Genomic DNA, 56053 nt, shown 5'->3' with positions numbered 1-56053 from the left:
AGCGAGACCGTCGGCTCCTACGACTGGCTCATCGAGCTCAACACCACCCCTGCCGGGCCCTGGCAGGTCGCCGCCGTCGAGGACCAGGTCCTCGGCCGGGCCGACACCGACGGCAGCACCCTCGCCACCGGCGCGACCTCCACCGCCACCACCCTGTCCATCTCCACCACCACCGGCCCGCTGTGGACCACCGACCCGGCCGAGTACCCGCTCGACCTCGCCGTCGCGGGCGAGCGCGTCACCGTCACCGCCATGTCCGGCACCACCAGCCCGCAGACCGCCACCGCCGTCCGCAGCGTCAACGGCTTCATCAAGACGCTGCCGGCCGGCGCGGACGTGCGGCTGTGGCAGCCCGCCGTCCTCGCCCTGTAGGAGCCCCATGCCGTACCCCGTCTGGCTGGCCGGCCAGCGCATCACCGCCGCGCGACTGGCCGCCATGCTCCCCGCGGTCGCCGTCAAGACGGCCTTCCAGCAGGTCGCCTCCTCCACCACGCTGGTGAACGACACCCACCTCGTCCTGCCCCTGGAGGCCGGCGCCACCTACCTCCTGGACGGCGGCATCTACTACGACGGCGAGTTCAACGCCGGTGACCTGCGCGCGGACTGGTCCGTCCCGTCGGGCACCGCGATGCGCTGGGCCATCAACGGCCCGGCACCCGGCGGCGGGGCCGCCTTCGCCTCGAACAGTTCGGTCCCCGGGACGCACCTGGAGGCCGGGACGTACGGCCTCGGCGGCGTCAACGCGCTGACGTCCCTTCACCCCACGGGCCACATCACGACCACCACCGACGCCGGGAACCTCCAGTTCCGGTGGGCACAGCGCACCTCGCACGCCACCCCCACCACCCTCTACCAACCGTCCTGGATCCGCCTCCGCCGAATCGCCTGACGCCCACCACCACCACCACCACCGCCCCCGCGCCGCCCCGGCCCGGGGCGTTCCCATACCCAGAGGAGGCACCCATGGCCTGGTACCCCGACGCGGAGAAGATGGAGCTCCAACCCGAGTCCGACGACCAGCCCGCCATCACCCCGACACAGATGATCTTCCACAGCGTGGCGGCACCGTGGACACCGCGGCGGATGTACGACTACTGGCACGACTCCACCAACCTGGAGTCGCACTTCGGAGTCGGCTACGACGGCCGCGTCGGGCAGTTCGTCGGCACCGAGACGCGCGCCGACGCCAACATGCACGCCAACCGCAGGGCCGACGGCACCGGCGCGGTCAGCGTCGAGACCGCGAGCGACGACCACCACACCGACCCGTGGACGTCCCTCCAGCTCGCCGCTCTCATCGCCCTCGGCGCCTGGCTCGCCCGCCGGCACGGCATCCCCGTGCGGGTCTGCCCGACCTGGGACGCCCCCGGATTCGGCTACCACCGCATGTTCCCGCAGTGGTCCCAGGGCGGCACCGCCTGCCCGGGCGACGCCCGCGCCCGCCAGTTCCACGACATCGTCCTGCCCGGCATCGCCCAGGCCGTCAAGGCCGGCCAGCCCCCTGCCCCCAGCACCCCCACCGCGCCGGCCCCGGCGCCCACCATCCCGGAGGACGACATGCCGTACAGCGAGGCGGACTTGCGCCGCTTCATCCGCGAGGAGGCGAGCGGTCAGACCGTACGCGACGCCAACGCCTTCTCCACCTTCTGGTTCCTGTCCTACGTCCTGTCCGGGCAGCCGATCCCCGGTAGCCCGTGGGGCGACCTGCCGGATCAGGTCCGGTCCGCGCTGGTCGACCTGGTCGGCGGGGCCGTCTGGGCCAGGCAGCTCCCCAACCCGGGCCAGCTCGGCACGGATGGCACACCGCGGCGCCAGCCCGCCATGGACTTCCAGGTCGACCAGGACCGGAAGTTCGACCAGACCATGGCCGTCCTCACCGCACAGTCCGCGGCCATCAGTGCCCTCGCCGCCGAGCTGGGCCAGCAGCATCCGGGCGAGGTCGATGTCGACGCGCTGGTCGCCCGGATCAAGCAGGCCATTGCTGACATCGAGATCCGCCTCACCGCCACCCAGAAGGGCTGAGCAGCCATGAAGGACTCCACCCGCCGCACGATCCGCACCACCCTCCAGACCGCCCTCGGCATCGCCGCCGCGCTGCCGCTCATCGTCTCCGCCTCCGGCATCCCCGAGGCGACCCCGGGGATCGGCGTCGGCCTGGCCGTCGCGGCCGGCCTCACCAAGGTGATGGCGTTGCCCGCCGTCGATCGCCTCCTGCCCCGCTGGCTCCGCGCCGCCCCGGACCCGGACGGTGAGGTCATGCGCCGAGCGGTGCGCGAGTGACCAGCCCGGCCCCGGACGCCGGGGTGTACATCAGCCCGGCCCAGACACACGCGGAGGTACGCAGGATCGCCGATGGCCAGATCCGCATGGAGGCGAAGCTCGACGCGATCCTCGGGGATCAGCGCGAGCACCGGGAGACGATCGCCGACCACGAGACGCGCCTGCGCGCCCAGGAGCGCTCGGCGCTGACCGAGGCGGACGTCGCCCCGCTGCGGGCCGACGTCGAGGCGCTGAAACGGGCCCGGTGGCCGCTGCCGACCGTGGCCGCCTTGGTCGGTGTGGCCGCGCTCGGCGTGTCCCTGATCCCGCTCGTCCGTTGAACCGCCTCGCCCCCGCCCGGCTTCGGCCGGGCGGGGGCGCTTCGTCGTGTCTGGGCTGGCCGTCACACGCCGGTGGAGTCCTAGTAGATGAGCACTCCGCCGGCGGTCGGCTCGCATCGAGTGTCTTCGGGGAGTCGGTCGATCACCCCGATGCCCTCGGCCTGGCCGGTCCGTAGGATTCGCTCCAGGTGGTCCATCCCGTAGAGGATGGCAACGGGCTCGGTCAAGGTGCCGGTCATGCAGATGACGGGGTCCGGAAAGAAGCGCGCCCCGTCCTCGCGTCCGACCTCAAGCGCAGCATCGTTGGCTTCGGCCTCGGCCTGGTCAAGCGGCGTCTGGCAGGACGGGCAGGTGAGCTCGACCACGCGACCGCCCTCCCATCGTGCGATCCAGGCCCCGGCCTCGTCGCTCTCCAGGTCGTCCGGAGCCTTCCCGCCGCAGCGGAGGCACATCAAGTTCCTACCCATGTACGCACCGTAGCGGGAGGGGTGGCCCCGGGTCCCCGGATTGCGAGACTCCATCCGCGCCCGGCACTGACCAAGCCATCATGGCGGCGCGGCCAGCCTCGGGTAGGACAGCGAGGATAGAGATGCTGTCCGCCCTCTCGGTAGGCTCAGGGGTCATGATCCGATCCGTGGTGTTCGATATCGGCGAGACTCTGACCTCCGACACCCGCTACTGGGCGGACTGGGCCCAGTGGCTCGGTGTCCCGCAGCACACGCTGTCGGCCCTGGTCGGCATGGTTGTGGCTGAGGGCCGGGACAACGCGGACGCCATCCGGATTCTGCGCCCGGAAGTCGACGTCGCCGCAGAGTGGCAGGCCCGACAGGCCGCAGGCCACGGTGACTTCCTCGACGAGTCCGACCTCTATCCGGACGTGCGCCCTGCACTGACCGCGCTGCGGGACGCCGGGTTGTGGGTCGGGATCGCCGGCAACCAGAACGCCGCGGTGTCCGACCTGCTGCGTGCGCTCGACCTGCCAGCTGACGCGGTCGCCACCTCGGGCGAGTGGGGCTCGTCGAAGCCCTCGCATGCCTTCTTCGAGCGGGTGCTCGGGTGGGCGCCCGGCGAGCCACACGAGATTGTCTACGTCGGTGACCACCCGGCCAACGACATCGCGCCGGCTCAGGCCGCCGGCCTGCGGGCCGCACACCTCCGCCGTGGCCCGATCGGGCTGACCGCTGCGGCGCCGGGCGCCGAGTGGACGGTCAACTCTCTGTCCGAGCTGGCTGATCTGCTCATCGGCCAGTAACAGGACTGGCCCTGTCGGGGGCGATCGCGGTGTTCCTCTGCGGGCGCCCAGCCGCGCCGGTAGCGTCCGAGGCATGCCTGCGCCCTCAACTTCTGCACTCGGCCTGCGTATCGAAACTGCTCGGGCCGCCGCACGGCTGTCCCGCCGCGAGCTGGCCGAGCGGTCGGGTGTCTCGCCCAGCATGATCCAGAAGGTGGGTGACGGCCGCCGGGCGCCGAGCGACCAGGTGCTCCAGGCACTCGCCACCGCGCTCGGCACCACGCCGGAAGAGCTGCTGGACGGGCCGGGTCGGACGGACAGCCGGGTGCACCAGGCGATCCCCGAGCTGCAGCGGGTTATCGCGGCGTACGACCTGCCGGAGGACGGGCCGGTTCGGCCGCTCGCGCGGATCGCCGACGATGTCGCCGACGGGACCCAAGACCGGGTGCAGTCCCAGTATGTACGCCTCGCCGAGCAGTCGCCGATGCTACTAGAGGAGCTGTTCCGCGCGGTCGACCAGACGCGCGGCTGCGGCCAGCAGGAGGCCGCCCGACTGCTGGCCTTGGCGGTCCGGTCGGCTGATGCGGTGGCCTACAAGCACGGGTATCGCGATCTCAGCGCGCGCCTGGTGGAGCTGATGCGGTGGGCGGCCGGGATCGCCGACGACCCGGCGCTCACCGCGGCCAGCGCCTACGTGCGCATGGAGACGTTCTTCGCGGCCCGGCAACTCGCCCCGGGACTCCGGTCGCTCAGGGCCGCCGTGGACCGGATGCCGGCGCCGACGACCGAGCGACTGGCCGCAGCCGCAGCAGCCCTGCACATGCGGGCCGCCGTCGCGGCTGGCCGCATGCGCAGGGCGGACGACGCCCGTGACCACCTTCGCGAGGCGGAAGCACTCGCGGGCCGGGTACGGGAGCGGCTGTACGACGGGACTGCAGTCGGCCCGGACAGCCTGGAGATCCACCGCCTGTCGGTCGCGGTCGAGCTGGGCGAGGAGGCAGACCTCCAGGAAGCGGTGGCAGCAGCGACCCGCTGGGCGCCGCCGCGGAACCTGCCGGCCGAACGCCGCTCTCACTACTACATCGACCTGGGGCGCGCTCAGATGCAGCTCGGCCGCCCCCAGCACGCGGCCGAATCGCTTCTGGTGGCCCGGCAGATCGCACCTCAGCATGTCCGCGAGCACGGCCAGGTACGGGCCGAGCTGGCGACTATGGTCCGCCTGACGAGCGGGCGCGACGAACGCGTGCTCGCGCTGGCGCGGTGGGCGAAGGCCGTCTGATCTTTAGCACACGCTGTGCTAAATCCGGGGGTTCCCGCCGGGGATCGTAGTGGTCGTGAAGGAGATACCTGGTCTGCCGGCACGAGGGGCTGATCCGGGGGCGATCAGTCCTGCACGGCTCCATGGTGAGGCGTGCATCGACTGCGGCCTCCCGGAGCCGCCCCTCGTGCCGGCCGGCTACGTGCACACGGCGACAGGTAAGGGCTTTGCCCCGCTGGGCTGGGCTGTCCGTGCGCACCCAACCTGCCCGAGCGCCCCCGAGGAGGAGTCATGAGCGATCGCACCATCTCAACGCCGGAGCCGCTGGAGGCGGACGCCGACAGCACGCCCGGCTTCTGCCGCCACTGCGGGGCGTACGGGGCCGGTCGCCCGGACGGCGCCCGGAACGCGTCGAGCGTCTGGATCGTGGATCACCTCGGGTGCCCGGTCGTCGAGCCGTCGGCCAGCGCCAGCTGCGACGGCCGGCGGTGAGCGTCCCCTGGTGGGAGGCCCCCCACCCCGACCCCGACGTCGAACCCGCCGGACAGTGGAACGGGCCGCACCTACCGGGCTGGGTCTCCGCGCTGGCGGGTATCGAGAAGATGCTGGCCCGGCGCGGACGGAAGAACCGCCGGCGGGCCGCGACCGAGGAGCCCCGCCGGTGAGCGCCGTCGGCGATCTCCAGCCCGACCGTCCGCGGGCCGAGGGTGGAACATGCGCATCGTGCGGTGCCCACCCTGTCGGGGGTCCCCTCGTGGCCACGGTCGACGAGCGTGTCGAGCTGGTGGACCACTGCCGCAAGCCAGCCCAGCAGCAGCAGGGCGAGCGACCGCGCCGACACCAGAGGACCCGGTGACTCCCGGACGCCGCCGGCTGCCCGCGCCGGACACGACCCGCACCGCGCTGGGGACCTGCACCGGCTGCGGTGCCCGCGCCTACGGGCACTTCGTCGGGACCCGGAAGGCTCGCATTGTGCTGGTGGAACACTGCACCGGCGACGAGCCGGCCCGCCGCGATCCGCCCCAGTTGACGGCCGCCGCCGCAGTCTCGGTCGCGGCCGTGGTGCTGGTGTGCGTCCTGCTGCTGACCATCTGGAGGTGACTCCCTGGTCGGCGCTCGGCGGGGCGTCGGCCAGGGCCTACCGCAGGCGGACCCGCCACCGGTCGGCGGGCAGCACCATGTCCGCCGCCTCGACCGGGCGGCCAGTGCTGCTGTACCGGGTGCGCTGGATGAGCCAGGCGGCCATGCCGGTGGGCAGGCCGAGGTGCTCGCCTTCCTCGGGGCTCAGGTGGTGGAGCACGACCTCGGCCTCCATCCGAGCCCACTCTGTGGGGCGGGTACCAGTCCACCAGGTGGTGATGAGGTGGCTCGGCCGGAGGTCAGGATCGAGGAGCTCGGCCCGATGCCAGCGCAGGACTGCCCGAACGGGCACACGAAGCCGGCCAGCGAGGTCGGCGCTCGCGCGGCAACTGCCGGTGGCTCCCTCCCCGCGAGGGTGGGGCCACTCGCCGCCGGGGTCGAGGAGGGTGCGCACAGCAGGAGGATGTGCCACGAAGAGGCGCGTGCGAGGGCGTCCTTCAAGAAGACCCGCCTGCCGGAGTACGGCCATCCCGCGGCGGGCCTCGGCAATCGTTACGCCCAGGTCGCTGGCTAAGGCGGCCTGAGAGGGGAGCTGGCGTCCAGGCGGCCATTCGCCGCTGATGATCCGTCGGCGGATCTCGGCGGCTACGCGCTGGTAGGGCGCGGGCTGCATGTTCGTCCCTGGGAGCGGCGTGCGGGCGTAGAGCACCACGCTAGAGACCGCCTCTGATCTGCGTTAACGCAGATCTGGACAGTTCGAGCCCACGCGGTCATGATCGATCACGAAGTGATTCATCGCTCAAACCGAACAAGCATGCGAAGCTTGGCCTCGGCCAAGGTTCGCGCACAGGTCGCGCCCTATCGGAGGCGCGACCTTCCCCGCGGGCTGCACCGGGACAGGTGAACCGACCCCCCACTGCCCCGGTGCCGAAGGGCCCCCACTCGCCTCGTCGAGTGGGGGCCTCTTTGACTTTTCTGAATTCTGACCTGCAGGAATCTCAAGATCATTTGGGAGAGAATTTGGGGATGATCTTGAGAACTGCGGCGCCATCCAAGCTGTAGGCAAAGTGCTGGGAAACGACGTCACCCCGACAGTTCGTGTCGACAGGAACCTCCTGACCAGCCGAGATGCTGATGGCGTCGCTGGTCGGCGACGTGCTCGCCGAATGGTCAGAAGTTCCTCAACTTCATCATCGCCGAGGTCATCCGCCACCACGAGGCCATCGCGAGCGACGCCGTGACCAGCGGGAACGACGCCGTCTGACGGCCCGCGCGCCCGGCGACGCCGGCCGGGGCCGGAGCCGCCGCCGCGGTGGGCCGGAGCCGCCGCCGCCACGGGCCCGGCGGAGGTCGGGCCCGTGGGATGTCGGGCATGGGTAAAAGCCCGATTTCGCCTGGATCCCCGATTGGCGTAGCGTGCGGGTTCCCCCGCAGCCGGAGAGTGGAGCAGCGACGATGGCGGTGAACCTGCCGGATACGCACGGCGGCGATGCCGGGGCCGGGACCGCCGCCCCCGGAGCCCCGGTCGGGGGCCGGGCCGAGGCTCGGCGGGCACGGCGGGCCGCCGAGGGGCGTCGGAGCAGGTCGTCGAAGAACGGGTCGCCGAAGAAGGGCCGGCCGGGGCGCCGGCCGAGGCCGTGGTGGATCGAGATCCCGGCCATGGCGGCGGTGGGCCTGGTGGTCGCGCTGCTGATCAAGACCTGTCTGTTCCAGGTGTTCACCATCCCCTCCGGGTCGATGGAGAACACCCTGCGGATCGGCGACCGGGTCGGCGTCAACAAGTTCGCCCCGCTGACCGGCTGGAAGCCGGAGCCGGGCCAGCCCGTGGTGTTCAAGGACCCGGGCGGCTGGCTGCCGCCGCAGGCGACCGACGGCAATCCGCTGACCGACGCGCTGGGCTCGGCGCTCTCCTTCGTCGGCCTGGTGCCTCCGAAGGACGACAACTACCTGGTCAAGCGGGTGATCGCGACCGGCGGGCAGACCGTGCAGTGCTCGGGCAGCACGCTGACCGTCGACGGCGCCAAGGTCGACGAGCCCTACCTCCACCCCGGGGACGACTCCTGCGCCGGTCTGGACTTCGGCCCGGTGACGGTGCCGCAGGGCCATGTCTGGGTCGAGGGCGACCACCGCAGCGACTCCGCCGACTCCCGGTACCACCAGCGGGGCCCGGGCGGGGGCGCGGTGCCGGTGGACAACGTGGTCGGTCCGGTGTCGGCCGTGGTGTGGCCGCTCGGCCACCTCGACTGGTTCGGCTGGGTCGGCCGCTGATCCGACCGGGACCAGGACCGGTCCCGGCTCTGCGTCGGGCGTTCCCGGCTACCGCTCCCGGCCGAGTTCCTTCTGCAGGGCGTCGTCGGCCTCGGCGGCCCGCGCGAGCCGTTCGCCGAGCGCGGTCGCGTCGGCCGGAACCGCCGCGCGGTCCGCGTCCCGTCCGGCCTTCCCGCTTCCGCCGTTCGTCCCGGAGGCGTCCGCGGCGGCGGGCTTGCTCGCCTGGGCCGCGAAGGCGCCCGCCAGCACCAGCAGACCGCCGGTCACCTGCGGCAGGCCGAGGTGCTCGCCGAGCAGGACCCAGGCCAGCACGGTCGCCACGACCGCCTCCAGATTGGCCACCACACCGGCGACCGGCGGCGACAGGTGGCGGACGGCGACGACGCCGGTCAGATAGGCGAGCACGGTCGCGATCAGGACCATCCAGGCGGCCGGCAGCAGCGCGGGCAGGGTGTGCCCGTTCATCACCACGTCCCCGCCGAGCTTGCCCCAGTCCGCCTGCCAGGGGCGGGTGAAGGCGGTGAGCACGACCGAGCCGATCAGCAGGCCGAACGCGCTGACGGCGATCGGGTCGACGGGGCGGTCGCCCCGGCTGCCGGCGTCGGCGAGCACGAAGTAGCCGACCTGGCAGCAGGCGGCGCCCAGGGCGAACAGCACGCCGAGCAGGTCGAAGCTCAGCCCGTTCCACACCTCGACCACGCAGGCGAGTCCGGCGACCGCGACACCGGCGCCGATCGCCGCGCCCCGGCTGATCGGCCGGCGCTGGACGAACCGGACGTAGCCGATGAGCAGCGGCGGGCCGAGGTACTCGATCAGGAGCGCGACGCCGACCGGGATCCGCGAGATGGCCGCGAAGTAGCAGGCCTGCACGCCCGCGACGGCCAGCAGGCCGAAGCCGATCAGCAGGCCGGGCCGCCGCAGCACGGCGTCACGGTGGCGGTAGGCCAGCGGCAGCAGGACGACGGCGGCGCCGGTCACCCTCAGCCAGACCACGTGCAGGGGCGACAGCCCGGCCTCGATCAGTGGTTTGGCCGCGGTGCCGGAGCCGCCGAAGGCGACTGCGGAGACGAGGGCGAGGGTGAGACCGAGGGTGCGGCCGGAGGGACGGCCGAGCGGGGGCTTCGAGCTGTGCACCGACGAATTGTGACAGTAGGACCGCAATTTCGGTAAGGGGTCATTTCGTTATTCGGTCCTGCACATCACCCGAGGTGAGCCCCCGCTACGGAACGGAGCTACTGGCCGGAGCCGCCCCCGGTGCCCGCGTCCGTCCCGGTGCCGCCGGTGCCCCCGCTCGGCTGCGGCGCCGTGGTGGGCCCGGTAGTCGGTGCGGTGGTCGGCGCCGGGGTCCTGGTCGGCCGACCGGTCGGCTGCGGCGTCGTCGGCTGGGTCGGGACGGTGGTCGCCCCGCCGGTGCCCCCGGTGCCCCCGGTGCCCCCGGTGCCGCCGGTCGGCTGCGGCGCCGTGGTCGGCCCGCCGGACGGCGTGGCGGTGGGCTCCGAACCGGCGCCCGTCCCGCCCGTTCCGCCCGTTCCGCCCGTTCCGCCGGAGCCGCCCGTTCCGCCCCGGCCGCCCTGCGGCGACGGCTCGCCGGAGGGCGTCGCCGACCCGTCCGGGGCGGTCGGCGCGGAGCTCGCGCCGCCCGAGGGGCTGGGCGAGGCGCCGGCGCCCGAGGAGCCCCAGCCGCCGCGCCCCGAGTCGTCCGCGCCCGCGGGTGCGGGGAAGTCGGCGACCGGCTGGCCCTTGAGCGCCGCCTTCATGTAGGCGGTCCAGATCTGCGCGGGGTACTGGCCGCCTGCCGCGCCGTCGAGTCCGCCGGTGCCGTTCAGGCTCACCTGGGCACCGGTGCCGGGGTCCTGGCCGAACAGCGCGACCGAGGTGACCAGCTCCGGGGTGTAGCCGACGAACCACACCGACCGGTGCTCGTCGGTGGTGCCGGTCTTGCCGGCGGCCGGGCGGCCCAGTGCCTTGGCCCGCCAGCCGGTGCCGCCCTGGTCGGCCACCACGCCCTGGAGCATCGAGGTGACCTGGCGCGCGGTCTGCTCGCTCACCGCCTGGGTGGTCTTGTGGGCGGGCAGCGCGACCGGCTCGCCCTCGCGGTCCACCGACTGCACCAGCCACGGGGTGATCTGCTTGCCGCCGTTGTCCAGCGTGGCGTACACGCCCGCCATGTCGAGCACGCTGGGGGTGGAGGTGCCCAGCGGGATCGACGGCACCGTGTTCAGGTCGGGGGTGTTGCTGGGCAGGCCGAGCGCGATCGCGGTGTCCCGCACCTTCGCCAGCCCGGTGTCCTGGGCGAGCTGGGCGAAGGCGGAGTTCACCGACCAGTCGGTGGCCTGCTGGAGGGTGATCTGGCCGTAGCTCTTGTCGCCCTCGTTCGGCGGCGCGTACGGGGTGCCCTTCCCGCCGCGGACCTTGCGCTCGCTGGTGCCGTCGTAGACGGTGCGCGGGGTGACGGTCTGGCCGGACTGCGTCTTCGCGTTGTTCTCCAGCGCCGCCGCCAGGGCGATCGCCTTGAAGGTCGAGCCCGACTGGTAGTCCCGCCGGGTCGCGTTGTCGATGTAGTGCTTGGTGTAGTCGACCCCGCCGTAGAGGGCGACCACGGCCCCGGTCCTCGGGTCCACGGAGGCGGCGCCGGCCTGGACGGCGGCGTCCTTCTTCCGCTTGTCCGGGTTGAGGGTGTCGTGCAGCTGGGCCTGGACGGAGTCCTGGAGGGCCTGCTGACGCGTCGGGTCGACGGTCAGCCTGATCGTGTAGCCGCCCTTGGCCAGCTCGGACTCGCCGATGATCTGGTTGGTGGTGAGGTACTCGGTCGCGGCGTTGACCAGGTAGCCGGCCTGGCCGGACAGTCCGAGCTGCGCCTGCGGGTCCCTGACCTCGGGGAAGGCGGTGGCGGCCCGCTCCTCGGCGGACAGCCAGCCCTCCTTCACCATGCCGTCGAGCACGTAGTTCCAGCGGTTGACGGCGTTCTGCTTGCCCGCCGGGGTGGCGGTGGCGACGTCGTACGCGCTGGGGGCGTTGAGCAGGGTGGCCAGGTAGGCGCCCTGGGCGGCGTCGAGCTGGGCGGCGTCGACACCGAAGTACTGCTGGGCGGCGGCCTGGACGCCGTACGCGCCGCGCCCGTAGTACGAGGTGTTGAGGTAGCTGGAGAGGATCTCGTCCTTGGTCTCGGTGGCGTCCACCTTGATCGCTATGAAGAGTTCCTTCACCTTGCGGGTGACCGACTGCTGCTGGTTCAGGTAGGTGTTCTTCACGTACTGCTGGGTGATGGTGGAGCCGCCCTGGGTGCCCTCGCCCTTGGCCGTGTTGACGGCGGCGCGGACCATGCCGGGCACGTTGACGGCGCCCTCGTGGTAGAAGTTGCGGTCCTCGGCGGCCAGGGTCGCGTGCTGGGCGGCGGGGGAGACCTTGTCCAGCGGGACGTTCTGGCGGTTGGTCTGGCCGGTCCGGGCGAGCACCGAGCCGTCCTGGTAGAGCCAGGTGTTGCTCTGGGTGGTCGCGGCCGCGTGCGCGTCCGGCACCTTCACCAGGGCGATGCCGAGGGCGAACAGGCCGACCCCGAGCAGTACCGAGGCCACCAGGCCCACCAGGGTCGTTCGCCAGGTCGGTATCAGCCGGCGCCAGCCGGTGCGCCGGGGCCGTCGGACCTTGGTCTTCCGGGTGCGCTGCGCGCCGCTCGGGGCATTACGGGACAAAGCGGCGGCCTTTCCTGCGGGCGAACGACGGTGAGGGTGCACGGGCGGGGCGGCGGCACGTACGGCCGGGCCGGCCCGCGCGGACGGGACCGTCGGCGGTCGGGGGCCTTTGCCCCTTTTCCGGTGTACAGCCCAGAACGCGCCGAAGGTACCGGTTGGCTCCACGACGACGGGAAGCGAGACCGACATCACACACAAATCGGACGTCAATGGGCAGCGAAAAGCCGGAGAGCCCCTCGTGCGAACGAGAGGCTCCCCGGTGTCGGTGCGCCGCCAGGGACTCGAACCCCGGACCCGCTGATTAAGAGTCAGCTGCTCTAACCAACTGAGCTAGCGGCGCCTGTCTGACGGGGAAAACAATACACGCTTCCGAAGGGTGCCTCGAACCACCCGGACGTCACCGGGAGCAGTCTGTCCGTTTCCGCCCGGTTGGGGTGGAGTTTGTGGACGGCTAGGGTGGTTTTGTGCCCAGCTCCCACCCCGGTCGCCGGAACGCTCGGCGCACCCCTGCCCCGACCTCCGCCCCGACGTCCGCCCCGGCCCGGCCGGAGGCCGCCACCAGGGCCGTCGCCGCGCTGCTGCTGCTCAGTGCGGTGGCGTACACCGCGTGGGTCCTGGAGGTGGTGCTCAGCACCGGGCTCGACCCGGTCCAGGCCTACATCAGCGAGCTCGCCGCCGAGGACCAGCCGCTGGGCGGCCTCTTCCGGGCCACCGACCTGGTCGCCGGACTCGCCGTGCTGGCGGCCGCCCTCCTGGCGCTGTCCGCCTTCCACCTCCGCCGCCCGGTGCCCCCGGAGGCCGGAGGGAGCCGGGGCCGGCGGCCCTGGGCGGCGGGCGGCTGGGCCGCGCTCGCCCTGTTCGGCGCGGCCACCGCCGCCGATTCCCGGCTGCCGCTGAGCTGCGCGCCCACCAGCGACGAGATGTGCGCCGCCCGCGAGACCGCCGGCCTCGTCCCCGCCACCCACACCGCGCACGCCGTGACCAGCAGCCTGGCCATGCTCGGCGCGCTCGGCGGCCTGACCGCGCTCACCGTCGCCGCCCGGCGCTACCACCGGTGGCCGCCGGTGGCCCGGTACGGGCCGTGGCTGCTGGGCGCCGAGGTGCTCGTCACCGGCTGGAGCCTGAGCGCGATCGCCGCCTTCGAGGCGGGCCACGGCACCTGGGCGCTGGGCGCCGGCCAGCGGCTCCAGGTACTGCTCGTCGCCCTCTGGCTCGCGCTGCTCGCGGCGGCCGTCGGCCTGCCGGGCCGGATCGGCCCCTCCGCCGGGGACACCGCCGGACGGGCCGGGGCGGTCGTCGGGGGCGCGGTCCGCGAGGCCCCGGCGGCCGCCGCGCCGTCCCGGACCGAGCGGCGGGATCCGGTATGACCGGCGCCCGGGGCCCGACCGCGAACGGCGCCGGAGGCCCGGAGGACCCGAACGGCCCGGGCGGCCCGGAGGATCGCGACGGCCCCGAGGGCACCGGCGGCACCGACGGCCCCGAGGGTGCGCCCCCGTCCCGATCCGGCCCGGCGCCGGCCGCCTTCGTCCGGATCGACGGCACCCCGCTGCACGTCCGGGTCGAGGGCCGGGGGCCGGTCTGCCTGCTCACCGGCGGGCTCGGCAGCAGCTGGTTCGACTGGGACCTCGTGGTCCCCTTCCTCACCCCGTACCGCACCGTCGTCCGCTTCGACCGGCCCGGCTACGGCCTGAGCGCCCCCGAAGCGGCCGACCGGCCCCTCCCGAGCGCCGCCGGGGAGGCCCACCGGATCCGGGCCGTCCTCGACGCGCTCGGCCTGCCCGGGCGCTGCACGGTGGCCGGGCACTCGCTGGCCGGCTTCCACGTCGAGGCGTTCGCGCGACTCCACCCCGAGCGGACGGCCGGGCTGGTCCTGCTGGACGGCAGCGTCGAACCGGACCCCCGGCCGCGACCCGCGCCCGGCCTTCGGGACTTCGCGGCGCGCGCCACCGCGGCCGCCGCCACCGCCGTCGCCGTGCCCTACCTGCTCGGGCCCGCCGTGCGCCGGACCGTCGCCCGCGCCACCACGGTGCGGCACGAGGACCTCGCCCCGGCGCCGCTGGTCCGGCACTGCTACCGCACCGGACGGTCGCTGCGGGCACTGCTCCGGGAGAACACCCACTACCTGGACATGGCCGCCGAGCTGGCTGCGCTGCGCCGCACCGCGCCGCTGCCGGCGGGCCTGCCGGTGACCGTGCTCGCCGCCGACGACGGCCTGAGCGGTCCCCGGACCGAGGAGTGGCTGACCGCCCAGCGGGGGCTCGCCGACCTCCTCGGCGCGGAGTACCGGCGCACCGCCCCGGCCGGTCACCTGCTGATGTTCGACCGGCCGGACGCGGTGGCCTCGGCGGTCCTGGACACGTCCCGCGGGCCGGACTGAACCCCGCCGGGCTGAACCCCGGCGGGCCGGGCCGCCGGGGCGGCTCAGCCGCCGCTGGCGTTGTCCGCCCCGACCACCCGGCGCAGGGCCTGGGAGATCGGCTGCTCCCGGGCGACCGCCCGGAAGGACTTCCGCAGCTCGGAGTGGACCCGGCCGGGGAAGAGCCGGCGGTCCAGTTGCGCGGCCCAGAGCAGCCCGGCCAGGTGCAGGTCCCGCTCGGCCGAGGAGGAGGCGCCCCGAGGACCGGAAGCGCCCCGCACGGTGGCGGCGATCCGCTCGGCGATCTCGGCGCCGACGGTGGCGCGTACCGGCGGCCAGGCGCGGTACGGCACCAGCAGGAGGAACAGGCGGCGTTCGAGGGTCAGGTGCCCGCTCGCCACCAGCCGTTCCCGGAAGATCCGCACCGCCGGCCCCCGCGGCACCCGGCGCAGGGCCGCGTCCAGCCCGGGCCGGCGCCCCTTGGGGGTCCGCTCCAGCCGGTCGAGCACCTCGGCGGTGACCTCGTCGCGCGCCCCGACCGGACGGAACCCGGTGATCCGCCGGTCCTCGACCTCGATGCCGCCGGTCAGCAGCAGCTCGGCGAACACGGCGGCCGCGATCGCTCGCTGGAAGCCGTTCCGGGAGACCCGCAGGGTGCCGCTGTCCGGGTCGGTGAAGAGCAGGACCAGCTCCTCCGCGAGCGAGAGCGGGAGGCGGTCGGAGGCGGCGTACGGATCGGGCGGACCGAGGGGAGCCACGGCGACAGCACCTCCGGTGCGAGGACGGACACCCACGCTATCCGCGGAACCGCCGCCGTTCCGGGCCTTCCGGGAAACGGGGAGGAACGATCGGGCGCGCGGGAACGCCGAAGGCCCCCTCGCTGCTGCGAGGGGGCCTTCGACCGTCGGTGCGCCGCCAGGGACTCGAACCCCGGACCCGCTGATTAAGAGTCAGCTGCTCTAACCAACTGAGCTAGCGGCGCCTGCTGACCTGGAAGACATTACACGCAATCGGGCCGATCCGCCGAATCGCGACAGGGCGGTCACCCACCGTGGTGACCGCCCTGTCGATGAGGAGCCGCGCACGGCGGACGCCCTGTCATCCCTCCGGGAAGTGGCAGGCGGCCCGGTGGTCGGGTTCCGGCGCACCCGCGGCCGCCGGCAGCGGGCCCGCGCCGGTGAGCGGCGGCGCCTCCGTCTCGCACCGGCCGCGGGCCCCCGCGTCGAGCCCCGCGTACACCGGGCAGCGGGCGCGGAACGGGCAGCCGGTGTGCCGGACGGTGGGGGAGGGCGGGTCGCCGGCCAGCAGGATCCGGGTCCGGGCCCGTTCGGCGGCCGGGTCCGGCAGGGGGACGGCCGAGAGCAGTGCCCGGGTGTAGGGGTGCCGGGGTCGGTCGAAGACGGCCGACACCTCGCCCTGTTCGACCGTGCGCCCCAGGTACATCACGCTCACCCGGTCGGCGAGGTGCCGGATCACCGAGAGGTCGTGCGAGACGAAGAGATAGGAGAGGCCCAGCTCCGCCTTGAGGGACTGGAGCAGGTTGAGCACCCCGGCCTGGATCGAGACGTCCAGCGCGGAGACCGGCTCGTCCAGGACCAGCAGCCGGGGCCGGACGGCCAGCGCCCGGGCGATCGAGATCCGCTGCCGCTGCCCGCCGGAGAACTGGTGCGGGTAGCGGACGGCGTGGGCCGGGTCGAGGCCGACCTGGCGGAGCAGCTCGGGCACCCGGCGGGCGATCTCCTCCTTCGCGGTCCGCTGGGCGCGCAGGGGTTCGGCGACGATGTCGCCGACCGGCATCCGGGGGTCCAGGCTGGCCATCGGGTCCTGGAAGACGATCTGCAGATCGGACCGCATCCGGTGGGCCTCGGCGCGGGAGAGCGCGGCGGTGTCCCGGCCGAGCAGCTCGATCCGTCCGGACTCGGGGGCGGCGAGGCGCAGCAGCTCGAACAGGGTGGTGGACTTGCCGGAGCCGGACTCGCCGACCAGCCCGAGCGTCTCCCCCTCCCGGATCGAGAGTTCGACGCCGTCCACCGCGTGGACCGAGCCGATCCGGCGCTTGAACACGGTGCCCTTGAGCAGCGGGAAGGTCTTGGTGAGCCCTTCGACCTCCAGGACCGGCGGGCGCTGCTCCCGGGGGACGGGTGCGGCGGCGGACGCGGCCGGGACCTCGGGCACGGGGTAGACCTCGGTGGGCGCGGGCCGTCGTTCGGCCAGCTCGCCGGCCCGGACGCAGGCCGCCAGGTGGACGGTCGGGCCGGTCGGACCGTCGGCGCTCGTACCGGCGCTCGTACCGGCGCTCGTACCGGCGCTCGTACCGGCGCTCGTACCGGCGCCCGCGCCTGCCGCGCCGTCGCCGGTCAGCGGCGGTTCGGCCGTGCGGCAGCGGTCCTCGACCAGCGGGCAGCGGGCGGCGAACGGGCAGCCCGGCGGCAGTTCGGCCATCGGCGCGGGCGTGCCGGGTATCGGCACCAGCGGTCCGCGGTTCCCGTCCAACCGGGGGACGGCCCCGACCAGGCCCAGCGTGTACGGGTGGCGCGGCGCGGCGAACAGCTCGTCGACGCCCGCCGTCTCGACCACCCGGCCCGCGTACATCACCGCGACCCGGTCGGCCATCCCGGCGATCACCCCGAGGTCGTGGCTGACCAGGACGAGCGCGGCGCCGGTCTCGCGGCGGGCGGTGCGCAGCACGTCGAGCACCTGGGCCTGGATGGTGACGTCCAGGGCGGTGGTGGGTTCGTCGGCGAGCAGCACGTCGGGGTCGTTGGCGACGGCCATGGCGATCATGGCGCGCTGCCGCATGCCGCCGGAGAACTCGTGCGGGAAGCTGTCGAGGGCGCGGTCGGGGGCCGGGATGCCGACCAGGTCGAGCAGTTCGGCGGCCCGCTTGCGGGCGGCGGCGCGGTCGAGGCCGGACCGGTGGATCCGCAGCGCCTCGACGAGCTGGTCGCCGATCCGGTAGACGGGGGTGAAGGCGGAGAGCGGGTCCTGGAACACCATGGCGATCCGTCGGCCGCGGACGGCGGCCAGCTCGCGTCCGGGCAGGCCGATCAGCTCGCGGTCGTCCAGCCGGACCGAGCCCCGGACCCGGGCGGTGCCGGGCAGCAGGCCGAGTACGGCCAGCGCGGTGACGGACTTCCCGGAGCCGGACTCGCCGACGATGCCGAGGGTCTCGCCCCGGTGCAGGGTGAGGTCGACGCCGCGCACGGCGGGGACGGGGTCGGCGCCGCGCGGGCCGGTGAAGTCGACCCGCAGGTCGCGGACGCTCAGCAGCGGGGTCCCGGTGGTGGTGGTCGTGGCGGTGGTGGTCACGCGCTGGTCCCCTTCCTCGTGGCGCGGGCGCGGGTACGGGACCGGCGGGGTCGCCGGGCGCCCTCGGAGGTGGGGTCGAGCGCGTCCCGCAGCCCGTCGCCGATCAGGTTGACCGCCAGGACGAAGAGCACCAGCAGCCCGGCGGCGAAGTAGAACAGCCAGGGGAAGACCGGGGCCTCGCTGGTCCCGGCGGCGAGCAGGGTCCCGAGCGAGACGTCCGGTGCCTTGACGCCGAAGCCGAAGTAGGAGAGCGCGGTCTCGCTCATCACGGCGCCGCCGACCGCGATCGTGGCGTCGATGATGAGGAAGGAGGCGACGTTCGGCAGGACGTGCCGGAAGATGATCCGCAGCGGACGGACGCCCATGAACTGCGCGGCGCGCACGAACTCCCGCTCCCGCAGCGAGATGGTCATCGAGCGGACCACCCGGGCGGTGATCATCCAGTTGAACAGGGCGAGCAGCAGCACGAAGGCGAGCCAGCCGGCGCCCTTCAGCCGGGGCGAGACGATCGTGATGACCAGGAAGCTGGGGAAGACCAGCATGAGGTCGACCAGGAACATCAGCAGCCGGTCGGTCCAGCCGCCGAAGTAGCCGGCGCAGGCGCCGACCAGGGAGGCCAGCACGGTCGAGAAGAGCGCCACCAGCAGGCCGATGACCAGCGACTTCTGGAGTCCGCGGATCGTCTGCGCGAAGACGTCCTGGCCTACCCCGTTGGTGCCGAACCAGTGGGTGCCCGAAGGCGGTTGGCGCAGCGCGCCGTAGTCGGGGGTGGCGTAGTCCCAGGGCGTGACCAACCCGCCGCCGAAGGCGAGCAGGAACAGCAGCAGGACGACGACCACGCCGACCACCGCCCAGCGGGCGGCGAGCAGCCGGGCGAGGACGATCCGCCCCCGGCCGGTCGGTCCGGGAGCGGCGGGAGCGGTGGGGGTGCCGGGGCCGGTGGGTTCGGCGGGGCCGGCGGACTCCGCGATGACGGCGGTCAAGGTGGGCTCTCCTCGGTTCAGGACCGCACGCGCGGGTCGAGGGCGGCGTGCAGGGTGTCGGCGAGGAAGCCGGAGGCGAGCACCACGACCGCGGCGAACAGGTTGACCGCGACGACCGCGTTGACGTCCTGCTCGTTGACGGACTGGATGAACCATTCGCCCATGCCGTGCCAGCCGAAGATGGTCTCGGTGAACGCGGCGCCGGTGAAGATGCCGAGGAAGCTGTACGCGAACATCGTCGACATCGGGATCACCGCCGTCCGCAGCCCGTGCTTGACCAGGGCTCGGCCCCGGGTGAGGCCCTTGGCCTCGGCGGTGCGCAGGTAGTCGGAGCCGAGCACGTCGAGCATGGTGCCGCGCTGGTAGCGGCTGTAGGTGGCGAGGCCGCCGAGCGCCAGCGAGAGGGTGGGCAGCAGCAGGTGCAGCGCCCAGTCGGCGAGGTGGGCGCCGAGGCCGCCGCTGAGGCCGGGGGTCTCGTAGCCGGTGAACGGGACGACCTCGTGGCCGACGGCGTCCTTGGCGGCGATGGCGCCGTTCTTGAGGAACAGGGCGACCAGGAACACCGGGGTGGAGAGCAGGACGAAGGAGACCACGGTCAGCAGCCGGTCGGAGATCCGGTACTGGCGCACGGCGCTCCACGCCCCGGCGGCGACACCGAGCACCATGCCGAGCAGGCTGCCGATCAGCAGCAGCCGCAGCGACACCCAGACCCGGCGGCGGAAGTCGTCCATCACCGGGGTGTCGTGGATGGTGCGGCCGAGGTCGCCGTGCAGCAGCAGGCCGCCCGCCCAGTGCCCGAACCGTTCGACGACCGGGGTGCGGTCGTTCAGATTGAGGTCGGTCAGCTGGCGTTCGACCGAGGCGGCGGCCGGGCGCGGCACCTTCGCCTCGAAGTAGACGCGCGGCTGCAGCGCGGCGCCCGCCAGCGCGTACGCCAGGAAGACGGCGGCGACCAGCAGGGCGGCGTAGTAGGCGAACCGCTTGGTCAGGTAACGGAGCATCAACGGCCGCCCGGGGTGGGGGCGGGGCCGACGCGTCTGGTGGGCATCGGAGGGTGGCCTTCGGGTCGGGGGGTGGGAGAGCGGGGCGCCGGGGGTGCGGGCGCCGAGGGGCGGAGGGTGCGGGCGCGTCGTGGGTGGTCCCGGCCGCCTTCTTGACCGTGGTCAGGAAAGCGTGCAGGTCAGAGTCTGGCACCGGCGCGCGGCCGCGGTATTGCGGTCGTGTTGCGCCCTGTTTCGTTCGGATCAGGTGTCCACCACGCCCCCTGGTACTCCTCCTGATCGGCTGTTACGTTCGGTCCCCGGCACCGACTTGGCTGCCCACGCTCAAGCCTCGCCACACCTCGCGACGCTCATCTCTCACCGCTCGCCGGACCTCACGGGGGGAACCCTCATGCACGCTTCCGCCACGCCTGCGCGCCGACTCGGCCGCGCCGCCGTCCTCGCTCTCGCCGTCGCCCTCGCGGCCACCGCGTGCAGCTCCGGCGGTGGTGGCTCGGCGGACACGGCGGTGAAGAGCGCGGCGCCGGGGCAGGGTTCGATCGACATCAACGCCAGGACGGTGGACCAGATCCGCGACGGCGGCGAGGTCCGCTTCCCGCTCTACCAGTGGATCACCCAGTGGAACCCGTTCCAGGTGGACGGCCGCTACGGCGACGCGGTCGAGATCATGCGCACCGTCGAGCCGGACCTCTTCACCACCGACGAGACCGGCACCTTCAAGGCGAACGCCGACTACCTGGTGGACGCCAAGGTCACCTCGACCTCGCCGCAGGTGGTCACCTACAAGCTGAACCCCAAGGCCAAGTGGTCGGACGGAAAGCCGCTGAGCTACCTCGACTTCAAGGCCGACTGGGAAGCCAGCAACGGCAAGAAGGACGGCTACAACATCGCCGACTCGGCCGGCTACGAGCTGATCTCCGGCGTCGAGCAGGGCGCCGACCCGGCCGAGGTCAAGGTGACCTTCTCCGAGACGTACGCGGACTGGCAGAACCTCTTCCGCCCGCTGATCCCGGCGGCCGGGATCGCCACCGCCGACGACTTCAACAAGGGCTGGGTGGAGAAGGTCCCGATCACCGCGGGCGCGCTGAAGATCGGCACGGCCGACAAGACCGCGCAGACCCTGACCCTCGTCCCGGACCCGAACTGGTGGGGAGCCAAGCCCAAGGCGGAGCGGATCGTCTTCCGGGTGATGTCGCAGTCCGCGACCACCCAGGCCTTCCTCAACAACGAGATCGACTACGCCACGGCCGGCACCGCCACCGCGTACGGGCAGCTCAAGGACGCCAAGGACGCGGTGATCCGCTCGGCCAGCCCCTGGGACGAGGTGCACATCTCCTTCGGCGGCGGTGGCGCGCTGGCGGACCGGAAGGTGCGCCAGGCGCTCGGGAAGGCGCTGGACCGCAGCGCGCTCATCAAGATCGCCAACAACGGTGTGCCGGTGGAGTTCAAGCCGCTCGGCAACCACATCTTCATGCCCAACCAGGCCGGCTACCAGGACAACTCCGGCGAGTGGGCGAAGTTCGACGTGCCCGCGGCGAAGAAGCTGCTGGACGACGCGGGCTGGAAGGAGGCCGGCAGCGGCCAGCCGCGGACCAAGGACGGCCAGTCGCTGACCCTGCACTGGGTGCTCAACGAGTCCACCCCGCAGGCCCAGGTCGACCTCGCCACCGCCGCCCAGGCGATGTGGCTGCAGGCCGGGGTCAAGGTGGAGGTCGACAAGGTCGCGGCCAACGACTTCTTCACCAAGTACGTCAACCCCGGCAAGTGGGACATCGCCAGCTGGCGCAACACCGACTCGTTCCCGCTCTCCAGCAGCCTGACCAACTTCCGGCTGCCGCAGGGCGACAACGTGTTCGGCAACTTCTCCAAGCTGGGCACCGAGGAGATCGACGGGCTGCTGAAGAAGGCCGCCGGCACGATCGACCCGGTGGAGGCCGCGAAGCTCTACAACCAGGCGGACGCCAAGATCTGGGAGCTCGGCCACACCTTCGAGCTGTACCAGCGGCCGACCGTGGTGGCGGCCCGCAAGGGGCTCGCCAACTACGGTGCCTTCGGCCTGGCGAGCACGGACTACACCAAGGTCGGCTGGGAGAAGTAGCCGCCGGGGGCGGGGACGAGCCCGGGACCGGGGCGGCCGCAGGAGGGGCGAGCGCGCGGCGGAGGCCGGCGAGCGCACGGCAGGCGCTGGCGAGCAGCGCGGTGATCACGAGGCCGGTGGTACGGACACGGGAGTACCGGCGCTGCCGCCCCCGCTGTCCTGCCACCCGCCTTGACCTTCCGCGATGCCCGCAGGCCGCCCGTGTCGTGGGGCCCGTCCCCGGACCCCGCTCGCTTCGAACCGGAACGAATCTAGCGGTGCGGTCCGGGCCCCCGCGCCCCAGCGCGCGGGGCGCGCCCGGAAACCCGCCGAGGAGTCACCCGGTTCGCGCACCGAGGCGTCAACTCTCGCTGACGCCAGGGCAAATCGGGCTGTTGCGGGGCAATCGGAGCGCTCCGCCGACCGCGCCGGAGCGGGCGACGGTGCGTGCGCGGGGCTCCGCGCGCTGCCAGGATGCGGCGGGTCAGCCCGCCCGTCCGCAGCCCGGAGAACCGTCGATGAGCAGCGAATCCGCCGCAGTCCCCCCACCGCACCACGCCGGCCCGCACCACGCCGACCCGCGCCCGGTGCGCCGGATGGTCCCGCGCAGCCGGGAGGAGCCGCACCGGGTCGCCACCCCGCTGGAACTCTTCTTCGACCTCTGCTTCGTGGTCGCCGTCGGCCAGGCCGGCCGGGAGCTGGCCCACGACCTCGCCGAGGGCCACTGGGGCGACGGGCTGACCGGCTACCTCTTCGCGTTCTTCGCGATTTGGTGGGCCTGGATGAACTTCACCTGGTTCGCCTCCGCCTACGACTGCGACGACGTGCCGTACCGGGTCACCACCCTGGTCCAGATCGCCGGCGTGCTCATCCTCGCGGCCGGGGTGCCGCGGCTCTTCGCCGACCAGGACATCGTGCTGTCGGTGGTCGGCTACGTGGTGATGCGGCTGGCCATGGTCACCCAGTGGCTGCGCGCGGCGGTCGCCGAGGAGGGGCCGGCGCGCGGTGTGGCGCTGCGCTACGCCGCCGGGATCACCCTCTGCCAGATCGGCTGGGTCGTGGTGCTGGTGCTCCCGTACGACGTCCGGTCGGTGGTGATCCCGATCGGGATCCTGGCCGAGCTGTCCGTGCCGGTGGTCGCCGAACTGCGGATGCAGACCACCTGGCACCCGCACCACATCGCCGAGCGGTACGGCCTGTTCACGCTGATCGTGCTCGGCGAGACGGTGGCCGCGGCGACCGTCGCGGTGCAGTCCGCGGTGGACGAGCACGAGGGGCTGACCCGGCTCCTCCCGGTCGCGGCCGGCGGTCTGCTGATCTGCTTCTCGGCCTGGTGGATCTACTTCGCCCGGCCGGTCCACGACCATCTGCGCTCCAACCGGCAGGCGTTCCTCTGGGGGTACGGCCACTACCTGGTCTTCGGCGCGGCGGCGGCGATCGGCTCCGGGCTGGAGGTGGCGGTCGAGTCGGCCGTGCACCAGGCGCACGTGTCCGAGACGGCCGCCACCGCGACGGTGACCGTGCCGACCGCGCTCTACCTCGTCACCGTGTGGGCGCTGCACTCCCGGCACGTCAAGACCGGCGCGGCTCAGCTGCTGCTGCCGGTCGCCTCGGTGGCGGTGCTCGCCTGTACGGCGGCGGGCGGTTCCGGGGTCCTGGCGGCGGGCCTGGTGACGGCGTTGACGGTGGCGGTCGGGGTGGCGCTGCACGCCAGGGAGCGCTGAGCGAGCGCGACCGGGCCGGCCGGGGCGGTGGAGCCGTTCGACCGGTTCGGGGCGTCGGGCCGGTGCCCGAGGCCCGCCGCAGTCGTTCCGGTGAGAGTGGTGAGGCCCGCCGCGACCGGTCCGTCCGCGCGCGGCGGGTCGGCCGTCGACGGCCCCAGCAGGCCGTGCAGGACCTCGCCGTGCCCGGACAGCCAGGCCCGGTACGCGGGGCTGGCCTGGGCGAGGTCCAGGTAGGCCGCCCGCAGCTCCTCGAACAGCGCCTCGCGGGCCGGGCGGCCGAGGCCGCGCGGCCGCCAGACCAGGAGCAGCCGCACGGTCAGCGGGTCGCCCTGCAAACGCCGGACGACGGTGCCGGGTCCGGGCAGTGAGGTCGGCTGGCAGGGGCGGACCGCCTCGCCGGAGGCGACGAGCTCGGCCGCGGTGGCGTTGTCCCGGACCTGGACCACGCGCGGGTTGAGCCCGGCGGCGCGGAACACCCGGCGCATGGCGGCGTACTCGTGGTCGGCGGTCGGGTCCACCATCCAGGTGTCCTCGGCGAGTTCGGCCAGCCGGACCACCTGCCGCGCGGCCGCCGGATGGCCCGAGGTGAGCGCGACGAACTGCGGCTCGCGGGCGAGCAGCACCCGGTGCTCGGCGTCCGGCGGCAGCCGCACCGGGAAGCCCTCGCTCTCGTGCACGAAGGCGACGTCCAACTGGTCGGCGGCGATCATCCGGAGCAGGGCGTTGGCGGAGATGTCGATCTGGATCGTGGTGTCGGTCTCCGGCAGCCGCTCGTGCACCCGGCGCAGCCACGCGGCCACCGCCCGGCTGCCGACGCTGCCGATGCGCAGCCGGCGGGCCCGCTCGCCGCCGGCGGCCTCCCTGGCCTCCTGGCGCGCGGCGGTGACCAGGGCGGCCATCTCGGCGATCACCGGTCTGGCCCTGGACAGCACGGAGTGGCCGAGCGCGGTCGGCCGGCTGCCGGTCTGCTCCCGGGTGAACAGCGTTCCGCCGACAGCCCGTTCGATGCGGTGCAGCTGGGTGGTGAGCGACGGCTGGGTCATCCCGAGCTGCAGCGCGGCCTTGCGGAGGCTTCCGGTATCGGCGATCGCGCACAGCACCCGCAGGTGTCTCACGTCGAGCTCCACAGGGGGGAGCGTAACGGCCAAAACGGGATGACGCCAGGGACATGACAGGCTGTCGGGTCGGCAGGGGCGCGGGCGCCGGACCGCGCGGGCGGATCCCGGACGACCCACGGACGACCCACGGGCGACACCCCGCCGACTCCCGGACGGATCTCCCGGAGCGGTCCCCGGCGGGTGCGGGTGATTGGTTCGGGCTATCGCCGGTTGACATCATCCGCCGGGCCGCCGGCCTGGCCGAAGCTCTGTGGGCAGCAAGCATTCATCCGATGCCCGCGGTCCGGCCCCCACCGACTGCGGCGCACTCGCGAATCGGAGCCCCCACATGAACCGCGTGCCGCGAACGCTTTCCCTCGCGCTCGGAATCGCCCTCGCCCTCGGAACGGCCGCCCTGCCCGCCGCCGCCACCGCCGCCCCGGTGACCGCCCCCGGTCCGGCCGCCGCCCACGGGTACACCCCGGGCGTCGCCGCGAAGAGCGTCGGCAAGGCGGACGACCGGGCGTTCTACGAGGCCGTCATGAAGTCCGCGCGGGCCAAGCAGGCCGCCACCCCGTACCTGCGGGCCGTCGTGGTCACCTACGACGCGAGCAACGCGCCCTCCTTCGCGGCGGAGATAGCCCGCAGCGCGCAGATCTGGAACGGCTCGGTCGCCAACGTCCGGCTGCAGGAAGGGTCCGGCGCCGACTTCGACTACTACGAGGGCGACGACCCGGACAACGGCTCGTACGCGAGCACCGACGGCCACGGCCGGGGCTACATCTTCCTCGACTACTCCCAGAACCAGCAGTACTCCTCGGTGCGGGTGACCGCCCACGAGACCGGGCACGTGCTGGGCCTGCCGGACCACTACTCGGGCCCGTGCAGCGAGCTGATGTCCGGCGGCGGCCCCGGCCCGTCCTGCACCAACGCGTACCCGAACAGTGCCGAGCGCAGCCGGGTCAACTCCCTCTGGCGCAACGGCCTGGCGGGCTGAAGCCGGACCTGCCGAGCTGCTTGCCCGCCGGCCTCCTGACCTCCTGAACCGCTGACCTCCTGAACCGCTGACCGGCCGGCCCCTGCGACCTCCTGCCTGCCCGGTCCACCCTCCGCGGCCCGCCCCTCCGGCGGGCGGCCCCCCGACGCGCGTCGCCCGGACGCCCCTCCGGCCGGTCCGGCGTGCCCGCACCACCGCGGTACCCCCACTCGAAGTACTCCCAATCCCTCGGTCCTTGAACGGAGCCCCCACATGAACCGTGTCTCGCGCACGTTTTCCGCCGCCGTCGGTCTGGCGCTCGCCGCCGGCCTGGCCGTCCTGCCGACCACCACCGCCGCCGCCGCGCCGGCCCAGGGCTACACCGCCTCCGGTACCGCCTACGCCGGCTCGCCCACCGAGGACGCCAACAACAAGGCGTTCTACGAGGCCGTCATGAAGTCCGCGCGGGCCAAGCAGGCCGCCAACCCGTTCCTGCTCGCCGTCACCGTGACCTACGACGCCAGCAGCGCGCCCACCTTCCGCAACCAGATAGCCCAGAGCGCGCAGATCTGGAACGGCTCCGTCGCCAACGTGCAGCTGCGTTCCGGCACGGCCGCCGACTTCCGCTACTACGAGGGCAACGACTCGCGCGGCTCGTACGCGAGCACCGACGGCCACGGCCGCGGCTACGTCTTCCTCGACTACGCGCAGAACCGCCAGTACAGCTCGCTGCGCGTCGTCGCGCACGAGACCGGCCACGTGCTCGGCCTGCCGGACCACTACTCGGGCCCGTGCAGCGAGCTGATGTCCGGTGGCGGCCCCGGCACCTCCTGCACCAACCCGAACCCGAACAGCGCCGAGCGCAGCCGGGTCAACACCCTGTGGCGGAACGGCCTGGCCGGCTGATCCTCCCCCCCCCGCACCGCAGTGGACGGCCCGGTCGCCGGAACCCCGGCGACCGGGCCGCCCCGCGTGCGTGCCCGCCCCTGAGGCGCACCTGAGCAGGGCCGGCGGTGGGCGCCCCACCGTGCCACCGCCGCGCCCGCTCGCGCCGCCCCTCCGCCCCGGCCTTGCGACCCGTAGCTGTCGGTACCCCGTGCGAGCATGCGGACGAGAACCCGTCCGCCGCCGACCACGAGGTGCCGCCGCCATGCCGCCGTCCAAGCCGCAGTTCGTCCCCGACCGCCTGGAGGACCTGCCGTACGCGGACCACCTGGTCCCGCACCGCGGGCCGCTGCGCGGCGACGACCGCTACGACACCGTCCACTTCGACGGCGGCGAGTACACCGACCAGTCGGCCGCCGGCGCCACCTTCCTGGAGTGCGCCCTGACCGGCGTCGCCCTGAGCGGCGTCAAGCTGCGCCAGGCCCGGTTCAACGAGGTCTGGTCGCAGGCGAGCCGCTGGGTGGCGTGCGACCTCGTCGACAGCGAGTGGCAGGACAGCGCCGTCACCGGCGGCGTCCTGGCCGGCATCGCCGCCCACGGCGCCGCACTGCGCCGGGTGGTGCTGCGCGGCTGCAAGCTGGAGGCGGTCAACCTGCGCGCCGCCGTGCTGCGCGACGTCGTCTTCGAGGACTGCCTGCTGCGCGACGTCGACTTCGGCGACGCGAAGCTCACCGGGGTGTCCTTCCCCGGCTCCACCCTGGAGGAGGTCTACCTGCGCGGCGCCACCCTGAGCGGCGTCGACCTGCGGGGGGCGGTCTCCCTCGGCCTCCCCGACGGCCACCAGGGCCTGCGCGGCGCCCTGATCAGTTCCACCCAGCTCCTCGAACTGGCACCGCAGTTCGCCCAGGCCCTGGGCATCACGGTGAAGGACGGCTGAGTCGGGGCCGGAGCCGGGCCGGGGGTCGTTCAGAGCATCGGAACCGTGGGGGCCGGGACGGTGATCTCCGGGGCGCTGCCCGGCTCGCTGTACTCGGCCTCGATGTCCTGCCGGTCAGGCCCGGAGACGAGGGAGAGCGTGAGTCGGACGAGCTCGTGCCGCTCGTTGATCCAGAAGTCGGCCGTGCAGGTCGCGCCGAGCGGCGGCATGAAGTCGGCGAGCCCGTCCCACAGGCCGTGCCCGGCCGATCCGCTCCGCCGCACCAGCGGTACCGAGCTGTGGAAGCGCTTGACCGGGGTGCCGGCCACGTCCTCCGTTCCGCGGTCGGTGAGGTTCCCGCGGGCGGCGGCCCGTCGCAGTTCCGCCGCCGGGTCGGCGACGCGTTCGGTCGCGAGGGTCGAGAGGTGCACCGGGGCCGGACCGTTGTCGTCCAGTCGCATGACGCTCCACTCCTCGGCCTTGCCCGTCAGGTCCGGCGTGAAGGCGAAGTAGAGGGCGCCGCCGACGATGCGGACGATTCCCTGCTTGCCGTTGTCGTACTGGAGGGCGGGGCGCCCGCTCCACTGCGCGAACCCGGTCCCGGTGGTCGACATGCCCTTGGCCGCCACGCGGAACCGGATCCGGCTGTTGCCGGCCCGTCCCATCACTTCGGCCGCCGCCGCTAGTTCCCCGGCCGCAGCGGTGGCGGGCGCCTTCGGGCCGGAGGTCGCGGCCGCGCCGTCGTCGGGCCGGCCGGCACAGCCGGCCAGTGCGGCGACGGCCAGCACGACGGATGCGGTCCAGGCCGCCGGACGTGTCATCTGCATGGAATCCCCCACGGTCGATCGTCGGGATCACTGTGACACGTCATTTGAACATGTTCAAATGACGGTGGGGTGTGGGCCGGCCCGCACCGGCGTTCAGCTCCCGGTCGTTCGGTGACGGCCGGGAGAACAGTCCGACAAACCTGCGTCCGGCCTCTGGTCGGGCCGTTCCGGGCGGGTGGAAGATGCTGCGCGATCGAGTGGGCCCGAGTTGTGTGCACAACCTCGCCAGTGAAGGGACGGGCTGGGCTGATGGCCGAGTTGAGTCGTAGGAAGTTCGTGACCATGTCCGGTGCCGCCGCCGCGGGGCTCGCCGCAGCCGGTGCCGGCAGCACCGGAGCGGGGGCCGCCCCGGCCACCGGGGCGCCGGGGGAGGCGCCGGCCGGGGAGACCGCCGTCGCGCCGGGTGTCGCGCCGTCGGCGGCGCTGTCGCAGACCGGCACCATCGCCGACGCGAAGCACATCGTGATCCTGATGCAGGAGAACCGCAGCTTCGACCACTACTTCGGCACCCTGCGCGGCGTCCGCGGCTTCGCGGACCGCTCCGCCATCCAGATCGCCGGCGGCTACTCCGTCTTCAACCAGCCCAACGGCCTGGGCCGCCAGTACCCGTGGCAGTTCAGCCTCACCAAGCCGGCCGGCGGCGCCGACCCGGAGCGCCTCGCCCAGTGCAACGGCGACCTCGCCCACGGCTGGGGGGACCAGCACCGGGCCTGGAACAGCGGCAAGATGGACTCCTGGGTGGCGGCCAAGGGCAACAACCGCCCGCTCGGCTTCCTCGCCCGCCAGGACATCCCGTTCCACTACGCGCTCGCCGAGAACTGGACCATCGCCGACGCCTACTTCTGTTCGGTGCTGAGCGCCACCGGCCCCAACCGCACCTACCACTGGTCCGGTCAGATCGACCCCACCGGCGCGGCGGGCGGCCCGGCCTACGACGGCGGCGACGAGAAGGGCCTGCGCTGGCAGACCTACGCCGAGGCGCTGGAGAACGCGGGCGTCAGCTGGAAGGTCTACCAGAACGCCGCCGACAACTACGGCGACAACGCTTTGGCCTACTTCACCCAGTTCGCCAACGCGCCGGCCGGCAGCCCGCTCGCCGTCAAGGGCATGGGCTCCGTCCCCAAGGTCACCGGGAAGACCCCGGACGACATCGTCGCCGCGATCAAGGCCGACGTGCTGGCCGGCACGCTCCCGCAGGTCTCCTGGATCGTCCCCAACCAGGAGGTCTCCGAGCACCCCTACGCCACCCCGGCCGACGGCGCCCACTTCGTCCACCGGGTGATCGACGCGCTCAACGCGGACGCGGACGTCTTCAACTCCAGCGTCCTGTTCCTCAACTACGACGAGAACGACGGCTTCTTCGACCACGTCCCGCCGCCCGCCGCCCCGGCCGGCACCCCGGGCGAGTTCTACGGCGGCACCAACCTCGGCCTCGGCTTCCGCGTCCCGCTGATCGCCGTCTCCCCGTGGACCCGCGGCGGCTGGGTCTCCTCCGAGGTCTTCGACCACACCTCGGTGCTGCGCTTCATGGAGAAGTGGACCGCCGCCATCGGCAAGCCCGCCAACTGCGTCAACATCAGCGACTGGCGCCGCCGGGTCTGCGGCGACCTGACCGGCCTGTTCGACTTCGCCAACCCGGTCTACGGCCTGCCCGGGCTGCCCGACACGGCCGGCGCGGTGATCGGCATCTCGACCTGCGGCCCGCTGCCCAACCCGGCCCCGGTGGACAACAAGCTGCCCGCCCAGGAGCCCGGCACCCGCCCGGCCCGCGCGGTGCCGGTCCAGCCGAACGCCAACCTGGACCACCTGGAGTACGGCTCGGGCGGAATGATCAAGGTCTGGCTGAAGATGGTCAACGAGGGCGCGGTGGCGACCAAGTCCGCCCACTTCGCCGCCTACGCCAACGCCTACCGCGGCGGCGGCCCCTGGCAGTACACCGTCGACCCCGGCGGCAACCAGAGCGACTTCTTCAACTGCGGCAGCGGCTACGGCGGCGGCCCCTACGACCTGAGCGTGGTCGGCCCCAACCGCTTCCTCCGCCGCTTCAAGGGCGACGCCAACAAGGCGGGCAAGAACGCGGCCGTCACCTGCTCCTACGCGGTCGAGCCGGGCACCGGGAAGCCGGCGGTGTACTTCAAGCTCGCCAACACCGGCACCACGGCGATGACTTTCACTATTACGTCCACCAACTACCGCACCGACGGCCCCTGGACGTACCAGGTCCCGGCCGGCGGCAGCGTGACGGACTACTTCAACGCCGTCGCCTACACCAACGGCTGGTACGACTTCACCGTGACGGTGGATGCGGACACCACCTGGTCCCAGCGCTTCACCGGCCACCTGGAGACCGGCACGGCCAGCATCACCGGCTGAGGCAGGACGAGGGGCCCGCTGCCCGCACGCCGGGCAGCGGGCCCCGGCAGGTAGGTCAGGCCGCGCCGAACTCCCTGTCAGCCCAGCAGTGCCCGGAACCGGGCGTTCTCCTCCTCGGCGTACGGGCCGAAGCGGGCTGTGGCGTCATCGCTGACCACGCGTACGAAAGTGGCCCTGTCGGCCTGGGTGGCCTGGTTCCACTCGGGGAAGCCACCGAGCCACGTACGGGCGGCCCGGGGCTCCCATCCGTACCCCATGAGTCGGACTGCCGTCTGTGCGGCGTCCACCCACGCGGGGCCGACCGCGGGCATGGCCCAATCGACCAGGTAGCCGCGCTGGGACGCGATCAGGAGATTGTGCGGGTTGGTGTCGGTGTGCAGCAGCGACGAGCCTTCGAGCGCTCCGGAGTCCCCGGGGCGAAGAACCCGTCGGTACCGTTCGGCCAGCAACGGGACACGTCCACCGGCGGGCGCACGGCAGGAACGAGCACGCTTGAGGGTGTCGGCGACGATCGCCACGTCTCGCGACCGCGGCGTGAGGTCGGCATGTCGGCCGTCCACGTAGTCGAAGGCGATCAGGTGCCACGCATCGACGACGGCCTCCCAACGCATCGCCGGGCCCACCCGGCCGACCGCCGCATTGATGTCGGCTTCCATTCGCTGCGCTTCCCAGCTGCCGGGGTCGGCGATGAGCGCGCCTTTCAGGAACAGCCTCGCGGTCGCCGTCGAGAGGGTCAGCGCCGTTCGGCAGGTGATTCCCTCCGGCACCGTTTCGGCGGAGAGCACCTTCCCGTCGTGCTCCTCGACCACCGCCCTCACCGTTCCGGGAAGTTCGTCCCAGCTGACGCGAGGTTCCATCCTTCGATCCCTTCGGCGAAGGGGAGGGAGCCCCAAACGAGCCCCCTACCCGGACGCGGATGATCAGCCCTGCGTGGCACCGCACTTGACGCAACGCATCTTGGCACTCCACATCTGGTACTGGCGGTCTCCGCCGGCCGGGCAGCTGCCGTTCCCCAGGATGTGCGCCGTGATCCTCTGCCGCATGGCCCTACTTCCCTCCGCCTGGTAGATGAGCCCTGCAAGGGCCCGCGCCGACCGTTCGAGCTGTCCAAGGCCAACCGGTCAGGGCAGGAGTTGGGGCCCGCCACCCGCACGACGGGTGGCGGGCCCCGGCAGGAGCGTCAGATGATGCCGAACTCCCCGGCGCGGACTGCGGAGAGGAAGGAGCGCCATGCCTCGGCCGGGAAGATCAGGGCCGGGCCGTCGGGGTTCTTGCTGTCGCGCACCGGAATCCGGCCGGAGATGCCGTCCGCGACCTCCAGGCACTGCCCTTCCTGGGCGCTGTAGCTGCTCTTGTGCCACGTGACGTGCGTCAGGTCAGCCATGCTCAGAACTCCTTCGAGCTCGCCGGATTACCGAACTCCCCGGCCCGGACGGCCGAGAGGAAGGAGCGCCACGCTTCGGCCGGGAAGGTCAGGGCCGGCCCTTCGATGTCCTTGCTGTCACGCACTGGTACGACACCGGCGCGAGAGGCCAGGTTTCGCGCGACCTCGATGCAGTCGCCGCCATTGCTGCTGTAGGACGATGTGAACCACTGAGGCTCGGCGGTCACGGCAATTCCTCTCTCGTCCGATTGATCAGGGCCACGGATTCGGCCTGCGAGAGCGCGAGGGCCTGCAGTTGATAGTAGGCCGTCAATGTGGGTTGCACCGCGCCGCTTTCCCGCTCCAAGTGTCCTTGCTGTGCTGACTCCGCATAGGACATCAGCGACCTGTTGTGGAGCGTGAGGATGGTCACCGGGAGATCGAACGGCCGCGCTTCCCCTATGGCGTACGAGGCCACCTGAAGCACGGTGTGCGACATCCGTGCGAAGGCCACCAGGTGCTCCAACTGTGCACCCATTACTGTCGATCCGCCGACCGGGCGGCGGATGCAGCTCTCATCCAGGACCGCGTGGACCACGGGTCGGGGATCCCGGCGCAGGTTGGCCTGTCGGCGCGACAGGTAGGTCACCCGCTCATCGGCCTGTTCGGGAGTAACGGAGCCCCGCTCCACAGCCGCCGAGGCGATGGCCCGCGCGTAGTCCGTGGTCTGGAGGAGGCCCGGAACGATCCCGAGTGTGAACAGCCGCACCTCGGTGGCCTTCGACTCCTGCGCGACGTACTCCGGGAACCCCTCAAGAAGTGCCGAGGTCTTGAGGTCGAGAGCTCTGCGGGTGAACACGCGGTCCGTCCCGAAGGCTCTGTCGAGTTCGCGTGACAGGCGCGGAGTTGGGGGGCGTCGACCAGTTTCCACGGCCGAGATATGTGTCGGCGAGTAGCCGGTGGTGCTTGCCAGATCTTCTTGCCGCCATCCTCGATCCTCACGTGAGCTGCGTAGATAGGCGCCGAACTCGGCGACGGGAGACGACTCGGGATCCAGCTCGACCTTGTTCACGGGGCACTCTCCGAGCAGGTCTGACAGGTTGAGGAGCTGTCAATGCTAGAGGACAGTGGGCGCCCTGGGTAGTCATTGCACTACGGAGCGGAGTTGCCGCTGTGACGCGTAAGAAGAACCCCACCCAACCTCCCTACCGCCCCCGGGTCGGCGAATTGGTGAACGACCTCACGACCGGCCACGACGTCGTCTTCATGGATTCGCAGGGCGGGCTCGCCTACGTGAGACCGGTGGGCGGCGGGGTCGAGCGGGCGCTCGACCCCGCCGCGGTCAAGCCGCTCCCGGGTGGGCCGACCCTCGCGGTCCGGGTCGTGCCGGGCGGGCCCCGTGGCCGTCGCAGAGCTGACGAGGGGGCCGCGTGAACCGCGAACGCGGCACCAGCGCTGGGGGGTTGGCATCGATCGGTGCCGTCGGGCTGTTCGGTGGCTGGCTGGTTGCCGTCGTCACTCGACCGTTGCCCGCTCCGTTCAGGCTCGCCGCCCTTGCGGTATGCCTGGTGCTCCTCGTCCGTTGCTCCCGGTGACCGACCCACCGGTCTGTCCCGCATCGGACTGCCGGACGCCGGTCGATCTGTTCGACGACGCCAGTGCGGCCGGGCGGACGTGGAACTGCCCGCGGTGCGCGCGGTGGGGTGTCGCTTGGTCGGCGGCCTACCTTGCCCGGCAGCCGTTCGAGGAGCCGTTGGTCGTCCTCGGCCGCCGAGGCCGGCGGCCGAGGATCACAACTCCCGAGGGAACCACGGGTCGTGGACCTTCCGGGGTCCGTCCGGCGTCAGCAGGGTAAGCGCGAGCGGCGAGGCCGCGTACTCGGCGAGCAGCACCGCGCCGTGGCGCGTCTCCAGTTCGGCCTGGAGGGGCACCCGCAGCCGGCTCAGCGCCCGGCGCAACTGCAGCGCGTCGCGGCGGCTGACCGGTTGCGGGGCGCGCAGCACCACCCGCAGCGGGCTGAGCGGGCCCGCCACCGGTTCGCCGGTGGCCAGTTCGTAGCCGATCGCGCCGATCGGGCCCCAGGCCAGGCGGTGGTCCGCGATCAGCTGTCCGGCGGTGGGCAGCACGGCCAGGGCCGGGATCGCGGCGATGCGCCCGGGAGGCAGCAGACCGAGCCGGTCCGGCAGCTGCTCGGGGCGCAGCGTGCGGGCGACCGCCGCCCGGGGTGCCAGGGCGTCCAACCTCTGCCCGCGCTCGGGGCCGCGCACCGTGACCGGGATCCAGGTCTCGGCGGCGGCCGACACGTCCCGGGTGCAGCGCACGGGGTGCGGGGTGTCGACGGGCGACCCCGCCACCGAGGGGGCCCGCGCGACCGTCACCCAGGGGTGCGCGCGCAGCACCTGCCGGGCCCAGGCCGGTAGCTCGCCGCCGTCGAGAGGGCGCAGCGAGCCGGTGCACTGCATCAGCAGCAGGTCGTGGGCGCCGGGCAGCCGTCCGCCGAGCGCGGCCAGTGAGCCGACCAGTCGGCGCGGCCCGCCGTGCGGGTCCTCACTCGGACGGGGGACACGGGGGCGGGCGGCGACGGTCACGGCGGGCTCCTGGGGTGGACGGGACCGGCTGACGGTTCCCACCCTTCCCCCGCCCCACCGGCCCGGCTACGGCCTTTCGGTGCCCACCACCAGGGACCAACGGCTCAACGCTCCCGCCGGAGCATCGCGGCCCGTCGGCCGTCGCCCCCGCAGCGGGTGCGGGCCCGGCATCGCGGTGTGAGAGTGGGGGCAAACCGGAATTCGCCCGGAGGAGGAGTCATGGGCATCTTCGACAGGTTCCGCCACAAGGCGCAGCACTCCGCCGAGGAGGCCAGGTCCTCGCTCGGCGGTGGCCCCGAGCAGGACAGCACCGCGATGAACGACGCCGCCCAGCGTGCCGCGCTCGCCCACGACGAGGCCGCCGACGCCTTCGGCAGTGAGGTGGAGAAGGCCCGGGAGGCCCGGGAGTCGGCCGTGATCGGCGAGCGGGAGGCCGAGGAGCGGGCCCGCCAGGACATGACCGCCGAGGGCGACCCCTGGGGCTGACGTCCGAATCCGCGGCCGGACCTGCGAAGGCCGCCGCTCACCGCTCCCTGGGCGGTAGCGGCGGCCGCCGCAGGTCCGGCCGCGGCGTGTCCGCGGGCGGCGGCACCGAGGCCGGCGCGTCCTCCAGCAGTTCCAGGGCCAGCCGCACCGCCGTGACGAGTTCGGGGTAGCGCCCGGCGGCCCAGTCCCTGGGCGCGCGGATCACGTGCACGTCCGGTTCGACACCCTGGTTCTCGATCGACCAGCCGAGCCCGCCGGTGAACCATGAGGCGTTCTTCGGTACCGAGATCTGCGTCCCGTCTCCGAGCAGGTGCCGCCCGGTCATGCCGACCACGCCGCCCCAGGTGCGGTTGCCGACCACCGGGCCGAGCCCGAGCAGCCGGATCGCGGCGATGACGACGTCCCCGTCCGAGCTGGTGGCCTCGTCGGCGAGGGCCACCACCGGCCCGCGCGGTGCGTCGCGCGGCCACCGGACGGGTTCCCGGCCCCGGCTGAAGTCCCAGGCGAGCACGCGGCGGGTGAGTTTCTCCAGGACGAGTTCGGAGACGTTGCCGCCGGCGTTGCCGCGCACGTCCAGGACGAGCGCGGGCTTGTCCATCTCCCGCCGCACGTCCCGGTTGAACTGCGCCCAGCCGGAGCCGCCGAGGTCCGGGATGTGCAGGTAGCCGCACCGGCCGTCGCTGAACTCCCGGACCAGGGCGCGCCGTTTGACCACCCAGTCCTGGTAGCGGATGGGCCGTTCGTCGGTGAGCGGGGTGACGGTGATCCGGCGCGCGGTGCCGTCGGGGCCGCCCCGGCGCAGGGTGAGTTCGACGCTGGTGCCACCGGTGCCGGCCAGCAGCGGCAGCGGTCCGCGCACCGGGTCGACGGGCCGCCCGGCGACGGCGAGCAGTTCGTCGCCGTCGTGCACGCCGTGGGTGGCGAGCGGGGCGCGGGCGCGCGGGTCGGAGGACTCGCCGGGCAGGATGCGGTCGACCAGCCAGTGCCCGTCGGGGGAGCGGTGGGCGTTGGCGCCGAGCAGGCCGACCGGCTGCTGGGCGAGGGAGGGGCCCTCGCCGCGCCGGGACGGGGTGACGTAGGCGTGCGAGGTGCCGAGTTCGCCGAGGAGTTCGCGCAGCAGGTCGGCGAAGTCGTCGGGGCCGGCGATCCGTTCCAGCAGCGGTTCGTACTGGGCGACCAGGGCGGGCCAGTCCAGTCCGCACATCCCCTCGTCCCAGAACTGGTCCCGGACGATCCGCGCGGCCTCCGCCCAGGACTGCCGCCACTCGGCGGCCGGGTGCACGGTGTGGGTGATCCGCCGCAGGTCGACGGTGGTGGCACCGGAGGGGGCGGCGACCGGGACGATCCGCAGGGTGCCGGCCGAGTAGACGGCGACCGAGCCGCCGTCGCCGGAGACCGCGAAGCCGTCGAGCCGGTCGGCGAGGGTGGAGCGGCTGCCGCGGGCCAGGTCGTAGTACTCCAGGGAGGGGCGGCCGGAGGTGTCGTCGGGGTTGGTGAAGGTCTGGCCGAGGGTGCCGGAGATCGGCCAGCGCAGCCAGACCAGGCCGCCCCGGACGGCGTCGGTGGCCGAGTACTTGCCGGCCAGGACCGGGAACTGGATCAGCCGCCCGCCGATGCCCTCGGGGTCGACGTGGACGGTGCCGTCGTCGCCGCCGCCGTCGCCGTGCGGGGCGGGGTCCTCGTCGGGGGCGGCGAACGGGGACGGGGTGCCGGCGGCGAGCGGGACGAGGTAGGGGCGGCAGCCGAGCGGGAAGGAGAGGTCGCCGGTGTGCACGTCGTGCACGGGGTCGAAGCCGCGCCAGGAGAGGAAGGCCAGGTAGCGGCCGTCCCGGGTGAAGGCCGGCTGCTCGTCCTCGAACCGGCCGTCGGTGACGTCGACGACCGGTGCGGGGTCGTCGGTGCGGGTGAGCCGGATCCGGCGCAGGGAACGGCCGGCGGCGGGCTGGGACCAGGCGATCCACCGCGAGTCGGGGGAGAAGCGGGCGCTGGTGACCGGCCCGTGGCCGGAGGCGGCGAGTTCCCGGACGGTGCCGTCGGCGGCGGTGAGCAGCAGCAGCCGCCCGTCGGAGGAGGTGGCGGCGAGGAGGGTGCCGTCGGGGGAGCCGGTGAGTTCGAGGACGCGGCCGAGCCGTCCGGCGGCGAGCACCCGGTGGCCGTGCTGCGAGGGGGCCTGCTCGTGGCCGGGCAGCGGCACGATCTCGACGGCGTCCTCGCCCTCGGCGTCGGTGATCCAGGCGGCCTCGCCGGTGCCGGCGAGCACGACCGGCAGCCGGGTGCGGACGCCGGGGGTGTCGGCGAGTGCCCGGGCCGGGCCGTCGCGGTGGGTGAGCCAGTACTGGCTGCCGCGGACGGTGATCACCCCGGCCCGGCCGGTGCGGTCGCAGGCGAGGTCCTTGACGTGGGAGGCGGCGCTCACCCGGTAGGGGCGGCGGCCGGCCCGGGCGCCGCCGAGCGGGACGCGCAGCCGGTGCGGGGCGGGGGCGTCGAGGCCGTCCAGCAGCCAGAGGTCGCCGGCGTGCTGGTAGACGATCCGGGTGCCGTCGGTGGCGGCCTCGCGGGCGTAGTAGGAGGCGTGGTCGGTGTGCCGGCGCAGTCCGGTGCCGTCGGGGCGGCAGGAGTAGAGGTTGCCGATGCCCTCGTGGTCGGAGAGGAAGGCGATCCGGTCGCCGTCGGCGGCGGTGACCGGCATCGGGCAGGCGAGGTGTCCGGGGAGGTCGGCGAGGATCCGTTCGCCGTCGACCCAGAGCCGGCCGGTGGCGCCGCCCCGGTAGCGCTTCCAGGCGGCGGGTTCGTGCGGGGCGGCTCCGGTGAGCAGCACGGTGTGGGCGGGGCCGACCTGGGCGTCGCCGACCGGTCCCCAGGGCATCCGGCGGGCGGGGCTGCCGTCGGCGGGCAGGGCGTGCGCCCAGGTGTAGTGGCCGAAGGGCTCGTGGTAGGAGGTGACGGCGAGCAGTTCGCCGTCGGGCAGCCAGCCGCGCAGCCGGGTGTCCTGGCTGCCCCAGTGGCTGAGCCGGTGGGCCTCGCCGCCGTCGACGGGGGCGGTCCACACCTCGGGGGCGAGGCTCAGCCAGCCGGTCCAGGCGAGGGTGCGGCCGTCGGGGGAGAGCCTGGGGTGGCTGACCCGGGTGCGGTCGCAGCTGATCCGCCAGGCCCGGCCGGTACCGGTGGCGTCGGGGTCGAGCGGGGCGATCCAGACGTCGTCCTCGGCGGTGAACGCCAGCAGGCCCCCGCGCAGGTGGGGGTGGCGGAGGTAGCCGGGCGACGTCACCCTTCCATGCTTCGGCCGGGGGTCGGGCCCGGCAACCGGAACCCGGTGTTCCGGAGCGCCGCGACCCCTTCGCGACCTGCCGTTCCCGGCTGCCCGACCCCGCCCCGACCTGCCGTTCCCGGCCGCCGGAACCCGCCCCGACCTGCCGCTCCCGGGGCCGGAACCGGTCTGGACCATTGACACCGTACGGCCGGATCCACTTCAGTGGTCTAGTCCAACTCTCCTGCCCGGACGCACCGTTCCCCCACCACCGGTGCGCGCCCGGGCATGCCCCGGACACCCCCACACCCGCGCCTCCGCGAGGAGTCCCCCACATGCGCAGATCAACCGTCCCCCTGCCCGCGCCCGCCCGCCGCCGGCCGCGCACCCTGCTGGCCGCCGGTACCGCCTCGGCCGTCGCCGCCGCCACCATGGTCGGCCTCACCCTGGGCCTCGCGCCCAGCGCCTCGGCCGGGGAGTTCCTGGTCAACGGCGGTTTCGAGAGCGGCGCCCTCGGCCCCTGGAGCTGCTCCGGCGGCACCGGCAGCGTCGTCACCGGCCAGTCCCACGGCGGGAGTTACGCCCTCGCCGGGGCTGCCTCGGCGGGCGACACCGCCCGCTGTGCGCAGACCGTCACCGTCGCGCCGAACACCGCCTACACGCTCAGCGCCTACGTCAAGGGCTCGTACGTCTACCTCGGCGTGGACGGCGGCACCTCGACCTGGACGCCCGGCACCGGCGGCGCCTACCAGAAGCTGAGCGTCGCCTTCACCACCGGCGCCACCCAGAGCAGCGCCACCGTCTACACCCACGGCTGGTACGGCCAGGGCACCTACTACGCGGACGACGTCTCGCTGGACGGCCCCGGCGCCCCCAGCCCGACCGCGACGCCCACCGCCACCCCGACGGTCACCCCGACCGTCACGCCCACGGTGACGCCCACCGTGACGCCGACGGTCACCCCCACGGTGACCCCGACCGTCACGCCCACCGGAACCCCGACCAGCCCGCCGCCCGGCTCCAAGGCCCTGGTCGGCTACCTGCACGCGAGCTTCGCCAACGGCGCCGGCTACACCAAGGTGGCGGACGTCCCCGACTCGTGGGACTTCATCAACCTCTCCTTCGGCGAGCCGACCTCCGTCACCTCGGGCGACATCCGGTTCAACCGCTGCCCGGCCACCGAGTGCCCGACCGTCGAGTCCGACGCCGACTTCAAGGCCGCCATCGCCGCCAAGCGCGCCAAGGGCAAGAAGGTGCTGATCTCGATCGGCGGCCAGAACGGCCAGGTGCAGCTCACCACCGCCGCCGCCCGGGACACCTTCGTCAGCTCGGTCTCGGCGATCATCGACAAGTGGGGCCTGGACGGCCTGGACATCGACTTCGAGGGCCACTCGCTGTCGCTCCAGACCGGCGACACCGACTTCAAGAACCCGACCAGCCCGGTCATCGTCAACCTGATCTCGGCGATCCGCACGCTCAAGGCCAAGTACGGCCCGAACTTCGTGCTGACCATGGCGCCGGAGACCTTCTTCGTCCAACTCGGCTACCAGTACTACGGTTCCGGCCCCTGGGGCGGCCAGGACCCGAGGGCCGGCGCCTACCTGCCGGTCATCCACGCCCTGCGCGACGACCTGACCCTGCTGCACGTCCAGGACTACAACTCCGGCTCCATCATGGGCCTGGACAACCAGTACCACTCGATGGGCGGCGCCGACTTCCACGTCGCGATGACCGACATGCTGCTCAAGGGCTTCCCGGTGGCGGGCAACACCAACAACGTGTTCCCGGCGCTGCCCGCCTCCAAGCTCGCCATCGGCATGCCGGCCACCACCAACGCGGGCAACGGCTACGTCGCCCCGGCCGAGGTCAACAAGGCGCTGGACTGCCTCACCAAGCTCGCCAACTGCGGGAGCTACGTCCCCAAGGCGGGCGCCCAGCCCGGCCTGCGCGGTCTGATGACCTGGTCCATCAACTGGGACCAGTTCGGCGGCCGGGAGTTCTCGAAGAACTTCGACTCCTACTTCCGCCGCTGACCGCCGGCAGCTGACCGACCGCGGCCCGCAGGGCCGCACCGGAACGACCGCTGGGCGGCGGTGGGTCGGACGAACCCGCCGCTCAGCGGTCCACCCGGACCGCCGCCAGGTACTCCGCGATCGCGTCCCGGTTGCGGGTCAGACAGGAGATCCGCGCGCTCATCCCGGACAGCTCCTGCTCCAGGGTGGCGATCATCTCCGGGGTGGCGTGCTCGAAGTGGATGGTGCGGGGCTTGTCGAGACAGGGCAGGATCTGTTTGATGATCCGGGTCGGCAGCCCCGCGTCCAGCAGCCCCCGGACCTGCAGCACCCGGTCCACCGTCGGCCCGTCGTAGGAGCGGTAGCCGTTGGCGCAGCGCTCGGCCACGATCAGCCCCTGCTCCTCGTAGTACCGCAGCAGCCGCCGGGACGTCCCGGTCCGCTCGGACAGCTCGCCGATCCGCATGTGCCCCACCTCACAGCCGGTCGCGTTGACCCTCACATCAATGTGAGGGTTCGAGCATAACCGGCATGCCGACCACGCCACGGACGACCGTCCGGACCACCTCAGCCAGCACCGCACCCGCCACCCCGCCCACCGCCCAGGCCCCGGCGGCCCTGCCCCTGCCCGCCCTGCTGGCCCTCGCCACCGCCGTCTTCGTCACCGCCCTCACCGAGACCCTGCCGGCCGGCGTGCTGCCCGCGATGAGCGCCGACCTCGGCGTCGGCCAGTCCGCCGCAGGCCAGGCCGTCACCGTCTACGCCGTCGGCACCGCCCTCACCGCCGTCCCGCTCACCTCGGCCACCGCCGGCTGGGGCCGCCGACGCCTGCTGCTCACCGCGATGGTCGGCTTCGCCGCCGCCAACACCGTCACCGCGCTGTCCACCAGCTACCCGCTCACCATGGCCGCCCGCTTCCTCGCCGGGGTCGCCGCCGGACTCGCCTGGGCCCTGCTCGCCGGGTACGCCCGGCTGCTCGCGCCGCCCGAGCTCCAGGGCCGGGCGATCGCCGTCGCGATGACCGGGGTGCCGCTCGCCCTGTCGCTGGGCGTGCCCGCCGGGACCTTCCTCGGCTCGGCGCTCGACTGGACGGTGCCGTTCCTGCTGATGACCGCGATCGCGGTCGGCGTGACCGGCTGGATCGCCGCGGCCGTCCCCGAGGTGCCCGGCCGGGCCCGCGGCGAACGGACCCCGGTGCTGCGCTCCCTCACCGTCCCCGGGGTGACCCCGGTGCTCGCCGTGACCGTCGTGGTCGTCCTCGCCCACACCGTGCTCTACACCTACATCGCGCCCTTCCTCGACCGGCGCGGCCTGGGCGGCGCCACCGACGCGGTACTGCTCGCCTTCGGCGCGGCCTCGCTGGTGAGCATCTGGTTCACCGGCGCGCACATCCACCGCCGGCTGCGCGCGCTCACCGTCGGCGCCACCCTGCTGATCGCCGCCGCGGCCGCCGTGCTCGGCCTGGCCACCGGCAGCACCTTCGCGGTGTACGCGGCCGCCGCGCTCTGGGGACTCGGCTGGGGCGGCCTGCCCACCCTGCTGCAGACCGCCGTCGGCGACGCGGGCGGCGAGCAGGCGGACGCCGCGCAGACGCTGCTGGTCACCCTGTGGAACGCGGCGATGGCCGGCGGGGGCGTGGCCGGCGGCCTGCTGCTGGACCGGCTCGGCGCGGACTCCCTCCCGTGGGCGGTGCTGCTCCTGCTGCTGGCCGTGCTCGCGGTGGTCCTGGCCGCCCGCACCCACGGCTTCCCGGCCCGCCGCTCCGGCCCCGCCGCCTGATCCGCGCCGCCTGATCCGCGCCGCCTGATCCGCGCCGCCTGATCCGCGCCGTCCGATCCGCGCGGCGCGGTCCGCAAGGCGGAGCCTCAGCACTCGCCTGCCGGGCCTCAGTACCCGCCCGCCGGGCCCCGGTGCGGCATCAGGCCGCCGCGGTAGGAGATCGCCACCGCCTGGGCGCGGTCCCGGGCGTCGATCTTCGCCAGGATCCGCTTCATATGGGTCTTCACCGTCGACTCGGCGAGCACCAGCAGCGCCGCGATCTCCTGGTTGGAACGCCCCTCGGCGGCCAGCCGCAGGACCTCCCGCTCCCGCGCCGTCAGCAGCGCGAGCCGGGTGTCCTCCGGCTCCGCCGGGGGGCGTTCGCCGCCCCGGCCGACCACCTGGGCGACCAGGTCCCGGGTGACCGCCGGGTCCAGCACGGACTCGCCCCCGGCCAGCGTGTGCACCGCGTCGACGAGCCGTTCGGCCGAGGCCCGCTTCAGCAGGAAGCCGGCCGCCCCGGCGCGCAGCGCTCCCCACACGTAGTCGTCGTGGTGGAAGGTGGTCAGCACCAGCACCCGGGTGGGCAGGCCGGCGGCGACGATCCGCCGGGTCGCCTCCACCCCGTCGACCCCGGGCATCCGGACGTCCATCAGCACCACGTCCGGCAGCAGCGCGCGGCAGAGCGCGACGGCGGCCAGCCCGTCGGCGGCCTGGCCGACCACCTCGATCCGGTCGTCCGTCTCCAGCACCAGCGAGACCCCGGCCCGCAGCAGCGCGTCGTCGTCCGCGACCACGACCCGCACCTTCGGGAGGCCGGGTCCGCCCGGCCCGTCGGCGGCCGTCACGGGACCGGCAGTTCGGCGCGCAGCCGGAACCCGCCCGGTCCGCCGGGCCCGCCGGTCGCGCCGGTCGCGCCCGAGCCGATCGGCCCGTGCTCCACCCGGCCGCCGAGCATCGACACCCGCTCGGCCACGCCCAGCAGCCCCCGGCCGGGCGTGTACCCGGCCGGTGCGCCCCGCCCGTCGTCGCGCACCTCGACGGCGAGCCGCCCGCCCGCGCAGCGGACGGTGACCTCGACGGTCCGGGCACCGGAGTGCTTGACGGTGTTGGTGAGCGCCTCCTGGACGATCCGGTAGGCCGACACGTCCAGACTGCGCGGCACCCGCCGGGCCGCCGGGTCGATCCGCACCCGCACCCTGGGCCCGGCCCGGCCGAGCCGCTCGGCCAGCCGCTCCAGGTCGGCGAGGCCCGGCTGCGGGGCCGCCCCCTCGCCGTCGTCGCCGTACTCGCCGTCACCGCCGCGCCGCAGCAGGCCGAGCACCCGGTCGAGGTCGTCGAGCGCGTCCCGTCCGGTGTGCTCCATCCCGGAGAGCAGCTCCCGGGTGCGTTCGGGATCGCGGTCGAGCAGCCGGCGGGCCGCCCCGGCCTGGACCAGCACCACGTTGAGGGTGTGGCCGACGGAGTCGTGCAGCTCGCGGGCCAGCCGGGCGCGCTCCTCGGCGACCACCTCCCGGCGCAGCCGCCACCGGGCGGCCTCGCGCTCCTCCGCCCGCCGGGCGGTGCCGTAGCCGACCGCCCAGCCGAGCAGCCAGAGGAAGAGCACCCCGGCCGGGATCACCGGGTAGTCGTGCCCGAGGTCGGCGAAGTAGGCGGCCATCCCGAGCAGGGCGGCGAACGGCCCGAACCAGGCCCGCCGCCTGGGCGCGTACAGACCGAGCGAGTAGAGGCCGACCAGGTCGGCGTACGGCGAGACCGTGCTCGGCAGCACGAACAGCGCCTCCACCGACAGCGCGCCCGCGCCGACCAGGTAGCCCGCCAGCGGCCTGGTCCGGCGGACCGCCAGCGGAGCGGCCACCGCCGTGCTCACGGCCAGTGCCAGCGGCAGGCCGCCGTGCAGCCGGTCGGCCGCGCCGGTCCGTTCGACGGCCATCAGCAGCAGGAACCCGCCGGCCAGCACGAGGTCCCAGTGCCCGCCCGGCACCGCCCGGAGGGCCCGGAGGGTCCGCACCGCCCGGGCCCCGGCCGACCAGGATCCGGGCCCGCCGGGAACAGGGGCGGCCGGGGGGACCGGTGCGGTCCGGATCGCACCGGTGCGGGGCGGCGGGCTCATGGCGGCTCCGGTTCGGGGGACTCGGGGGAATCGGGCAGTGGCCGCCGCGCGGTGGTGCGGACGCCGGGCCGTACGGTAGCGGCGGCCGTCCGCCCGGCGCATCGCCCTGGTGGGGTATCCCGGACCCGTCCGACCGGGGGTGCCGCTCCCGCCGCCGCCCCCGCCGGGGGTGTCCGGCCGCCCGCAGGGGGGAGGCCGCCGGACCCCGGCGGGCGGACGCGGCCGGGCGGGCCCGGTCCGTAGCGTCCGGGCCATGAACGCTCCGGACCCCCGCGTCCCGTCCGCCGTCCCGTCCGCCGCCGCTGCCCCGCACACCGCTTCCGCCCGCCGGGTGGCCCGCCCCGGCCGGGCCCGCCGGGCCGGCTGGTGGACGGTCACCGCGCTCGCCTTCCTCACGGCCCTGTTCACCGCCCGCTACCTGACCCTCGACCCCGAGGTCTTCCTCGACCAGCAGCGCGCCGTCTACCTGGCCCACCGGGGCTCGCTCGTCCTGCACGTGGGCGGCGGCGTGCTGGCGATCCTGCTCGGCCCGTGGCAGTTCCTGCCCCGGCTGCGCGGCCGCCGCCCGGGGCTGCACCGGCTCGTCGGCCGGCTCTACCTGCTCGCCGTGCTGGCCGCCGGCACCGGCGGTCTGCTGATGGCGCCCAGGGGCCTGGTCGGCCCGGTCGCGCCGATCGGCTTCACCGGGCTGGCCGTCCTGCTGCTGCTCTCCTCGGCCCTGGCCTGGCGGGCGGGCCGGCGCCGCGACATCCTCCGGCACCGCGCCTGGGCGGTCCGTTCCTTCGCGCTGGTCATGGCCGCCGCGACCCTGCGGATCTGGCTGCCGGTGATGGACCTCGCGGGCGTCCCGTTCGACCAGGCCTACGCGACCGCCGCCTGGACCTGCTGGCTGATCAACCTGGTGGTGGCCGAGCACCTGATAGCCCGGCTCCCGGGACTGCCCCCGACCGCCCGCACCGGCCGCGTCCCGGCGGCACCGCCGGCCGGGTGACCCGATTCCGGGCCGGGCCCGCTGACGACCTATCATCCAGCAATGACCACCGCAGAGTTGATCCGGATCGTCTCCCGCTCCTCGCCGATGGCGCTCGCCCAGGTCGAGCGGGTCAGGGCCGAACTCACCGCCCTGCACCCGGGGGTGCGCACCGAGGTGGTCCCGGTGACCACCTCCGGCGACCGCTGGATGGGCGACCTGGCCCGGCTCGGCGGCAAGGGAGCGTTCACCAAGGAGGTGGACGCCGCGCTGCTCGCCGGTGAGGCGGACCTCGCGGTCCACTGCCTCAAGGACGTGCCGGCCGACCGCCCGCTGCCGGCCGGCACCGTGTTCGCGGCCCACCTGCGGCGCGACGACATCCGGGACGCGCTGGTCCACCCCGGCGGACTGACCCTGGACGAGCTGCCGCCCGGCACCCGGATCGGCACCTCCTCGGTCCGCCGGCGGGCCCAGCTCTCGGCCTCCCACCCGCACCTCGAGTACGTACCGATCCGCGGCAACGCCAACAGCCGGCTGGCCAAGCTGGCGGCGGGGGAGGCGGACGCCCTGCTGCTCGCCCTGTCCGGGCTGGAGCGGATCGGCGAGACCGCGCGGATCAGCGAGGTGCTGCCGGTCGAGGTGATGTGCCCGCCGATCGGCGCCGGGATCCTGGCCCTGCAGTGCCGGGCCGACGACACCGCCACCATCGACGCCGTGTCCGGCCTGGGCGACCCTGCGACCTGGCGCGAGGCGAGCGCCGAGCGGATGTTCCTGCACGTGCTCCAGGGGCACTGCAACTCGCCGATCGCCGGCTGGGCCAAGGCCGAGGAGGACGGCCGCCTCTCGCTGCGCGGCCGGGTGTTCAGCCCGGACGGCAAGCAGGTCCTGGACGCCCACGAGTGGGCGGGCTCGCTGAGCCCGGAGGACCTCGGCACCGCGACCGCCCTGGCCCTCAAGCGGCAGGGCGCCTCCGAGCTGATCGCCGCCATCCCGCACTGACGCGGCGGCCCTGCCCGGCCCCCGGCCCCCGGCCCCGGTCGGGTGCCGGGACGGAACGCCGAAGGCCCCCTCGCTGCTGCGAGGGGGCCTTCGACTGTCGGTGCGCCGCCAGGGACTCGAACCCCGGACCCGCTGATTAAGAGTCAGCTGCTCTAACCAACTGAGCTAGCGGCGCCTGCTGACGCGGGAAACATTACCTGGTCAGCGGCGGAAACACACAATCGGTCCGGACCGCCCCCCCCGGACGGTCCGGACCGCCGTGCAGGTCAGGGGACGAGGACGACCTTCCCCCGGACGTGACCGGTGCCCACCAGCCGGTGGGCGTCGGCCACCCGCTCCAGCGGGAAGGTCTCGGCGATCTCCAGCCGCAGCCCGCCCGCCTCCCAGAGCGCGACCAGCTCGGCCAGCCGGGCCGCCGTCCGCTCGCCCCTGATGCCGACGGCGCCCAGCCGCCCGGCCGCCGGGTAGTCGACCACGGTGCCGATCCTGGACCGGTCGGCGACCAGCTCGACGGAGGCCTCCAGCGCCCCGCGCCCGGCCAGGTCGAGGGCCGCGTCCACCCCCTGCGGCGCCACCGCCCTGACCCGCTCGACCAGCCCCTCGCCGTAGCCGACCGGGATCGCGCCGAGCGCCCGCAGATGGTCGTGGTTGCGCTCGCTCGCGGTGCCGACCACCGTGGCGCCCCAGGCCCGGGCCAGCTGGACGGCGACCGTGCCGACCCCGCCGGCCGCCGCGTGGACGAGCACGGTGTCGCCCTCGCCGACCTTCAGCGAGGTGAGCCCGACGTGCGCGGTCTGCCCGGAGGCCGACAGCGAGCCGGCCTGCTCCCACGGCATCCCGGCCGGCTTGCGCACCAGCCGGTCCGCGTCGGCGACGACCATCTCGGCGGCGCAGCCGAGCACCCGGAAGCCCAGCACCTCGTCACCGACCGCCCAGCCGTCCACACCGGGGCCGAGGGTGTCGACCACCCCGGCGAACTCGTTGCCCGGGGTCAGCCCGGGGACGAGCTCGACCCCGTACGGCGCCCGGCCCTCCCGGATCGCGAGGTCCACCGGCTGCACCCCGGCGGCGTGGATCCGGATCCGGACCTGGCCCGGGCCGGGCGTGGGGTCGGGCACGGCGGTCACCCGCAGCTCCTCGGGGCCGCCGAACCGGGGGACGGTCACTGCCTTCATGCCGGGCGCTCCTGTCACGTGCTGTCGGGTTCTGCCGGGGCCCGCGGTCCGCTGTCGGTCCGAACCGCGAGGCTCGATCATCGAATCTGAAGCGCGCTTGAGGTCAACCCCCTCCGGCGTGTCGCCCGAGTTGAGATCATTGTCAGATTTATCCTCGACGGCGGCCCGGGCCATGTCCGGGTCCGCAGTCCGGTCCGCATCCGCATCCGCATCCGCGTCCGCAGTTCGGCCCGTACCCGCGTTCGATCACCCGCCCGCCGTCGAGAGGACCTCCCCGTGGGCCAGCTGCCCCTGCTCTTCCTGGTGCTGCTCGCCTCCGTGGTGACCATGCCGCTGGCCCGCCGGACCGGGGTGCCGCAGCCCGTCCTGATGACCCTGCTCGGCATCGCCATGGCACTGATCCCGCAGATCCCGGACATCGCGATCGAACCCGAGCTGATCCTGCCGCTGGTCCTGCCACCGCTGATCTTCGCCGTCGCCCGGCGCTCCTCGGTCCGCTACTTCAAGGCCAACATCCGCTCCATCCTGCTGCTCGCCGTCGCCCTGGTCGTGGTCACCACCATCGCCGTCGCCGGCACCGTGCACTGGCTGCTGCCCGGCCTGCCGATCGCCGCCGCCATCGCGGTCGGCGCCCTGGTCTCCCCGCCCGACCCGGTCGCCGCCGTCGCCGTGGCCGGCAGCGTCGGACTGCCCCGCCGGCTGGTCGCCATCCTGGAGAGCGAGGGCCTGTTCAACGACGTCACCGCGATCGTCGTCTACTCGCTCGCCATCGACGCCGTGGTCGGCGGCGACTTCTCCGGCGGCGGCGCCGTGCTGCGCTTCGTGCTCTCGGCCGTGCTCGCGGTCGTCATCGGCATCGCCCTCGGCTGGGTCAACACCAGGATCGCCGCCTACCTGGAGGACCCCACCCAGCAGGTCGCGCTCAACCTGCTGGTGCCGTTCGCCGCCTACAGCCTGGCCGAGGAGATCCACGGCTCCGGCGTGCTCGCCGTGGTCGTCTGCGGCCTCTACCTCGCCGAACGGGCCGCCGACGCCGACGCCGTCGCCTACCGGCTGGTCGGCAACGCCTTCTGGGAGATCGTCGAGATCCTCATCACCGGCGTCGCCTTCGGCCTGATCGGCCTCGAACTCGCCACCGTCCTCAAGGAGGCCGGCTCCGGCTGGACCGGCATGCTCGGCGACGCCGCCGTGGTGATCGCCGTCGTGGTGGCCGTCCGGCTGCTCTGGCTGCTCCCGGCCGGCTGGCTCTCCCGGCGGCTGCGGGCCGACTCCGAGGAGGACACCCCGATCAGCTGGCAGGAGAGCGTGGTGCTCTGGTGGTCCGGGATGCGCGGGGTCGCCACCGTCGCCCTGGCCCTCGCGATCCCGCTCACCGTCCACACCGGCGAGCCCTTCCCGGAGCGCGGCCGACTCGTCTTCATCGCCTTCAGCGTGGTGCTCTTCACCCTGCTGGTCCAGGGCCTCACCCTGCCCTGGATGGCCAAACGGCTGCACCTCGACATCGACCACGACCGGCACGAGCAGGAGGTCCGACTGCTGTGGTGGCGGGCCGCCAAGGCCGGACTGCTCCGGCTCGGGGAACTGGAGGAGGCCGACAAGCTGCCCGCGGAGGTCGCCGACCGCCTGCGGGACCGTCAGCACGACCGGCTGGCCCGGCTCTGCCCCGAGAACTACGCCGAGGAGGAGGCCAGCGAGGCCAAACTGAGGCTCGCCCAGTGGCGCGCGGCGCACAGCGTCGAACAGGAGATGATCGCCGCCTCCCGGCGCGAGATGCTGGTCGCCCGCGCCGAGCCCGGCGCCGACCCGGAACTCGTCGACCGGGTGCTGCGCGGCCTCGACCTGCGGTCCGAACGGAAGTGACGGCCCGTCCGTCCGGGCGACCCCGCGGCGGGTCGCGCGGACGGACCGTGACGGCCGGACGGACACTCCGCGAAGCCCGCCCGAACAGCGGGAACCCCGACCGGACGCCGACGAACGGAATGTGCGCCGGGACCCCCGGCGTTGCATAGGCTGAGCCCGGGCAAGGCCGTCAACGGAGTCGGCGCACCCCCAGGACCCGCACGGCCGCGCGCAACCCTCCCGCCCGGACCTGCCGGTATCTGCACCCGAGGAAACGAGGAGCCACCGATGTCGGAGACCCGCGCCGACGCCCGTACCCCGCTTGACCGCACCCCGGAGTGGGCCGCCCTCGCCAAGCACCGGGAGGAGTTCGGCGACACGCACCTGCGCGAACTGTTCGCCGCCGACCCGGAGCGCGGCCGCCGCTACACCCTCCAGGTCGGCGACCTGCACGTCGACTACGCCAAGCAGCTCGTCACCGACGAGACCCTGGCCCTGCTGCGCGAACTGGCCGGGGCCACCGGTGTCGCCGCCCTGCGGGACGCGATGTTCCGCGGCGAGCGGATCAACACCACCGAGGACCGGGCCGTCCTGCACACCGCGCTGCGCGCCCCGCGCGACGCCGTGATCGAGGTCGACGGCGAGAACGTCGTCCCCGCCGTGCACGCGGTGCTGGACAGGATGGCCGCCTTCGCCGAGCAGGTGCGCGGCGGCGAGTGGCGCGGCCACACCGGCAAGCGGATCCGCGCCGTCGTCAACATCGGCATCGGCGGTTCCGACCTCGGCCCCGCGATGGCCCACGAGGTGCTGCGCTCCTTCGGTCAGCGTGATCTCGACGTCCGCTTCGTCTCCAACGTGGACGGCGCCGACCTGCACGAGGCCGTCCGCGATCTGGACGCCGCCGAGACGCTCTTCGTCGTCGCGTCCAAGACCTTCACCACCATCGAGACCATCACCAACGCGGTCTCGGCCCGGAACTGGCTGCTCGCCGAGCTGGGCGCCGGCACCGACGCGGTCGCCAAGCACTTCGTCGCGCTCTCCACCAACGCCGAGGGCGTCGCGGACTTCGGCATCGACACCGCGAACATGTTCGAGTTCTGGGACTGGGTCGGCGGCCGCTACTCCTACGACTCGGCGATCGGCCTCTCGCTGATGATCGCCATCGGCCCGGACGCGTTCCGGGAGATGCTCGACGGCTTCCACCTGGTCGACGAGCACTTCCGCACCGCCCCGCCGGAGGAGAACGTCCCGCTGCTGCTCGGCCTGCTCGGGATCTGGTACGGCGCCTTCTTCGACGCCCAGGCGCACGCGGTGCTGCCGTACTCGCACTACCTGTCGAAGTTCACCGCCTACCTCCAGCAGCTCGACATGGAGTCCAACGGCAAGTCGGTGGACCGCGACGGGAAGCCGGTGAGCTGGCAGACCGGTCCGGTGGTCTGGGGCACCCCCGGCACCAACGGCCAGCACGCCTACTACCAGCTGCTGCACCAGGGCACCAAGGTGATCCCGGCGGACTTCATCGGCTTCGCCGAGCCGGTCGCGGACCTGCTGCCGGGCCTGGTCGCCCAGCACGACCTGCTGCTCGCCAACTTCTTCGCCCAGACCCAGGCGCTGGCCTTCGGCCGGACGCCGGAGGAGGTCGCGGCCGAGGGTGTGCCGGCCGAGCTGGTCCCGCACAAGACCTTCCGGGGCAACCACCCGACCACCACCGTGCTGGCCGGCGCGCTGACCCCCTCGGTGCTCGGCCAGCTGGTCGCCCTCTACGAGCACAAGGTGTTCGTGCAGGGCGCGGTCTGGAACATCGACTCCTTCGACCAGTGGGGCGTCGAGCTGGGCAAGGTGCTCGCCAAGCGGATCGAGCCGGTGCTGCTGACCGGTGAGGGCATGGAGGAGCTGGACAGCTCCACCGCCGCGCTGGTGGCCCGCTACCGGGAGCTGCGCGGCCGCTGAGGCCCGGCCCGGGCCGTCGTCCGCCCCGGCGGAACGGCGGCCCGGGCGCTGTTCGTCGGAGCCCACCCGGGCGGTGCCGGAAACGCCGGAAGGCCCCTCGCTCGCGCGAGGGGCCTTCCGGTTGTCTGTGCGCCGCCAGGGACTCGAACCCCGGACCCGCTGATTAAGAGTCAGCTGCTCTAACCAACTGAGCTAGCGGCGCCTGCTGACAGAGAGGACTCTAGCAGCGGGGCGCGGTCCGGCCAAAATCGAATACCGCGCTTCCCGGGCCGCCGTTCCGGGGTCCGGGCCGGTCCCGGGGTCAGACGGCGCCGACCGGCTCCCGGGCCGCCCGGACGCAGGCCCAGAGGACGACGGAGGCGCCCGGCAGCCAGGGCTCCCGGCTCTCCGGGGCGACGATCCACCGCCCGGCGCCCAGTCCGGGCGAGTCCGGGCTGTTCACCATGCGCTGCACCGGCGGCACGGTCACCGCGTCGCCCTTGCCGTGGCAGAGCAGCGGCGGTACGTCCCGGGCCCACTCCTCCCAGGCCAGCAGCCGGCGCAGCCGGGGGGCCGCCCCGGGCTGCACGAACAGCAGGGTCCGGCCCCGGAAGACCGCCACCGGCCCGCAGCCGGGGCCGGAGGCCCACAGCTCGTCCAGCACCCGGCGGCCGAACAGCGACGGCATGCTGATCACGTCGAAGGCCCGGCCGCAGGGCAGTACCGAGGGCGCCCACGGCCGGGACTCCCAGAGGGCGCGCATGCTGCGGGGGTACTCGCTGGCGGAGGCGAGCCAGGCCTCCCCGGCCACGGTCACGTACTCCACCGACTGATAGGTCCAGATGTCCACGGACAGCAGCCTGGGGTGTCCGGGCCATGACCGGGAGGGAAACTCCGGTTCGCCGGACAGCGGGGCGGGCACGGGCGTACCCTTCCGCTTCCTCCGGCATATGCCAGAGGCGTCGGACGCAGACCGGGGCCGACCGGGGCCGACCGGGGCCGTTCGGGACACTCGGGACCGCTCGGGCCGGCCCGGGCCGGGGTCAGCCCTCGTGCCGCCGGGGCTGGAGCAGGCTGCGGCCGTACTCGATCATCTTGGCCGCGTAGTCCGGGGTCCAGTCCGCCCGGGCCGCGATCTCGGTCTCGGGCAGCGCGTCGAAACGGCGCGGATCCGCCAGCTGCGCGGCCGCGACCGCCTGGAAGTCGGTCGCCCGCTCGGCGGCCGCCCGGAACGCCAGGGCCAGCTCGGTGGAGCGGCGCAGCAGCTCGGCCGGGTCGTCGATCGACTCCAGGTCGAAGAAGCGTTCCGGCTCCGGTTCGTCGGCCTGCGGCTCGAACAGCAGCTGCACCGGACGCTGCCGCCGACCGGGCGCCGCACCGGCGCCCGCACCGGGACCGGCCGCCGCGGCGGGGCCGCTCGGGTCGGACGCCTGCGCCTGGGAGTCGGGCATGGACGGACACCTCCGGGTGCTCGATGGGGGCGGGCGACAGTTGCTCGGGACGGGCGCCGCCCGGTCGTGGCCGCCGTCCATTCTCTCGCGCCGGCGGCCGGTAGCGGAACGGTGCGCGTCCGGGCGCTATTCCCGGCGGACGCGCCGGGGGCGTGCGTCCACCGGTCGCCCGCCGTCCCCCCGCCGTGGGTCCCACCGGCCCGGCGGCGCCGGGCCGGCCGGGCCGCCCGGCCTCTCAGGACCGGCCCAGCCGCACCCGGTGCTCGGACAGGTGGTGCAGCACCCGGTGATTGGCCTCCCAGCCGTCGGGGAAGGCGACCGGGACACCCAACTGCACCGGTTCGGTGGCCGGATGCTCGTCCAGCAGCTCCGCGATCCCGGCCCGGGCCACCACGATGCAGGCGTGCCGGTGCCGGGAGGCGAGCACGCACAGCCGGCCGGTCTCCAGATGGAACGCGGTCGCGTCCGGCCGCCCGGAGAGCGGGTGCAGCACCACCGTGACGTCGTACTCCCGGCCCTGCAGCCGGTTCGCGGTGTCCACCGTCACCGCCGGGCCGGCCGCCCCGTCCACCGGCACCCCGAGCTTGGCCAGTGCCGCCCGGACCGCCGCCGCCTGGTCCCGGTGGGCCGTGCCGACCGCGACCCGGTCCGCCGTGAGCGGGGCCGACCCCTGCTCGGAGTGGGCGGTCAGCCCCCGGTCCAGCAGCCGCCGCACGGTCGCCGCCACCGCCGCGACCGCCTGCGGATCCGTCCGCACGGTGTGCCGGGCGGGCAGCTCCAGCAGGGCCCAGCCGTGCTCGGCCGCCCGGTCGATCGCCGCGTCCAGCGCCGAACCGTCCGGCCGCACCGCCGAGGTCAGCCGCCGGTCCCCGGGGCCGGTGCCCGAACGGAACGGGGTGAACGGGTAGAACGCCCCGGAGATCAGCGGCGCGGCGCTGGCCGGCAGCCGCCAGGACACCGGCAGCCGGTGCGGGCGGATCTGCGGGTTGTGCGCGAGCAGGGTGACCACCGCGCTGCCCGAGGGGTCGTAGGACAGGCCCGCCCACTGCTCGGTGCCGACCACGGTGAACGGGTCCAGCTGGCCCGGGTCGCCGACGAACAGCGCCCGCTCGAACAGCCGGGCCACCGCGAGCAGTGCGTCCGAGCGCATCTGGTACGCCTCGTCGACGATCGCGTGCCGCCACGGCTGCTCGGCCCGCACCCACTGCCACTTGGCCGAGGTGGAGATCACCACGTCCAGCTCGGCGAGCTCGGCGACCTTGTCCGAGGGCGTCACATTGGCGTGGCGCAGCACCTCCGGGCCCGGGCGGGCGTCCGCCGCGTGCAGTCGGCCGATCGTCAGATCGGGGGCCTTCGCGGCCAGCCGGTCGACCAGGTCGTCCACCTGGCCGTTGGTCTGGGCGACGATCATCAGCCGCTCCCCGGCGGCCACCAGCTCCCGGGCGGCGCGCACCACCAGGGTCGACTTGCCGGCGCCGGGCGGCGAGTCCACCACGACCCCGCGCGGCGCGCCGACGGCCGGGCGGACGGTCGCCTCCAGGATCCGGGCCACCGCCGCGTCGGCCGCGGCTCCGGGCGTCGGGTCGCCGGCCGGGTCGCCCGCCGGGTCTCCCGGGCCGTCGGCCGGGAAGGTCTGCTCGGTGCTGCTCATCGGCCGGATCACTCCCAGTCCTCGGCGGTGCCGGTGCCGCCGCCGGTCACGGCCGGCAGCACGGTGACGACGGCCCCGGGCGGGCCGCCGTGCGTCCACGGGGTGTCGTCCGGATCGGGCAGCGGCGCGGCCTGCCGGACCGTCAGCTCGAACAGGGTGAAGGTCACCCGCTCGCCCGGCTCGGGCAGGCTCCCCGGCTCGGGTTCCTTCTTCCGCCCCATGCCGGACAGCACCCGCACGGTGACGGTGCCCGCCTCCGGGTCGACGGCGGCGATCACCGCCTTCTGCGCCGCCGGTGCCGGCCCCGCCTCGGGCCCCGGCGCGGCCCGGACCCGGTGCACCTCCCGGCCCGGGTCGGCGTGCGGGCGGTCGCCGGTGCGCACCGTCACCAGCGGGCGCGGCTTGGGGGAGCGGCCGGTGGTGTCGTAGTCCGGCACCACCTCGGTCACCACTCCGCTGAACGCCTCCCCGGAGAGCCGGTGCTCGGCCATCGCCAGCGGGTCGTCCAGCGCCTCCTGGACGTCCAGCCGGGTCTGCTCGCGCTCGCGCTGGGCGAGCTTGCGGGCCGCCGTCACGGCGTCGTCGACCCGGGGCTGCGGGGGCTCCCCGGCCGCCAGCCGGTCCCGGTGGCCGGTGTACGACCAGCGGTCGCCGGTCCAGCGCTCGGCCAGATGGCCGGCCGGGGGCAGCGCCCGCAGCAGGTCCAGGCCGTGCCAGACGTCGTGCCAGGCCGGCAGCAGCTCCGCGCGCAGCACCGCGCGCAGCCGGTCCACGGAGACCCGGACGGCCTCCCGGGCCGCCGTGACGTCCCCGCAGCCGGGGCCCTCGGCCTCGCGCAGGGCCGTCGCGGCCGCGTCGTAGCGGGCGATCGCCGGGGCGAGCACCTTGGTGTCGAACACCGGGTCGGTGGTCGGGCCGGCCGGCGGGCGGACCAGCCGGCCCTCGGCGTTGCGCTCCGTCTCGGCCCGCTCGGCCGCCTCCGCGCCGGTCTGCCCGTCCGGCGGGGCGTGCCAGGCCAGCAGGGCGGCCAGGTGCTGGTCCTCCAGGTGGCTCTGGCCGGTGGCCCAGTGCCGCGCGAGCAGCCCGGTCATCGGCAGCAGCAGACTGGACCCGGGCACGGCCGAGCGCTCGGCCAGGTGGGTCAGCCAGCGGCCGAGCAGCGGCACCCGGGCCGGGGCCGGGAACGGGCCCGGGTCCTCGTCCTCGGCGGTGCGGCGGAAGCGGGTCGAGCGGCCGAGCAGTGCCAGGTGGCGCACGCCGCCGGTGTTCGGCACGACCAGCTGCGGCGCGTCCGCGCACAGCTCGCGGACCACGGGGGACTTCTCACCCGTCTCCGGGTCCTTCTCGGAGCCCTCGATCAGCTCGACCTCGTCGCCGAAGGACTCCAGGTAGGGCAGCAGGTCGGCGGCCAGGTCGGCCAGGAACTCGGAGCGCAGCGTGCGGTTGAGCGGCTGCGGCACGATGTGCAGCACCGGCGCGTCCCGGTCGGTGCCGAGCAGCACGGCCAGCGGGGCGCCGTCCTCACCGGCGGAGGTGAGCGGGACGAGCACCATCGGGCGCTCCGACAGGTGCCGGTGGCGGACGGTGGCCAGCGGCTCGGCCCGGCCGCCGCGGACGGCCTCCAGCCGGGCCAGGGTGGTCAGCAGGCTCATCGGCCGCCCTCCGGGCCGGTGGCCGGGTGGGGGCGGCCGAGCGCCTCGGCGCGCAGGGCGGCGGCGTAGGCCAGCCTGGCGGCGGCCTCGTCGGCCCCGTCGCCGCTGCCGTCGTCGTCCTCGTGGTCCTCGCTGCTGCCGTCGACGGGGCCGGTCCGGGCCACCGC

52 protein-coding genes, 4 tRNA genes and 1 pseudogene (2 of these 57 only partly in view) are annotated in these 56053 nt (G+C 73.9%); 27 read left to right on the top strand and 30 right to left on the bottom strand.

The features are described 5' to 3' along the window. The 5 genes from OG715_RS16435 to OG715_RS16415 form a co-directional block, all read left to right on the top strand. On the top strand, positions 1-372 hold the 3' portion of the coding sequence (locus tag OG715_RS16435; RefSeq protein ID WP_266269522.1) for a hypothetical protein. It extends 2358 nt beyond the left edge of the window; only the last 372 of its 2730 coding nucleotides appear in the window; the start codon falls outside the window, past its left edge; the stop codon is at positions 370-372. Between the two features lie 7 nt (positions 373-379). Beyond that, positions 380-889, top strand: a complete 510-nt coding sequence (locus OG715_RS16430; RefSeq protein ID WP_266269521.1) for a hypothetical protein — start codon at positions 380-382, stop codon at positions 887-889. 74 nt (positions 890-963) lie between these two features. Next, complete coding sequence (locus OG715_RS16425) at positions 964-2022, top strand: peptidoglycan recognition protein family protein (protein ID WP_266269519.1); 1059 nt, start codon at positions 964-966, stop codon at positions 2020-2022. A 6-nt stretch (positions 2023-2028) separates the two neighbouring features. Beyond that, entirely contained in the window at positions 2029-2280 is a 252-nt protein-coding gene (locus OG715_RS16420) for a hypothetical protein (RefSeq protein ID WP_266269518.1), read from the top strand. Continuing rightward, on the top strand, positions 2277-2600 hold the full coding sequence (locus tag OG715_RS16415; RefSeq protein WP_266269517.1) for a hypothetical protein: 324 nt from the start codon (positions 2277-2279) through the stop codon (positions 2598-2600). Before OG715_RS16420 ends, OG715_RS16415 begins: the two co-directional genes overlap by 4 nt. Positions 2601-2680: 80 nt before the next feature. Here OG715_RS16415 and OG715_RS16410 read toward each other — a convergent pair whose 3' ends face one another. Further along, positions 2681-2965, bottom strand: a complete 285-nt coding sequence (locus tag OG715_RS16410) for a hypothetical protein (protein WP_266269516.1) — start codon at positions 2963-2965, stop codon at positions 2681-2683. Between the two features lie 257 nt (positions 2966-3222). On the opposite strand from OG715_RS16410, the gene OG715_RS16405 reads away from it, so the two are divergent. The 5 genes from OG715_RS16405 (at position 3223) to OG715_RS16385 (ending at position 6190) form a co-directional block, all read left to right on the top strand. Further along, positions 3223-3852 (top strand): HAD family hydrolase, encoded by a 630-nt coding sequence (locus OG715_RS16405; protein ID WP_266269515.1) that lies wholly within the window; start codon positions 3223-3225, stop codon positions 3850-3852. A 73-nt stretch (positions 3853-3925) separates the two neighbouring features. Then, positions 3926-5110 carry a helix-turn-helix domain-containing protein gene (locus OG715_RS16400; RefSeq protein ID WP_266269514.1) on the top strand — a complete coding sequence of 395 codons (1185 nt, stop codon included), beginning with the start codon at positions 3926-3928 and terminating at the stop codon, positions 5108-5110. Between the two features lie 270 nt (positions 5111-5380). Then, positions 5381-5581 carry a hypothetical protein gene (locus tag OG715_RS16395; RefSeq protein WP_266269513.1) on the top strand — a complete coding sequence of 67 codons (201 nt, stop codon included), beginning with the start codon at positions 5381-5383 and terminating at the stop codon, positions 5579-5581. Further along, the gene (locus OG715_RS16390; protein ID WP_266269512.1) at positions 5578-5754 is read left to right on the top strand and encodes a hypothetical protein; all 177 of its coding nucleotides are present in this window, start codon (positions 5578-5580) and stop codon (positions 5752-5754) included. Before OG715_RS16395 ends, OG715_RS16390 begins: the two co-directional genes overlap by 4 nt. A gap of 187 nt (positions 5755-5941) precedes the next feature. Further along, positions 5942-6190 carry a hypothetical protein gene (locus OG715_RS16385; protein WP_266269511.1) on the top strand — a complete coding sequence of 83 codons (249 nt, stop codon included), beginning with the start codon at positions 5942-5944 and terminating at the stop codon, positions 6188-6190. 37 nt (positions 6191-6227) lie between these two features. Here the strand turns inward: OG715_RS16385 and OG715_RS16380 are convergent, their stop codons facing one another. Further along, positions 6228-6842 (bottom strand): GntR family transcriptional regulator, encoded by a 615-nt coding sequence (locus OG715_RS16380; RefSeq protein ID WP_353962751.1) that lies wholly within the window; start codon positions 6840-6842, stop codon positions 6228-6230. A 782-nt stretch (positions 6843-7624) separates the two neighbouring features. On the opposite strand from OG715_RS16380, the gene lepB reads away from it, so the two are divergent. Beyond that, on the top strand, positions 7625-8437 hold the full coding sequence (gene lepB / locus OG715_RS16375) for a signal peptidase I (protein ID WP_266269509.1): 813 nt from the start codon (positions 7625-7627) through the stop codon (positions 8435-8437). 48 nt (positions 8438-8485) lie between these two features. Here the strand turns inward: lepB and OG715_RS16370 are convergent, their stop codons facing one another. The 3 genes from OG715_RS16370 to OG715_RS16360 all read right to left on the bottom strand — a co-directional run bounded on the left by OG715_RS16370 (position 8486) and on the right by OG715_RS16360 (position 12469). After that, a complete protein-coding gene (locus tag OG715_RS16370; protein ID WP_266269508.1) occupies positions 8486-9571 on the bottom strand; it encodes an EamA family transporter in 1086 nt (361 codons plus the stop codon). Positions 9572-9669: 98 nt separating this feature from the next. Then, on the bottom strand, positions 9670-12129 hold the full coding sequence (locus OG715_RS16365) for a transglycosylase domain-containing protein (RefSeq protein ID WP_266269507.1): 2460 nt from the start codon (positions 12127-12129) through the stop codon (positions 9670-9672). A 266-nt stretch (positions 12130-12395) separates the two neighbouring features. Further along, positions 12396-12469 (bottom strand) — tRNA-Lys (locus OG715_RS16360). Positions 12470-12704: 235 nt separating this feature from the next. On the opposite strand from OG715_RS16360, the gene OG715_RS16355 reads away from it, so the two are divergent. Next, complete coding sequence (locus OG715_RS16355) at positions 12705-13496, top strand: DUF998 domain-containing protein (protein WP_266271697.1); 792 nt, start codon at positions 12705-12707, stop codon at positions 13494-13496. Then, positions 13493-14506, top strand: coding sequence for an alpha/beta fold hydrolase (locus tag OG715_RS16350; RefSeq protein ID WP_266269506.1), 1014 nt, complete (start codon positions 13493-13495; stop codon positions 14504-14506). Before OG715_RS16355 ends, OG715_RS16350 begins: the two co-directional genes overlap by 4 nt. Positions 14507-14550: 44 nt before the next feature. Here OG715_RS16350 and OG715_RS16345 read toward each other — a convergent pair whose 3' ends face one another. The 5 genes from OG715_RS16345 to OG715_RS16325 all read right to left on the bottom strand — a co-directional run bounded on the left by OG715_RS16345 (position 14551) and on the right by OG715_RS16325 (position 19778). Next, a complete protein-coding gene (locus OG715_RS16345) occupies positions 14551-15243 on the bottom strand; it encodes a GOLPH3/VPS74 family protein (protein WP_266269505.1) in 693 nt (230 codons plus the stop codon). A gap of 150 nt (positions 15244-15393) precedes the next feature. Continuing rightward, a tRNA-Lys gene (locus OG715_RS16340) sits at positions 15394-15467 on the bottom strand. Between the two features lie 116 nt (positions 15468-15583). Next, positions 15584-17794 (bottom strand): ABC transporter ATP-binding protein, encoded by a 2211-nt coding sequence (locus tag OG715_RS16335; RefSeq protein ID WP_266269504.1) that lies wholly within the window; start codon positions 17792-17794, stop codon positions 15584-15586. Beyond that, positions 17791-18777 carry an ABC transporter permease gene (locus tag OG715_RS16330; protein ID WP_407660985.1) on the bottom strand — a complete coding sequence of 329 codons (987 nt, stop codon included), beginning with the start codon at positions 18775-18777 and terminating at the stop codon, positions 17791-17793. The genes OG715_RS16335 and OG715_RS16330 overlap by 4 nt, the downstream gene beginning before the upstream one ends. Positions 18778-18794: 17 nt before the next feature. Then, positions 18795-19778, bottom strand: coding sequence for an ABC transporter permease (locus OG715_RS16325; RefSeq protein ID WP_266269502.1), 984 nt, complete (start codon positions 19776-19778; stop codon positions 18795-18797). Between the two features lie 391 nt (positions 19779-20169). Here OG715_RS16325 and OG715_RS16320 point away from each other — a divergent pair, with 391 nt between their 5' ends. Both OG715_RS16320 and OG715_RS16315 read left to right on the top strand, forming a co-directional pair. Next, a complete protein-coding gene (locus OG715_RS16320) occupies positions 20170-21876 on the top strand; it encodes an ABC transporter family substrate-binding protein (RefSeq protein ID WP_266269501.1) in 1707 nt (568 codons plus the stop codon). 497 nt (positions 21877-22373) lie between these two features. Further along, positions 22374-23579 (top strand): low temperature requirement protein A, encoded by a 1206-nt coding sequence (locus OG715_RS16315; RefSeq protein WP_266269500.1) that lies wholly within the window; start codon positions 22374-22376, stop codon positions 23577-23579. A 293-nt stretch (positions 23580-23872) separates the two neighbouring features. On the opposite strand, the pseudogene OG715_RS16310 reads toward OG715_RS16315, so the two are convergent. Continuing rightward, positions 23873-24679, bottom strand: a pseudogene (locus tag OG715_RS16310) (LysR family transcriptional regulator); the annotation flags it as partial. Between the two features lie 346 nt (positions 24680-25025). Between OG715_RS16310 and snpA (OG715_RS16305) the strand changes: the two are divergent. From snpA (OG715_RS16305) to OG715_RS16295, 3 genes are all read left to right on the top strand, one after another. Continuing rightward, positions 25026-25673 (top strand): snapalysin, encoded by a 648-nt coding sequence (gene snpA, locus OG715_RS16305; RefSeq protein WP_266269499.1) that lies wholly within the window; start codon positions 25026-25028, stop codon positions 25671-25673. Positions 25674-25925: 252 nt separating this feature from the next. Further along, positions 25926-26558, top strand: coding sequence for a snapalysin (gene snpA, locus OG715_RS16300; RefSeq protein WP_266269498.1), 633 nt, complete (start codon positions 25926-25928; stop codon positions 26556-26558). A gap of 244 nt (positions 26559-26802) precedes the next feature. After that, positions 26803-27474 carry a pentapeptide repeat-containing protein gene (locus OG715_RS16295; protein WP_266269497.1) on the top strand — a complete coding sequence of 224 codons (672 nt, stop codon included), beginning with the start codon at positions 26803-26805 and terminating at the stop codon, positions 27472-27474. A gap of 29 nt (positions 27475-27503) precedes the next feature. On the opposite strand, the gene OG715_RS16290 is transcribed toward OG715_RS16295, so the two are convergent. Continuing rightward, the gene (locus tag OG715_RS16290) at positions 27504-28280 is read right to left on the bottom strand and encodes a hypothetical protein (protein ID WP_266269496.1); all 777 of its coding nucleotides are present in this window, start codon (positions 28278-28280) and stop codon (positions 27504-27506) included. Positions 28281-28529: 249 nt separating this feature from the next. Between OG715_RS16290 and OG715_RS16285 the strand changes: the two genes are divergently transcribed. Then, a complete protein-coding gene (locus OG715_RS16285) occupies positions 28530-30653 on the top strand; it encodes a phosphocholine-specific phospholipase C (RefSeq protein ID WP_407661112.1) in 2124 nt (707 codons plus the stop codon). A 77-nt stretch (positions 30654-30730) separates the two neighbouring features. Here the strand turns inward: OG715_RS16285 and OG715_RS16280 are convergent, their stop codons facing one another. The 5 genes from OG715_RS16280 to OG715_RS16260 all read right to left on the bottom strand — a co-directional run bounded on the left by OG715_RS16280 (position 30731) and on the right by OG715_RS16260 (position 33088). Then, on the bottom strand, positions 30731-31462 hold the full coding sequence (locus OG715_RS16280; RefSeq protein WP_266269494.1) for a phosphotransferase: 732 nt from the start codon (positions 31460-31462) through the stop codon (positions 30731-30733). 111 nt (positions 31463-31573) lie between these two features. Beyond that, positions 31574-31696, bottom strand: a complete 123-nt coding sequence (locus tag OG715_RS16275) for a hypothetical protein (protein ID WP_266269493.1) — start codon at positions 31694-31696, stop codon at positions 31574-31576. Between the two features lie 137 nt (positions 31697-31833). After that, the gene (locus OG715_RS16270; RefSeq protein WP_266269492.1) at positions 31834-32037 is read right to left on the bottom strand and encodes a DUF397 domain-containing protein; all 204 of its coding nucleotides are present in this window, start codon (positions 32035-32037) and stop codon (positions 31834-31836) included. Between the two features lie 2 nt (positions 32038-32039). Further along, positions 32040-32264, bottom strand: coding sequence for a DUF397 domain-containing protein (locus OG715_RS16265; protein ID WP_266269491.1), 225 nt, complete (start codon positions 32262-32264; stop codon positions 32040-32042). Further along, positions 32261-33088 (bottom strand): helix-turn-helix domain-containing protein, encoded by an 828-nt coding sequence (locus OG715_RS16260; protein ID WP_266269490.1) that lies wholly within the window; start codon positions 33086-33088, stop codon positions 32261-32263. Before OG715_RS16260 ends, OG715_RS16265 begins: the two co-directional genes overlap by 4 nt. 101 nt (positions 33089-33189) lie before the next feature. Here OG715_RS16260 and OG715_RS16255 point away from each other — a divergent pair, with 101 nt between their 5' ends. Next, positions 33190-33450: a hypothetical protein gene (locus OG715_RS16255; RefSeq protein WP_266269487.1), complete on the top strand. Its 261-nt coding sequence runs from the start codon at positions 33190-33192 to the stop codon at positions 33448-33450. Between the two features lie 356 nt (positions 33451-33806). On the opposite strand, the gene OG715_RS16250 is transcribed toward OG715_RS16255, so the two are convergent. Beyond that, positions 33807-34604, bottom strand: coding sequence for a phosphoribosyl-dephospho-CoA transferase MdcG domain-containing protein (locus OG715_RS16250; RefSeq protein ID WP_266269486.1), 798 nt, complete (start codon positions 34602-34604; stop codon positions 33807-33809). A 219-nt stretch (positions 34605-34823) separates the two neighbouring features. Here OG715_RS16250 and OG715_RS16245 point away from each other — a divergent pair, with 219 nt between their 5' ends. Beyond that, positions 34824-35090, top strand: a complete 267-nt coding sequence (locus OG715_RS16245) for a hypothetical protein (protein WP_266269485.1) — start codon at positions 34824-34826, stop codon at positions 35088-35090. Between the two features lie 37 nt (positions 35091-35127). Here OG715_RS16245 and OG715_RS16240 read toward each other — a convergent pair whose 3' ends face one another. Beyond that, on the bottom strand, positions 35128-38535 hold the full coding sequence (locus tag OG715_RS16240) for a S41 family peptidase (protein ID WP_407660984.1): 3408 nt from the start codon (positions 38533-38535) through the stop codon (positions 35128-35130). 137 nt (positions 38536-38672) lie between these two features. Between OG715_RS16240 and OG715_RS16235 the strand changes: the two genes are divergently transcribed. After that, positions 38673-40370: a chitinase gene (locus OG715_RS16235; RefSeq protein ID WP_407660983.1), complete on the top strand. Its 1698-nt coding sequence runs from the start codon at positions 38673-38675 to the stop codon at positions 40368-40370. Positions 40371-40452: 82 nt separating this feature from the next. Here the strand turns inward: OG715_RS16235 and OG715_RS16230 are convergent, their stop codons facing one another. Then, positions 40453-40815, bottom strand: coding sequence for a MerR family transcriptional regulator (locus OG715_RS16230; RefSeq protein WP_266269482.1), 363 nt, complete (start codon positions 40813-40815; stop codon positions 40453-40455). 65 nt (positions 40816-40880) lie between these two features. On the opposite strand from OG715_RS16230, the gene OG715_RS16225 reads away from it, so the two are divergent. Then, entirely contained in the window at positions 40881-42128 is a 1248-nt protein-coding gene (locus OG715_RS16225) for an MFS transporter (protein ID WP_266269481.1), read from the top strand. A gap of 107 nt (positions 42129-42235) precedes the next feature. On the opposite strand, the gene OG715_RS16220 is transcribed toward OG715_RS16225, so the two are convergent. Both OG715_RS16220 and OG715_RS16215 read right to left on the bottom strand, forming a co-directional pair. Further along, positions 42236-42904 carry a response regulator transcription factor gene (locus tag OG715_RS16220; RefSeq protein ID WP_323182129.1) on the bottom strand — a complete coding sequence of 223 codons (669 nt, stop codon included), beginning with the start codon at positions 42902-42904 and terminating at the stop codon, positions 42236-42238. 47 nt (positions 42905-42951) lie between these two features. Beyond that, positions 42952-44220: a sensor histidine kinase gene (locus OG715_RS16215; RefSeq protein ID WP_266269480.1), complete on the bottom strand. Its 1269-nt coding sequence runs from the start codon at positions 44218-44220 to the stop codon at positions 42952-42954. 253 nt (positions 44221-44473) lie between these two features. Between OG715_RS16215 and OG715_RS16210 the strand changes: the two genes are divergently transcribed. Both OG715_RS16210 and hemC read left to right on the top strand, forming a co-directional pair. Beyond that, positions 44474-45211, top strand: a complete 738-nt coding sequence (locus OG715_RS16210; RefSeq protein WP_266269479.1) for a DUF2306 domain-containing protein — start codon at positions 44474-44476, stop codon at positions 45209-45211. 42 nt (positions 45212-45253) lie between these two features. Next, the gene (gene hemC / locus OG715_RS16205) at positions 45254-46189 is read left to right on the top strand and encodes a hydroxymethylbilane synthase (protein WP_266269478.1); all 936 of its coding nucleotides are present in this window, start codon (positions 45254-45256) and stop codon (positions 46187-46189) included. A 101-nt stretch (positions 46190-46290) separates the two neighbouring features. Here the strand turns inward: hemC and OG715_RS16200 are convergent. Beyond that, positions 46291-46364, bottom strand: a tRNA-Lys gene (locus OG715_RS16200). Positions 46365-46455: 91 nt separating this feature from the next. After that, positions 46456-47364, bottom strand: a complete 909-nt coding sequence (locus tag OG715_RS16195) for an NADP-dependent oxidoreductase (RefSeq protein ID WP_266269477.1) — start codon at positions 47362-47364, stop codon at positions 46456-46458. A gap of 276 nt (positions 47365-47640) precedes the next feature. Between OG715_RS16195 and OG715_RS16190 the strand changes: the two genes are divergently transcribed. Together OG715_RS16190 and pgi are read left to right on the top strand one after the other, a co-directional pair. Next, complete coding sequence (locus tag OG715_RS16190; protein WP_266269476.1) at positions 47641-49224, top strand: Na+/H+ antiporter; 1584 nt, start codon at positions 47641-47643, stop codon at positions 49222-49224. A 267-nt stretch (positions 49225-49491) separates the two neighbouring features. Continuing rightward, a complete protein-coding gene (gene pgi / locus OG715_RS16185; protein ID WP_266269475.1) occupies positions 49492-51153 on the top strand; it encodes a glucose-6-phosphate isomerase in 1662 nt (553 codons plus the stop codon). Positions 51154-51281: 128 nt separating this feature from the next. Here the strand turns inward: pgi and OG715_RS16180 are convergent. From OG715_RS16180 to OG715_RS16155, 6 genes are all read right to left on the bottom strand, one after another. Continuing rightward, positions 51282-51355: transfer RNA gene (locus OG715_RS16180), tRNA-Lys, on the bottom strand. Positions 51356-51454: 99 nt separating this feature from the next. Continuing rightward, positions 51455-51982, bottom strand: a complete 528-nt coding sequence (locus OG715_RS16175; protein WP_266269474.1) for a bifunctional DNA primase/polymerase — start codon at positions 51980-51982, stop codon at positions 51455-51457. A 193-nt stretch (positions 51983-52175) separates the two neighbouring features. Beyond that, the gene (locus tag OG715_RS16170; protein ID WP_266269473.1) at positions 52176-52583 is read right to left on the bottom strand and encodes a hypothetical protein; all 408 of its coding nucleotides are present in this window, start codon (positions 52581-52583) and stop codon (positions 52176-52178) included. 235 nt (positions 52584-52818) lie between these two features. Continuing rightward, the gene (locus tag OG715_RS16165) at positions 52819-54234 is read right to left on the bottom strand and encodes an AAA family ATPase (RefSeq protein ID WP_266269471.1); all 1416 of its coding nucleotides are present in this window, start codon (positions 54232-54234) and stop codon (positions 52819-52821) included. Between the two features lie 8 nt (positions 54235-54242). Then, positions 54243-55886 carry a hypothetical protein gene (locus OG715_RS16160; protein WP_266269470.1) on the bottom strand — a complete coding sequence of 548 codons (1644 nt, stop codon included), beginning with the start codon at positions 55884-55886 and terminating at the stop codon, positions 54243-54245. Further along, positions 55883-56053 carry the 3' portion of a hypothetical protein gene (locus OG715_RS16155; RefSeq protein WP_266269469.1) on the bottom strand. Its footprint extends 1089 nt past the window's final position, so the window shows 171 of its 1260 coding nt (coding positions 1090-1260); the start codon falls outside the window, past its right edge; the stop codon is at positions 55883-55885. The genes OG715_RS16160 and OG715_RS16155 overlap by 4 nt, the downstream gene beginning before the upstream one ends.

Origin of the sequence: Kitasatospora purpeofusca (assembly GCF_036010405.1) — a bacterium.
Lineage (GTDB): Bacteria > Actinomycetota > Actinomycetes > Streptomycetales > Streptomycetaceae > Kitasatospora > Kitasatospora purpeofusca.
The sequence above is the reverse complement of the archived record's forward strand: the minus strand, read 5'-3'. Positions and strand labels throughout refer to the sequence as shown.

What these genes read in the sequence shown, in the direction of transcription:
- OG715_RS16380 (WP_353962751.1), bottom strand. Translation starts at nt 6,842, where the DNA reads ATGCAGCCCGCGCCCTACCAGCGCGTAGCCGCCGAGATCCGCCGACGG.
- OG715_RS16195 (WP_266269477.1), bottom strand. Translation starts at nt 47,364, where the DNA reads ATGAAGGCAGTGACCGTCCCCCGGTTCGGCGGCCCCGAGGAGCTGCGG.
- OG715_RS16275 (WP_266269493.1), bottom strand. Translation starts at nt 31,696, where the DNA reads ATGCGGCAGAGGATCACGGCGCACATCCTGGGGAACGGCAGCTGCCCG.
- snpA (WP_266269498.1), top strand. Translation starts at nt 25,926, where the DNA reads ATGAACCGTGTCTCGCGCACGTTTTCCGCCGCCGTCGGTCTGGCGCTC.
- OG715_RS16225 (WP_266269481.1), top strand. Translation starts at nt 40,881, where the DNA reads ATGCCGACCACGCCACGGACGACCGTCCGGACCACCTCAGCCAGCACC.
- OG715_RS16210 (WP_266269479.1), top strand. Translation starts at nt 44,474, where the DNA reads ATGAACGCTCCGGACCCCCGCGTCCCGTCCGCCGTCCCGTCCGCCGCC.
- OG715_RS16230 (WP_266269482.1), bottom strand. Translation starts at nt 40,815, where the DNA reads ATGCGGATCGGCGAGCTGTCCGAGCGGACCGGGACGTCCCGGCGGCTG.
- OG715_RS16325 (WP_266269502.1), bottom strand. Translation starts at nt 19,778, where the DNA reads ATGCTCCGTTACCTGACCAAGCGGTTCGCCTACTACGCCGCCCTGCTG.
- OG715_RS16240 (WP_407660984.1), bottom strand. Translation starts at nt 38,535, where the DNA reads ATGGTCCAGACCGGTTCCGGCCCCGGGAGCGGCAGGTCGGGGCGGGTT.
- OG715_RS16165 (WP_266269471.1), bottom strand. Translation starts at nt 54,234, where the DNA reads ATGAGCAGCACCGAGCAGACCTTCCCGGCCGACGGCCCGGGAGACCCG.
- OG715_RS16420 (WP_266269518.1), top strand. Translation starts at nt 2,029, where the DNA reads ATGAAGGACTCCACCCGCCGCACGATCCGCACCACCCTCCAGACCGCC.
- OG715_RS16285 (WP_407661112.1), top strand. Translation starts at nt 28,530, where the DNA reads ATGGCCGAGTTGAGTCGTAGGAAGTTCGTGACCATGTCCGGTGCCGCC.
- OG715_RS16400 (WP_266269514.1), top strand. Translation starts at nt 3,926, where the DNA reads ATGCCTGCGCCCTCAACTTCTGCACTCGGCCTGCGTATCGAAACTGCT.
- OG715_RS16430 (WP_266269521.1), top strand. Translation starts at nt 380, where the DNA reads ATGCCGTACCCCGTCTGGCTGGCCGGCCAGCGCATCACCGCCGCGCGA.
- hemC (WP_266269478.1), top strand. Translation starts at nt 45,254, where the DNA reads ATGACCACCGCAGAGTTGATCCGGATCGTCTCCCGCTCCTCGCCGATG.
- OG715_RS16170 (WP_266269473.1), bottom strand. Translation starts at nt 52,583, where the DNA reads ATGCCCGACTCCCAGGCGCAGGCGTCCGACCCGAGCGGCCCCGCCGCG.
- OG715_RS16425 (WP_266269519.1), top strand. Translation starts at nt 964, where the DNA reads ATGGCCTGGTACCCCGACGCGGAGAAGATGGAGCTCCAACCCGAGTCC.
- pgi (WP_266269475.1), top strand. Translation starts at nt 49,492, where the DNA reads ATGTCGGAGACCCGCGCCGACGCCCGTACCCCGCTTGACCGCACCCCG.
- OG715_RS16245 (WP_266269485.1), top strand. Translation starts at nt 34,824, where the DNA reads ATGGGCATCTTCGACAGGTTCCGCCACAAGGCGCAGCACTCCGCCGAG.
- OG715_RS16215 (WP_266269480.1), bottom strand. Translation starts at nt 44,220, where the DNA reads ATGAGCCCGCCGCCCCGCACCGGTGCGATCCGGACCGCACCGGTCCCC.
- OG715_RS16395 (WP_266269513.1), top strand. Translation starts at nt 5,381, where the DNA reads ATGAGCGATCGCACCATCTCAACGCCGGAGCCGCTGGAGGCGGACGCC.
- OG715_RS16235 (WP_407660983.1), top strand. Translation starts at nt 38,673, where the DNA reads ATGCGCAGATCAACCGTCCCCCTGCCCGCGCCCGCCCGCCGCCGGCCG.
- OG715_RS16290 (WP_266269496.1), bottom strand. Translation starts at nt 28,280, where the DNA reads ATGCAGATGACACGTCCGGCGGCCTGGACCGCATCCGTCGTGCTGGCC.
- OG715_RS16320 (WP_266269501.1), top strand. Translation starts at nt 20,170, where the DNA reads ATGCACGCTTCCGCCACGCCTGCGCGCCGACTCGGCCGCGCCGCCGTC.
- OG715_RS16350 (WP_266269506.1), top strand. Translation starts at nt 13,493, where the DNA reads ATGACCGGCGCCCGGGGCCCGACCGCGAACGGCGCCGGAGGCCCGGAG.
- OG715_RS16405 (WP_266269515.1), top strand. Translation starts at nt 3,223, where the DNA reads ATGATCCGATCCGTGGTGTTCGATATCGGCGAGACTCTGACCTCCGAC.
- OG715_RS16315 (WP_266269500.1), top strand. Translation starts at nt 22,374, where the DNA reads ATGAGCAGCGAATCCGCCGCAGTCCCCCCACCGCACCACGCCGGCCCG.
- lepB (WP_266269509.1), top strand. Translation starts at nt 7,625, where the DNA reads ATGGCGGTGAACCTGCCGGATACGCACGGCGGCGATGCCGGGGCCGGG.
- OG715_RS16270 (WP_266269492.1), bottom strand. Translation starts at nt 32,037, where the DNA reads ATGGCTGACCTGACGCACGTCACGTGGCACAAGAGCAGCTACAGCGCC.
- OG715_RS16160 (WP_266269470.1), bottom strand. Translation starts at nt 55,886, where the DNA reads ATGAGCCTGCTGACCACCCTGGCCCGGCTGGAGGCCGTCCGCGGCGGC.
- snpA (WP_266269499.1), top strand. Translation starts at nt 25,026, where the DNA reads ATGAACCGCGTGCCGCGAACGCTTTCCCTCGCGCTCGGAATCGCCCTC.
- OG715_RS16295 (WP_266269497.1), top strand. Translation starts at nt 26,803, where the DNA reads ATGCCGCCGTCCAAGCCGCAGTTCGTCCCCGACCGCCTGGAGGACCTG.